General features: G+C 72.7%; 51 protein-coding genes, 1 tRNA gene and 1 riboswitch (2 of these 53 running past the window's edge). Of the genes, 31 read left to right on the top strand and 21 right to left on the bottom strand.

From position 1 onward, the window contains the following. Both ABTY40_RS19540 and ABTY40_RS19545 read left to right on the top strand, forming a co-directional pair. Positions 1–364, top strand: partial view of a SurA N-terminal domain-containing protein gene (locus ABTY40_RS19540; protein ID WP_352060652.1) — the 3' portion only. The gene continues 281 nt to the left of window position 1, outside the view; only the last 364 of its 645 coding nucleotides appear in the window; its start codon lies beyond the left edge, outside the window; it ends in the stop codon at positions 362–364. A gap of 185 nt (positions 365–549) precedes the next feature. Then, positions 550–1,509 carry a nucleoside triphosphate pyrophosphohydrolase gene (locus ABTY40_RS19545; RefSeq protein WP_352060653.1) on the top strand — a complete coding sequence of 320 codons (960 nt, stop codon included), beginning with the start codon at positions 550–552 and terminating at the stop codon, positions 1,507–1,509. 18 nt (positions 1,510–1,527) lie between these two features. On the opposite strand, the gene ABTY40_RS19550 is transcribed toward ABTY40_RS19545, so the two are convergent. Then, positions 1,528–2,739, bottom strand: coding sequence for a globin domain-containing protein (locus ABTY40_RS19550; protein WP_352060654.1), 1,212 nt, complete (start codon positions 2,737–2,739; stop codon positions 1,528–1,530). Between the two features lie 103 nt (positions 2,740–2,842). Between ABTY40_RS19550 and ABTY40_RS19555 the strand changes: the two genes are divergently transcribed. From ABTY40_RS19555 to ABTY40_RS19595, 9 genes are all read left to right on the top strand, one after another. Next, a complete protein-coding gene (locus tag ABTY40_RS19555; RefSeq protein WP_352060655.1) occupies positions 2,843–4,150 on the top strand; it encodes a cytochrome P450 family protein in 1,308 nt (435 codons plus the stop codon). 161 nt (positions 4,151–4,311) lie between these two features. After that, positions 4,312–5,367, top strand: coding sequence for a transglycosylase family protein (locus ABTY40_RS19560; protein WP_352060656.1), 1,056 nt, complete (start codon positions 4,312–4,314; stop codon positions 5,365–5,367). A gap of 259 nt (positions 5,368–5,626) precedes the next feature. Beyond that, a riboswitch (cyclic di-AMP (ydaO/yuaA leader) is annotated at positions 5,627–5,800 on the top strand. 3 nt (positions 5,801–5,803) lie between these two features. Further along, complete coding sequence (locus ABTY40_RS19565; RefSeq protein WP_352060657.1) at positions 5,804–6,532, top strand: transglycosylase family protein; 729 nt, start codon at positions 5,804–5,806, stop codon at positions 6,530–6,532. A gap of 267 nt (positions 6,533–6,799) precedes the next feature. After that, positions 6,800–8,086 (top strand): phosphopyruvate hydratase, encoded by a 1,287-nt coding sequence (gene eno, locus ABTY40_RS19570; protein WP_352060658.1) that lies wholly within the window; start codon positions 6,800–6,802, stop codon positions 8,084–8,086. Between the two features lie 100 nt (positions 8,087–8,186). Further along, positions 8,187–8,648 carry an FtsB family cell division protein gene (locus ABTY40_RS19575; protein WP_309053938.1) on the top strand — a complete coding sequence of 154 codons (462 nt, stop codon included), beginning with the start codon at positions 8,187–8,189 and terminating at the stop codon, positions 8,646–8,648. A 71-nt stretch (positions 8,649–8,719) separates the two neighbouring features. Next, positions 8,720–9,265, top strand: a complete 546-nt coding sequence (locus ABTY40_RS19580) for a DUF501 domain-containing protein (RefSeq protein ID WP_345285222.1) — start codon at positions 8,720–8,722, stop codon at positions 9,263–9,265. Next, a complete protein-coding gene (locus ABTY40_RS19585) occupies positions 9,262–10,176 on the top strand; it encodes a Ppx/GppA phosphatase family protein (RefSeq protein WP_345285220.1) in 915 nt (304 codons plus the stop codon). The genes ABTY40_RS19580 and ABTY40_RS19585 overlap by 4 nt, the downstream gene beginning before the upstream one ends. A 370-nt stretch (positions 10,177–10,546) precedes the next feature. Further along, positions 10,547–11,926, top strand: a complete 1,380-nt coding sequence (locus ABTY40_RS19590; protein ID WP_345285218.1) for an NAD(P)/FAD-dependent oxidoreductase — start codon at positions 10,547–10,549, stop codon at positions 11,924–11,926. 166 nt (positions 11,927–12,092) lie between these two features. Then, a complete protein-coding gene (locus ABTY40_RS19595; protein ID WP_352060659.1) occupies positions 12,093–13,391 on the top strand; it encodes a class I SAM-dependent methyltransferase in 1,299 nt (432 codons plus the stop codon). 88 nt (positions 13,392–13,479) lie between these two features. Here the strand turns inward: ABTY40_RS19595 and ABTY40_RS19600 are convergent, their stop codons facing one another. Beyond that, a complete protein-coding gene (locus ABTY40_RS19600) occupies positions 13,480–16,011 on the bottom strand; it encodes an ABC transporter permease (RefSeq protein ID WP_352060660.1) in 2,532 nt (843 codons plus the stop codon). Between the two features lie 89 nt (positions 16,012–16,100). Further along, positions 16,101–16,871, bottom strand: coding sequence for an ABC transporter ATP-binding protein (locus ABTY40_RS19605; protein WP_352060661.1), 771 nt, complete (start codon positions 16,869–16,871; stop codon positions 16,101–16,103). A gap of 362 nt (positions 16,872–17,233) precedes the next feature. Here ABTY40_RS19605 and ABTY40_RS19610 point away from each other — a divergent pair. Beyond that, positions 17,234–17,319: transfer RNA gene (locus ABTY40_RS19610), tRNA-Leu, on the top strand. Between the two features lie 207 nt (positions 17,320–17,526). Further along, entirely contained in the window at positions 17,527–18,426 is a 900-nt protein-coding gene (locus ABTY40_RS19615; protein WP_352060662.1) for a Bax inhibitor-1/YccA family protein, read from the top strand. 66 nt (positions 18,427–18,492) lie between these two features. Here the strand turns inward: ABTY40_RS19615 and ABTY40_RS19620 are convergent, their stop codons facing one another. Beyond that, entirely contained in the window at positions 18,493–19,068 is a 576-nt protein-coding gene (locus ABTY40_RS19620) for a TetR/AcrR family transcriptional regulator (RefSeq protein WP_352060663.1), read from the bottom strand. Positions 19,069–19,170: 102 nt separating this feature from the next. Between ABTY40_RS19620 and ABTY40_RS19625 the strand changes: the two genes are divergently transcribed. Then, positions 19,171–20,043 (top strand): alpha/beta fold hydrolase, encoded by an 873-nt coding sequence (locus ABTY40_RS19625; RefSeq protein ID WP_352060664.1) that lies wholly within the window; start codon positions 19,171–19,173, stop codon positions 20,041–20,043. 72 nt (positions 20,044–20,115) lie between these two features. Here ABTY40_RS19625 and ABTY40_RS19630 read toward each other — a convergent pair whose 3' ends face one another. Continuing rightward, positions 20,116–20,346 (bottom strand): DUF4287 domain-containing protein, encoded by a 231-nt coding sequence (locus ABTY40_RS19630; RefSeq protein WP_309053037.1) that lies wholly within the window; start codon positions 20,344–20,346, stop codon positions 20,116–20,118. Between the two features lie 101 nt (positions 20,347–20,447). Here ABTY40_RS19630 and ABTY40_RS19635 point away from each other — a divergent pair, with 101 nt between their 5' ends. Beyond that, a complete protein-coding gene (locus tag ABTY40_RS19635; protein ID WP_352060665.1) occupies positions 20,448–20,777 on the top strand; it encodes a hypothetical protein in 330 nt (109 codons plus the stop codon). A 13-nt stretch (positions 20,778–20,790) separates the two neighbouring features. Here the strand turns inward: ABTY40_RS19635 and ABTY40_RS19640 are convergent, their stop codons facing one another. The 3 genes from ABTY40_RS19640 to ABTY40_RS19650 all read right to left on the bottom strand — a co-directional run bounded on the left by ABTY40_RS19640 (position 20,791) and on the right by ABTY40_RS19650 (position 24,425). Then, entirely contained in the window at positions 20,791–21,609 is an 819-nt protein-coding gene (locus tag ABTY40_RS19640; protein WP_345285202.1) for a hypothetical protein, read from the bottom strand. Between the two features lie 472 nt (positions 21,610–22,081). Further along, a complete protein-coding gene (locus ABTY40_RS19645) occupies positions 22,082–23,302 on the bottom strand; it encodes an acetyl-CoA C-acetyltransferase (protein ID WP_352060666.1) in 1,221 nt (406 codons plus the stop codon). A gap of 115 nt (positions 23,303–23,417) precedes the next feature. Beyond that, positions 23,418–24,425 carry an SGNH/GDSL hydrolase family protein gene (locus ABTY40_RS19650; protein ID WP_352060667.1) on the bottom strand — a complete coding sequence of 336 codons (1,008 nt, stop codon included), beginning with the start codon at positions 24,423–24,425 and terminating at the stop codon, positions 23,418–23,420. A 103-nt stretch (positions 24,426–24,528) separates the two neighbouring features. Here ABTY40_RS19650 and ABTY40_RS19655 point away from each other — a divergent pair, with 103 nt between their 5' ends. Together ABTY40_RS19655 and ABTY40_RS19660 are read left to right on the top strand one after the other, a co-directional pair. Beyond that, complete coding sequence (locus ABTY40_RS19655; RefSeq protein ID WP_345285196.1) at positions 24,529–25,914, top strand: cystathionine beta-synthase; 1,386 nt, start codon at positions 24,529–24,531, stop codon at positions 25,912–25,914. Positions 25,915–26,267: 353 nt separating this feature from the next. Further along, positions 26,268–27,116, top strand: a complete 849-nt coding sequence (locus tag ABTY40_RS19660; protein WP_352060668.1) for a MurR/RpiR family transcriptional regulator — start codon at positions 26,268–26,270, stop codon at positions 27,114–27,116. A gap of 31 nt (positions 27,117–27,147) precedes the next feature. Here ABTY40_RS19660 and ABTY40_RS19665 read toward each other — a convergent pair whose 3' ends face one another. From ABTY40_RS19665 to ABTY40_RS19690, 6 genes are all read right to left on the bottom strand, one after another. Continuing rightward, complete coding sequence (locus ABTY40_RS19665) at positions 27,148–27,519, bottom strand: hypothetical protein (RefSeq protein ID WP_352060669.1); 372 nt, start codon at positions 27,517–27,519, stop codon at positions 27,148–27,150. Positions 27,520–27,576: 57 nt separating this feature from the next. Beyond that, positions 27,577–28,038: a roadblock/LC7 domain-containing protein gene (locus ABTY40_RS19670; protein ID WP_345285402.1), complete on the bottom strand. Its 462-nt coding sequence runs from the start codon at positions 28,036–28,038 to the stop codon at positions 27,577–27,579. Continuing rightward, positions 28,038–28,781: a transcriptional regulator gene (locus ABTY40_RS19675; RefSeq protein WP_352060670.1), complete on the bottom strand. Its 744-nt coding sequence runs from the start codon at positions 28,779–28,781 to the stop codon at positions 28,038–28,040. The genes ABTY40_RS19670 and ABTY40_RS19675 overlap by 1 nt, the downstream gene beginning before the upstream one ends. Before the next feature lie 95 nt (positions 28,782–28,876). Continuing rightward, a complete protein-coding gene (locus tag ABTY40_RS19680) occupies positions 28,877–29,308 on the bottom strand; it encodes a roadblock/LC7 domain-containing protein (protein ID WP_352060671.1) in 432 nt (143 codons plus the stop codon). Positions 29,309–29,898: 590 nt separating this feature from the next. Further along, a complete protein-coding gene (locus ABTY40_RS19685; RefSeq protein ID WP_352060672.1) occupies positions 29,899–30,411 on the bottom strand; it encodes an SRPBCC family protein in 513 nt (170 codons plus the stop codon). 32 nt (positions 30,412–30,443) lie between these two features. Continuing rightward, the gene (locus ABTY40_RS19690; RefSeq protein WP_352060673.1) at positions 30,444–31,769 is read right to left on the bottom strand and encodes a type III PLP-dependent enzyme domain-containing protein; all 1,326 of its coding nucleotides are present in this window, start codon (positions 31,767–31,769) and stop codon (positions 30,444–30,446) included. A gap of 115 nt (positions 31,770–31,884) precedes the next feature. Between ABTY40_RS19690 and hutU the strand changes: the two genes are divergently transcribed. Genes hutU through hutI form a run of 4 tightly spaced genes read left to right on the top strand, consistent with a single transcriptional unit; the run spans position 31,885 to position 37,392 of the window. Further along, positions 31,885–33,573 carry a urocanate hydratase gene (gene hutU, locus ABTY40_RS19695; protein WP_352060674.1) on the top strand — a complete coding sequence of 563 codons (1,689 nt, stop codon included), beginning with the start codon at positions 31,885–31,887 and terminating at the stop codon, positions 33,571–33,573. A 17-nt stretch (positions 33,574–33,590) separates the two neighbouring features. Next, positions 33,591–34,781, top strand: coding sequence for an allantoate amidohydrolase (locus ABTY40_RS19700; RefSeq protein WP_352060706.1), 1,191 nt, complete (start codon positions 33,591–33,593; stop codon positions 34,779–34,781). Further along, positions 34,772–36,112: a formimidoylglutamate deiminase gene (locus ABTY40_RS19705; protein ID WP_352060675.1), complete on the top strand. Its 1,341-nt coding sequence runs from the start codon at positions 34,772–34,774 to the stop codon at positions 36,110–36,112. Before ABTY40_RS19700 ends, ABTY40_RS19705 begins: the two co-directional genes overlap by 10 nt. 17 nt (positions 36,113–36,129) lie before the next feature. Further along, the gene (hutI, locus tag ABTY40_RS19710; protein WP_352060676.1) at positions 36,130–37,392 is read left to right on the top strand and encodes an imidazolonepropionase; all 1,263 of its coding nucleotides are present in this window, start codon (positions 36,130–36,132) and stop codon (positions 37,390–37,392) included. 97 nt (positions 37,393–37,489) lie between these two features. Here the strand turns inward: hutI and ABTY40_RS19715 are convergent, their stop codons facing one another. From ABTY40_RS19715 to ABTY40_RS19725, 3 genes are all read right to left on the bottom strand, one after another. Next, positions 37,490–37,924, bottom strand: coding sequence for a Cif family virulence factor (locus ABTY40_RS19715; protein ID WP_352060677.1), 435 nt, complete (start codon positions 37,922–37,924; stop codon positions 37,490–37,492). 18 nt (positions 37,925–37,942) lie between these two features. Next, a complete protein-coding gene (locus ABTY40_RS19720) occupies positions 37,943–39,088 on the bottom strand; it encodes an amidase domain-containing protein (RefSeq protein ID WP_352060678.1) in 1,146 nt (381 codons plus the stop codon). Between the two features lie 313 nt (positions 39,089–39,401). Next, the gene (locus ABTY40_RS19725; protein ID WP_352060679.1) at positions 39,402–41,447 is read right to left on the bottom strand and encodes a S8 family serine peptidase; all 2,046 of its coding nucleotides are present in this window, start codon (positions 41,445–41,447) and stop codon (positions 39,402–39,404) included. 409 nt (positions 41,448–41,856) lie between these two features. Between ABTY40_RS19725 and ABTY40_RS19730 the strand changes: the two genes are divergently transcribed. The 6 genes from ABTY40_RS19730 (at position 41,857) to ABTY40_RS19755 (ending at position 48,782) form a co-directional block, all read left to right on the top strand. Then, on the top strand, positions 41,857–42,948 hold the full coding sequence (locus ABTY40_RS19730; RefSeq protein WP_352060680.1) for a GNAT family N-acetyltransferase: 1,092 nt from the start codon (positions 41,857–41,859) through the stop codon (positions 42,946–42,948). A gap of 67 nt (positions 42,949–43,015) precedes the next feature. Continuing rightward, positions 43,016–44,311: a glycosyltransferase family 2 protein gene (locus ABTY40_RS19735; protein ID WP_352060681.1), complete on the top strand. Its 1,296-nt coding sequence runs from the start codon at positions 43,016–43,018 to the stop codon at positions 44,309–44,311. Next, entirely contained in the window at positions 44,308–45,117 is an 810-nt protein-coding gene (locus ABTY40_RS19740; RefSeq protein WP_352060682.1) for a polysaccharide deacetylase family protein, read from the top strand. The genes ABTY40_RS19735 and ABTY40_RS19740 overlap by 4 nt, the downstream gene beginning before the upstream one ends. A gap of 115 nt (positions 45,118–45,232) precedes the next feature. Continuing rightward, on the top strand, positions 45,233–47,176 hold the full coding sequence (locus ABTY40_RS19745; protein WP_352060683.1) for a hypothetical protein: 1,944 nt from the start codon (positions 45,233–45,235) through the stop codon (positions 47,174–47,176). Between the two features lie 110 nt (positions 47,177–47,286). Further along, complete coding sequence (locus tag ABTY40_RS19750) at positions 47,287–47,724, top strand: hypothetical protein (protein WP_352060684.1); 438 nt, start codon at positions 47,287–47,289, stop codon at positions 47,722–47,724. Beyond that, entirely contained in the window at positions 47,721–48,782 is a 1,062-nt protein-coding gene (locus tag ABTY40_RS19755; RefSeq protein WP_352060685.1) for a glycosyl hydrolase, read from the top strand. Before ABTY40_RS19750 ends, ABTY40_RS19755 begins: the two co-directional genes overlap by 4 nt. Before the next feature lie 14 nt (positions 48,783–48,796). Here the strand turns inward: ABTY40_RS19755 and ABTY40_RS19760 are convergent, their stop codons facing one another. The 3 genes from ABTY40_RS19760 to ABTY40_RS19770 all read right to left on the bottom strand — a co-directional run bounded on the left by ABTY40_RS19760 (position 48,797) and on the right by ABTY40_RS19770 (position 53,187). After that, on the bottom strand, positions 48,797–50,893 hold the full coding sequence (locus ABTY40_RS19760; RefSeq protein WP_352060686.1) for a lipopolysaccharide biosynthesis protein: 2,097 nt from the start codon (positions 50,891–50,893) through the stop codon (positions 48,797–48,799). Continuing rightward, positions 50,890–52,077: a DegT/DnrJ/EryC1/StrS family aminotransferase gene (locus ABTY40_RS19765; protein ID WP_352060687.1), complete on the bottom strand. Its 1,188-nt coding sequence runs from the start codon at positions 52,075–52,077 to the stop codon at positions 50,890–50,892. The genes ABTY40_RS19760 and ABTY40_RS19765 overlap by 4 nt, the downstream gene beginning before the upstream one ends. A 156-nt stretch (positions 52,078–52,233) precedes the next feature. Further along, positions 52,234–53,187 carry an RNA polymerase sigma factor SigF gene (locus ABTY40_RS19770; RefSeq protein ID WP_352060688.1) on the bottom strand — a complete coding sequence of 318 codons (954 nt, stop codon included), beginning with the start codon at positions 53,185–53,187 and terminating at the stop codon, positions 52,234–52,236. A gap of 222 nt (positions 53,188–53,409) precedes the next feature. On the opposite strand from ABTY40_RS19770, the gene ABTY40_RS19775 reads away from it, so the two are divergent. From ABTY40_RS19775 to ABTY40_RS19785, 3 genes are all read left to right on the top strand, one after another. After that, positions 53,410–53,778: an STAS domain-containing protein gene (locus tag ABTY40_RS19775; RefSeq protein WP_345285152.1), complete on the top strand. Its 369-nt coding sequence runs from the start codon at positions 53,410–53,412 to the stop codon at positions 53,776–53,778. A 79-nt stretch (positions 53,779–53,857) separates the two neighbouring features. Further along, the gene (locus ABTY40_RS19780; protein WP_352060689.1) at positions 53,858–54,277 is read left to right on the top strand and encodes an ATP-binding protein; all 420 of its coding nucleotides are present in this window, start codon (positions 53,858–53,860) and stop codon (positions 54,275–54,277) included. 362 nt (positions 54,278–54,639) lie between these two features. Beyond that, the gene (locus tag ABTY40_RS19785) at positions 54,640–54,990 is read left to right on the top strand and encodes a hypothetical protein (protein WP_352060690.1); all 351 of its coding nucleotides are present in this window, start codon (positions 54,640–54,642) and stop codon (positions 54,988–54,990) included. An 83-nt stretch (positions 54,991–55,073) separates the two neighbouring features. On the opposite strand, the gene ABTY40_RS19790 is transcribed toward ABTY40_RS19785, so the two are convergent. Further along, complete coding sequence (locus ABTY40_RS19790; RefSeq protein WP_352060691.1) at positions 55,074–56,579, bottom strand: peptide MFS transporter; 1,506 nt, start codon at positions 56,577–56,579, stop codon at positions 55,074–55,076. 460 nt (positions 56,580–57,039) lie between these two features. On the opposite strand from ABTY40_RS19790, the gene ABTY40_RS19795 reads away from it, so the two are divergent. Further along, a protein-coding gene (locus ABTY40_RS19795) for a response regulator transcription factor (RefSeq protein ID WP_352060692.1) crosses the window boundary here: on the top strand, positions 57,040–57,157 show its 5' portion. 560 nt of this gene lie beyond the right edge of the window; the window shows 118 of its 678 coding nt (coding positions 1–118); the start codon lies at positions 57,040–57,042; the stop codon falls past the right edge of the window.

Here is a 57,157-nt window from a genome sequence, read left to right on the forward strand (position 1 = left end):
CGTCACCGCCACCCGCGCCGAGCTCCAGCAGACCCGCGCCGCGTTCGTCCGCGAGAGCGGCGGGCAGGAACGGCTCGAAGCGATGCTCCTCCAGCAGCAGGGCGTCGCCCCCGGCCAGATCGACGAGGTCGTCCGGCGCAACGTCCTCATGAACAAGATCGCCGCCAAGCTGGGCGCCACCGACACCCCCGAGGGCCAGAAGAAGCTGACGGACGTCTTCTCCGCCGCCTCCAAGGAACTCGACATCGACGTGAACCCCCGCTACGGCACCTGGGACGACACCCAGGTCCGCCTCGCGGACTCGGCCCGCGTGCCCTGGCTCCGCCAGGCCGACCGGGGCCCGGCCGCCGCAGCTGGAAGCTGATTTTCAGGCTCGGTTCGCCTCCGGGCGCTCGAGCCGGACTCACGGCCCCGACCGTGCTCGCCTCCCTCGTCCCTCGGGAGACTGCGCGCGCTCGCGGCCGTTCCCCCGGCGCGCCCTTCGGCTCACTCGCCGGGGACAGGGGAGGGACGTGGAGGGGGTCTCGTCACGCGAGGTAGGTTCGGAACGTGACTTCTGAGAGCCCCGGCCGCATCGTCCTGCTCACCGCCAGCCACCGCGTCGCGCCCGGACTGCTGTCCTGGCCCGCCTGGCAGGCGCTGCGCGGCGCGGACCGGGTGCTCTGCCCCGACGCGCACCACCCCCAGCTGCCGTACCTGAAGGAGGCGGGCGTCGCCGTCGAGCACCTGCGGCCCACCGCCGGGGAACTCGTCGCCGCCTGCGCCGGAGGCCGTACCGTCCTCGTCCTGCCGTCCGGCGAGGGCGACCGCGACCTCACCGACGGGCTCGCCCGCCTCGCCGGCTCCGGCCGGGTCGCCATGCCCGACCTGGAACTGCTGCCCGGCTCCTACGACCTGCCGGGCGCCCGGCTCCTCGACCTCGTCCAGGTCATGGACCGCATCCGCCGTGAGTGCCCCTGGTCCTCCCGGCAGACCCACAAGGGCCTCGCCAAGTACGGCATCGAGGAGGCGTACGAGCTGGTCGAGGCCATCGAGGACGGCACCCGGGAGGAACTGCGCGAGGAACTCGGCGACGTCCTGCTCCAGGTCGTCTTCCACGCGCGGATCGCCGAGGAGGACCCCGAGGAGCCGTTCTCCGTGGACGACGTCGCCGGAACGCTCGTCGAGAAGCTCGTCCACCGCCACCCGCACGTCTTCGGGGACGCCACCGCCGAGACCCCCGAGGACGTCAAGGCGCACTGGCTGCGCACCAAGGCGGTCGAGAAGCAGCGGGACTCCGTCACCGACGGGGTGCCGCTCGGGCAGCCCGGCCTCGCGCTCGCCGCGAAGCTCGCGGGCCGCGTCCGTACCGCCGGTCTCGACGTGCCCCCGCCGGCCGGAGAGGGCATCGGGTACGAGCTCCTCCACCTCGCCGCCCGCGCAGAGGCCGAGGGCGTGGACCCGGAGGCGGCCCTGCGCGCGGCGGCCCGCGCCTACCGCGACGCGATCCGCGCGGCCGAAGGGCTGTAGGGCAAGGCCCTGGCCCGCTCAGGGCTCGCGGGGGGCGCGGGCCGCCGGGTCGTGCCAGGGGAGCGGCGGGCGGGACAGCAGCCATTCCGCGCGCGTGGCCGGACGGGCGGCGAACCGGCCCACCGGCGGCAGCGCGTCGTACCGGATCCGGGCCGGGTCCGCGCCCAGCTCCTCCAGCGTCCGCGCGACCTCCGGCAGGAAACCCGGCGGCCCCGCCAACCGCACCTCGTGCTCCGGCCACCGGACACACGACCGCAGCGCCGTCAGCAGCCGCTCGGTCGCCTGCTCCCGGGGACGGCCGGGCGCCGCCGTGATGAACGTGACGCTCAGACCCGGCAGGCGCGCGCCCAGCCGCTCCGCGTCCGCCCGCCCGTACAGGTACTCCTTCGCGCGCCCCACCACGAACAGCCGCCCCTCCAGGTCCGGCCCGCCCTCGGCCGCCTCCTCCAGGAGGGCCTTCACCGGCGCCCAGCCCGTACCCGCGCATATATAGGTGCGCAGAGCGTCCGCCGGCCCGTCCGCCGTCAGCGCGCCCCCGGGCGCGCTGAGCCGCAGGACCTCCCCCGGCCCCGTCTCCTCCACCAGGACCGTGCTCATCACCCCGCCGGGCACCCGGCTCACATGCAGCTCCACCGTCCCGTCCGGGCGGGGCGCGTTGCCGAGCGAGTACGTCCGCCAGACGCGCGGGGCCCGCAGCGAACTGACGCTCACGTACTGGCCCGGGCGGTACGGGAAGGGCCGGCGTGGCCGGAGCGTGAGGACGGCCAGGTCCTCGCCGTACCGCGCGTGACGCACCACGTCTGCGTCCCACCAGGCGGGCTCCCCCGCCCCGGCGGCCTCCTCCGCGCCCCGGATCATCAGCTCGGCCACCCGCCCGTACGCCTCGCTCCAGGCCTTCTCCGCCTCCACCGTCCAGGCCGCCCCGGCCGTCTGCGCGAAGGCGGCGAGCAGGCTCGTGCCGACGGCGGCGTACAGCGGGGGAGAAGCCAGGAACCTCCGGTGGTCCCGGCCCAGGTGCGTCAGGTAGGAGGCGAGCCGGGGATCCTCCAGATGGGTCACCACATGCGTGAGGGCGGCGAAGAGACGGTCCCGCTGGGGCCGCATGTCGGCGGGGAACAGGTCGCGTACGCCCGGGTTGTGGCGGAAGAGATGCGCGTAGAAGAAGGCGACGGCGTGTTCGGCCCGTCTCTCGACGACCGCGAACGTGCTCCTGAGTAGCTCGGCATCCACGGGGGGAATCTAGGCCACCGACCTGTACGGAGGGTGTGCGCGATCCTCATACGTCAGGTCGGGGGCCCAGGGGACCGCGCGGGGCGGGCGGTACGGTCGGGGGGTGAGCAGCACCCCCGTACCGCCCCCCGAGCCCTCCGCCGTACCGCCCCAGGTCCCGCCCCCGGCGCCCGCACTCTTCACCTGGGAGTTCGCCACCGACCCGTATCCCGCCTACGCCTGGCTGCGGGAGCACGCCCCCGTCCACCGGACGCGGCTGCCCAGCGGGGTCGAGGCCTGGCTCGTGACCCGGTACGCCGACGCCCGGCAGGCCCTCGCCGACCAGCGGCTCTCCAAGAACCCCGTTCACCATGCCGAACCGGGCAAGACCGGCATTCCGGGCGAGCGCAGCGCGGGGCTGATGACGCACCTGCTCAACATCGACCCGCCCGACCACACCCGGCTGCGCCGACTCGTGTCCAAGGCCTTCACCCCGCGCCGGGTCGCGGAGTTCGCGCCGCGCGTGCGGGAGCTGACCGACCGGCTCATCGACGGCTTCGCGGAGAAGGGGGAGGCCGACCTCATCCACGACTTCGCCTTCCCGCTGCCCATCTACGCCATCTGCGACCTGCTGGGCGTGCCCGCCGAGGACCAGGACGACTTCCGGGACTGGGCGGGGATGATGATCCGGCACGGCGGCGGGCCGCGCGGCGGCGTCGCCCGGTCGGTGAAGAAGATCCGGGGCTACCTCGCCGAGCTGATCCACCGCAAGCGGCAGGACCTCGGCGACGACCTGATCTCCGGGCTCATCCGGGCCAGTGACCACGGCGACCACCTGACCGAGGCCGAGGCCACGGCCATGTGTTTCGTGCTGCTCTTCGCCGGTTTCGAGACCACCATCAACCTCATCGGCAACGGCACCTACCAGCTGCTGCGCCACCCGGAGCAGCGCGAGCGGCTCCAGGCCTCCCTGGCGGCGGGCGAGACCGGGCTCCTGGAGACGGGGGTCGAGGAGCTGCTGCGGTTCGACGGGCCGGTGGAGCTGGCGACCTGGCGGTACGCGACCCGGGACCTGAGCATCGGCGGGCAGGCGATCCCGGCGGGCGACCCGGTCCTGGTGGTCCTGGCCGCCGCCGACCGGGACCCGGCGCGGTTCGCGGAGCCGGACACCCTGGACCTGGCGCGGCGGGACAACCAGCACCTGGGATACGGGCACGGCATCCACTACTGCCTCGGGGCACCGCTCGCGCGCCTGGAGGGACAGGTGGCCGTGGCCACCCTGCTGACCCGGCTGCCGGACCTGCGGCTCGCCGCCGACCCGGCCGAACTGCGGTGGCGCGGCGGGCTCATCATGCGTGGTTTGCGCACGCTTCCGGTGGAATTCTCCCCTTCCGCACGGGTGACTCCAGCTGAGGGCGCGTCAGAAGTGTGATCTTCACGTGATCGCGGGGCGACCGACTTGTGACGGACGTTCGAATGCCGCTACGTTTCGCGGCAGTCTTCAGCCGTCACGCGAAAGGCGTACGTATGCCCTCCGGGAACGGACGACACCGTCGACCCCGTCAGGCCCCCGCTCTCGTCGTCGCGGCGGGCGTGACCGGATCCGCCATGGCGCTGCCGCTGCTCGCCACCGGGTCCGCCTCCGCCGCCGACGCGGCCACCTGGGACCGGGTGGCCGAGTGCGAGTCGGGCGGCCAGTGGAGTGCCCATTTCGGCAACGGGATGTACGGCGGACTCCAGTTCACCCAGGAGAGCTGGGAGCGCCACGGCGGACTCGCCTACGCCCCCAGCGCCGACCTGGCCAGCCGCGCCCAGCAGATCGTGGTGGCCGAGAAGGCGCTCGCCTCGGGCGCGACCGACTGGGCCACCTGCGCCCCGATCGCCGGCCTCGGCAACGACGGGAAGGCCCCGGGGGTGAACCCGGGACCGGCCGTCACGCCGCCGGAGGAGTCGGGCCCCGCCCCGGAGTCGAACCGGACGGCCGGCGCGCCGACCGCCTCGCCCGCCCCGTCCGCCGTGCAGGCCCCTCCCTCCTCCCCGGCCGCCTCGGCGCCCGCGCCGCGGATTTCCGGCGCCCCCGCGGCCTCCTCGGCCCCGGACGCCCCCACGGCCTCCCGGACGCCGGGAGCGGCCGGGACGGCCGCCCCCACCCACCCGGCCGTGCCGGACGCCTCCACCCACCCGGCCGCGCCGAGCGCTCCGACGGCTCCCGGCGCCTCCGACACGCCCGGGACTTCCGGAACGCCCGAAAAGCCCCGTACGGCGGAAGGTGACGCTCCGTCGAGCGTGCCCGGCACCGGCAAGCACCGGGGCGAGGCCGCTCCGGAGGAAACCGGCAAGACGGACACTTCCGCAGAAGCAGGTCGTCATGCCGCACCGACGGGCAAGAGCCCTGAAACCCCGGCGAAGGTCCCGGCGGCCGACGCGCCGGCGGCCGGGGCGGGCGCAACGGACAGTCAGGACACTTCGGACGCCTACACGGTGCGCCCCGGTGACAACCTGACCGTCATCGCGCAGGAGAGGCAACTGCCCGGAGGCTGGACCGCCCTCTATGACGCCAACAGGCGGACGGTGGGCACCGATCCGGACCTCATCCTGCCTGGTCAGAGCCTCGATCTGACGATCGGTTCGACACCGCCCGCCGGGTAGTTCGCGGGGTAATGTCCGGTTCTGCTCAAGTGAGACATGGATCTCTTCGCCCCAACTGGCGTGGCTCGTCCGGAAGATTTGGTTCCGTGACCTCTCACCTGGGCAAACACCCTCCGCCGGAAGGCAAGGAGGGGCGTTATTTCCGCAATGCGCCCCTTTGAACTTCCGGCAGGAGTGTGGCTACGGTCGTCATCGCTCGCCACCGCGGGCCCCGTCGACCGAGAACGCCGAGTCCTGCCGCCGGCCGATGGGAACAGTCGTCGCGTAAGCGCCGTAGGCAGGAGCGGGGGACCCAAGGTAAGTGCCGGCCCCGGTCGTCGAGACAGACGACCGACGTTCGGCTTGGGGTGAAGCCGCGTGCTAGGACACGCGGCCGGGCAACTCTTCGGCCCGAACCCGACAGCTCACCTCGCAGGCGTCGGTGAGGAGAATTTCCATGCTGTTTTCCGGCAAGGGCAAACACCGCCGTCCCTCCAAGGCCACCCAGGTCGTCACGCTCGTCGGCGTCACCGGTGCCGCCGTCGCCGCCCCGCTGATGGCCACGGGCACCGCCTCGGCCGCCACCGCCTCCGAGTGGGACCGCGTCGCCCAGTGCGAGTCCGGCGGCAACTGGTCCATCAACACGGGCAACGGCTACTACGGCGGCCTGCAGTTCTCGGCCTCCACCTGGGCCGCGTACGGCGGCACCGCCTACGCCCCCACCGCCAACCTGGCCTCGAAGACGCAGCAGATCGCCATCGCCGAGAAGGTCCTCGCGGGCCAGGGCAAGGGCGCCTGGCCGAGCTGCGGCGTCGGCCTCTCCCGTGCCACCTACAGCGGCGGCACCACCGAGACCCAGAAGCCGACCGGCACCACCACCTCGCCCGAGCGCCGCTCCGAGCAGCCGACCACGCGCAGCACCAAGCGCACGGCTCCGAAGACGACCGCCCGCGAGACCCCCCGGAGCGTCACCGCCCAGGAGAGCCGCAAGACCGTCACCACCCCGACCGGCAAGAAGGTCAAGAAGGGTGACGGCGAGTACAAGGTCGCGGCCGGCGACACCCTCGCCACCATCGCCCAGACGCACGGCGTCAAGGGCGGCTGGGCCACCCTCTACGACCTCAACCAGGACGTCGTCGAGGACGCCGACCTCATCTACCCGGGCCAGCAGCTCCACCTGAAGTGAGCCTCGCGGTCCTGACGAACTTCCCGCGGTGACCACCCCGGTCCGGCGTGCTCCCCCCGTGCACGCCGGACCGGGGTTCCGTCTGTTACCCCCGAGTACCTCCGGGTGGTTCGTCCCGGGATGCGTGCCCCCGGGTCCTTTTTCGTCCCACGGGGCGGGCGCCCGGCGGGCCGGAGCCCCCGGGCCGGTTAGGCTCTTGTCGCAAGGCGAACGAGACCTTGCGCCGTATGCGTCACACCTAGCGTCACATCCCAGAAGGAGATGCTCGTGCCGTCCATCGACGTCGTCGTAGCCCGGGAAATCCTGGACTCCCGAGGCAACCCCACGGTCGAGGTCGAGGTCGGCCTCGACGACGGCAGCACCGGCCGTGCTGCCGTCCCGTCCGGTGCCTCCACCGGTGCGTTCGAGGCCCTCGAGCTCCGTGACGGCGACCAGAACCGCTACCTCGGCAAGGGCGTCGAGAAGGCCGTCCTGGCCGTCATCGAGCAGATCGGCCCGGAGCTCGTCGGCTACGACGCCACCGAGCAGCGCCTGATCGACCAGGCCATGTTCGACCTGGACGCCACCCCGGACAAGTCCTCGCTCGGCGCCAACGCCATCCTCGGCGTCTCCCTCGCCGTCGCGCACGCCGCCTCCGAGGCCAGCGACCTCCCCCTCTTCCGCTACCTGGGCGGCCCGAACGCGCACCTGCTGCCCGTTCCGATGATGAACATCCTGAACGGCGGGTCGCACGCCGACTCCAACGTGGACATCCAGGAGTTCATGATCGCCCCGATCGGCGCGGAGTCCTTCTCCGAGGCCCTCCGCTGGGGCACCGAGGTCTACCACACCCTCAAGTCCGTCCTGAAGACCAAGGGCCTCTCCACCGGCCTCGGCGACGAGGGCGGCTTCGCCCCGAACCTGGGCTCCAACCGCGAGGCGCTGGACCTCATCCTCGAGGCCATCAAGCAGGCCGGCTACACCCCCGGCAAGGACATCGCGCTCGCGCTCGACGTCGCCGCCTCCGAGTTCTACAAGGACGGCGCCTACGAGTTCGAGGGCAAGGCCCGCTCCGCCGCCGAGATGACCGACTACTACGCGGAGCTCGTCGACGCGTACCCGCTGGTCTCCATCGAGGACCCGCTGTTCGAGGACGACTGGGACGGCTGGAAGACCATCACCGAGAAGCTGGGCTCCCGGGTCCAGCTGGTCGGCGACGACCTCTTCGTCACCAACCCGGAGCGCCTCGCCCGCGGCATCGAGGAGGGCGCTGCCAACGCGCTGCTGGTCAAGGTCAACCAGATCGGCTCGCTGACCGAGACCCTGGACGCCGTCGAGCTGGCCCAGCGCAACGGCTTCAAGTGCATGATGTCCCACCGCTCCGGCGAGACCGAGGACGTCACCATCGCCGACCTGGCCGTCGCCACCAACTGCGGCCAGATCAAGACCGGCGCCCCGGCCCGCTCCGAGCGCGTCGCCAAGTACAACCAGCTCCTGCGCATCGAGGAGATCCTGGACGACGCCGCGGTCTACGCCGGCCGCAGCGCGTTCCCGCGGTTCCGCTCCGCGAACTGAGGCACCGGCACAAGGGCTGACACAGCCCGTCTCCGCACGTCCCCGCACGCGGTCCCGTACCGTGTGCGGGGACGTACGCACGTACAGGGGAGGCGCGCACATGGCCCGGGACCGGTTCTCCACCGCGACCAGGATCAGGCTGCTCGGTGAGCAGACCGCCGCCCGCGTCTACCGCTCCCAGAGCCGCCGCCAGGCCCGCCGTTCCCGGCTCACCGGGCGCGCGGCCTTCCTCGCCCTCGTCGTCTGCTCCCTCGTCGTGGCGCTCGCCTATCCGATAAGGAGCTACGTCTCCCAGCAGGGCGAGATCGCCGAGCAGGAGCGGAAGGCCGCCGAGGCCGCCCGGCGGGTCGAGGAACTGCGGGACGAGAAGGCCCGCCTCCAGGACCCGGCCTACGTCCGCCGCCTCGCCCGCGAGCACCTCCACTACGTGCTGCCCGGCGAGACCGGTTTCACCGTCGACGACCCCGGCGCGGAGCCGCGGCCCCGCAGCGGCCAGGGCCCGGCGGACCGCCCCTGGTACGACAACCTGTGGGACGGCGTGGACCGCGCCGACCGCCCCTGACCGACCCGTACGGCCGACCGACCCGTACGACCCCCCACCGATCCCGTACGACCCCGACGACCAAGGCAGACATGGAAACGCCCCCTCCGCAGACCGAACGCACCGAGCCCACCGAGGCGGACGTCGCCGCCTTCGAGGCGCAGCTCGGACGCCCGCCGCGCGGCCTGCGCGCCATCGCGCACCGCTGCCCGTGCGGCAACCCGGACGTCGTCGAGACCGCGCCCCGGCTCCCCGACGGCACCCCCTTCCCGACCACGTACTACCTCACCTGCCCCCGGGCGGCCTCGGCCATCGGCACCCTGGAGGCCAACGGGGTCATGAAGGAGATGCAGGCCCGCCTCGCCACCGACCCGGAGCTCGCCGCCTCCTACCGGGCCGCGCACGAGGACTACCTCGCGCGCCGCGACGCCATCGAGGTCCTGGAGGGCTTCCCCAGCGCCGGCGGCATGCCCGACCGCGTGAAGTGCCTGCACGTCCTCGTCGGCCACTCGCTCGTGGCGGGCCCGGGCGTCAACCCCTTCGGCGACGAGGCCCTCGCGATGCTGCCGGAGTGGTGGGCGAAGGGCCCGTGCGTGAACCCGTGCGCCGACAAGGCCGAAGAGGAGGCCGCCGAGTGACCCGGGTCGCCGGAATCGACTGCGGTACGAACTCCATCCGCCTCCTCGTCGCCGACGTGCACCCGGAGACGGGAGAACTGATCGAGCTGGACCGGCGGATGACGATCGTCCGGCTCGGACAGGGCGTCGACCGGACCGGCCGGCTCGCCCCCGAGGCGCTGGAGCGGACCTTCGCCGCCTGCCGCGAGTACGCGGAGGTCATCAGGGAACTCGGTGCCGAGCGGGTCCGCTTCGTCGCCACCTCCGCCTCCCGCGACGCCGAGAACCGTGACGAGTTCGTCCGCGGGGTCGTGGACATTCTGGGCGTCGAGCCCGAGGTCATCACCGGCGACCAGGAGGCCGAGTTCTCCTTCACCGGTGCCACCGGTGAGCTGCGGGGCGCGGAGACGTACCTCGTCGTGGACATCGGCGGCGGCTCCACCGAGTTCGTCACCGGCGACCGGCACGTCGAGGCCGCCCGCTCCGTCGACATCGGCTGCGTCCGGCTCACCGAGCGGCACATCAGGCACGACCCGCCGACCGCCGAGGAGGCCGAGGCCGTCCGCGCCGACGTCCGCGCCGCCCTCGACCTGGCCGCCGAGACGGTGCCGCTGACCTCCGCCGGAACCCTCGTCGGGCTCGCCGGCTCGGTCACCACGGTCGCCGCCATCGCGCTGGGCCTTCCGGAGTACGACTCCGCCAAGGTCCACCACGCCCGGATCTCGGCGGCCCAGGTTGCGGAGGTCACCGAGCGGCTCCTCGCCTCCACCCACGACGAGCGGGCCGCGATCCCCGTCATCCACCCCGGCCGGGTGGACGTGATCATCGCCGGAGCCCTTGTCCTGAGGGAGATCGTCGAGCGGGTCGGAGCCCGCGAAGTCGTGGTCAGCGAGCACGACATTCTTGATGGGATCGCGCTATCCGTGGCATAGCGGGCGCCTATGGAGGGGTCCGGCGACAGCCTGTCGGAAAAGGTTCGTGAAGTTCTTCACAAGGAAAAGGGCCCCGATGGCGCCCCCGGAGGGTCTTGTGGCCCCCCGAGGGGGGTCTCGGGGCCCTTTCGCAGGCGGAACGCCTACTTCGCTCGATGTTTCCATCGTGTGAACGGGTGGGCCGGCACGCTGTTAACGGAGGCTCTCCAGAGCAGTTCACGGGGGGTGAACAACGTTCGCCAAGGCCACGCGGTTCCTTTGCACCACCATGACCTGGGTCACGTGGGCCGCGCAGTGTAGCAGAGGTATCCGCAGACCTTGTGAAGGGGCGCACGAGCACCCCCCTCCAACGGGGTGGATACTCGATGGCATGAGCACCACGGAGCGTCCCAGGATCCTCGTAGTAGGCGGTGGGTACGTAGGCCTGTACGCAGCTCGGCGCATCCTCAAGAAGATGCGCTTCGGCGAGGCGACCGTCACGGTCGTCGACCCGCGGTCGTACATGACCTACCAGCCCTTCCTCCCCGAAGCCGCCGCCGGCAGCATCTCCCCGCGACACGTCGTCGTCCCGCTGCGGCGCGTCGTTCGCGGAGCCGAGGTGCTCACCGGTCGGGTCACCACCATCGACCAGGACCGCAAGGTCGCCACGATCGCGCCGCTCGTCGGCGAGGCGTACGAGCTGCCGTTCGACTACCTGGTCATCTCGATGGGCGCCGTCTCCCGTACCTTCCCGATCCCCGGCCTCGCCGAGCAGGGCATCGGCATGAAGGGCATCGAGGAGGCCATCGGCCTGCGCAACCACGTCCTCGAGCAGCTCGACAAGGCCGACTCGACCACCGACGAGGAGGTCCGCCGCAAGGCCCTGACCTTCGTCTTCGTCGGCGGTGGCTTCGCCGGCGCCGAGACGATCGGCGAGGTCGAGGACATGGCCCGCGACGCCGCGAAGTACTACCAGAACGTGTCGCGCGAGGACATGCGCTTCGTCCTGGTCGACGCGGCCGACAAGATCCTTCCCGAGGTCGGCCCCAAGCTCGGCCAGTACGGCAAGGAGCACCTGGAGAGCCGCGGGATCGAGATCTACCTCGAGACCTCCATGGACTCCTGCGTCGACGGTCACGTCGTGCTGAAGAACGGCCTCGAGGTCGACTCCAACACGATCGTGTGGACCGCCGGCGTCAAGCCGAACCCGGCGCTCGCCCGTTTCGGTCTGCCGCTCGGCCCCCGCGGCCACGTGGACTGCAACGAGAAGCTCCAGATCAACGGTCTCGACTACGCGTGGGCCGCGGGCGACAACGCCCAGGTCCCCGACATGGTCGGCCGCCGCGCGGGCAACCCGAACGCCTGGTGCCCGCCGAACGCCCAGCACGCCCTGCGCCAGGCCAAGGTCCTCGGCGACAACGTGGTGGCGGGCATGCGCGGCTTCCCGCAGAAGGAGTACGCGCACGCCAACAAGGGCGCCGTCGCCGGCCTCGGCCTGCACAAGGGCGTCGCGATGATCGTCATGGGCAAGGTGAAGATCAAGCTCAAGGGCCGGCTCGCCTGGTACATGCACCGTGGCTACCACGGCATGGCCATGCCGACCTGGAACCGCAAGATCCGCGTCTTCGCCGACTGGACCCTCGGCATGTTCCTCAAGCGCGAGGTCGTCTCGCTCGGCGCCATGGAGACGCCGCGCGAGGAGTTCTACGAGGCGGCCAAGCCCGCCCCCGCGCCGGCCGCCCCGGCGCAGGAGAAGGCCAAGGCCTCGTAAGCAGCACCCCGCTCGTCCCCGAAGGGCCGTCCGCCATCCGTGGTGCGGACGGCCCTTCGCGTGTTTTGCCGACTCGTTGCGTTGCGCCGGGACTGGGAACGCCCACGGACGGTGTTCCCTTGGTGACAGGCATTTCTGGGGCACGAGATCACGGAGGTGTTGCACCATGGCCGACGCCGCGACGCGGCTGACGAGACTGGCCGAGGACCTGCTGGGAGAGCCGCTCCCGGTACGGGTGCGGGCCTGGGACGGCAGCGAATCCGGCCCCGCGGACGGTCCCGTCCTGGTCCTCCGCGACCGTCGCGCGCTGCGCCGGATGATCTGGAAACCGGGCGAAGTCGGCCTGGCCCGCGCCTGGGTGGCCGGGGAGATCGACGTCGAGGGCGACCTCTACGAGGTCCTGGACCGGCTCGCCGGACTGATCTGGGAGCGCGCCGACGAGAGCCGCGGCCTCCTCGCCTCCGCCCGCGACCCCCGGCTGCGCGCCGCCGCCGGCGCCCTGCTCCGGCTCGCCGGACCCCTGCCGCCCCCGCCGCCCCCCGCCGAGGAGATCCGCGGCCGCACCGGCGGGCGCCACACCAAGCGCCGGGACAAGCAGGCGATCAGCCACCACTACGACGTCGGCAACGACTTCTACGAACTGGTCCTCGGCCCCTCCATGGTCTACTCCTGCGCCTACTGGACCGAGGGCGGCACCCTGGAGGACGCCCAGCGGGACAAACTCGACCTGATCGCCCGCAAGCTGAACCTCCGTGAGGGCGACCGGCTGCTCGACGTGGGCTGCGGCTGGGGCTCCATGGCCCTCCACGCCGCCCGCGAGTACGGCGCCCGCGTCGTCGGCGTCACCCTCTCCCGCGAACAGGCCGCCTTCGCCCGCAAGCGCGTCGCCGAGGAGGGCCTCACCGACCGGGTCGAGATCCGCGTCCAGGACTACCGGGACGTCACCGACGGCCCGTACGACGCGATCTCCTCCATCGGCATGGCCGAGCACGTCGGCGCGGTCCGCTACCGCGCGTACGCCGACACCCTGTACGGGCTCCTCAAGCCCGGCGGCCGGCTCCTGAACCACCAGATCTCCCGGCGCCCCGAGCCCGACGAGCAGGCCTACGAGGTCGACCCCTTCATCGACGCGTACGTCTTCCCCGACGGCGAACTCGCCCCCGTGGGCCGCACCCTGAGCATCCTGGAGGCCGCCGGGTTCGAGGTCCGCGACGTGGAGGCGATCCGCGAGCACTACGCCCTCACCCTGCGCCGCTGGGTGGCCAACCTGGAGAAGGAGTGGGACCGCGCGGTCCGCCTCACCTCGCCCGGCCGGGCACGCGTCTGGCGGCTCTACATGGCCGCCTCCGCCCTCGCCTTCGAACGCAACCGGATCGGCGTGAACCAGTTCCTGGCCGTGAAGACCCCGGAGGCCGGGACCAGCGGCCTGCCGCTGCGCCCGCGCGTCTGGGACGAGCGGGGCTGACGGCCTCCGGACGGCCGCGAGGGCCGGTCTCCCGTGTGCGGGGGAGACCGGCCCTTGCGCGGTGGTGTGCCGGTGCGGTGCGGTCCGGCTACTCGGCCTTGATGGCGGCGAGCATGTTCAGCCGCGCCGCGCTCCGGGCCGGCCACAGGGAGGCGAGGACGCCGACCAGGGCGGCCAGGACCAGGAAGAGACCGATCCGCTCCCAGGGCAGGATCAGGGCGTAGCCCGGCAGGCTGGCCTTGAACGTCTCGCCGATCGCCCAACCGAGGAACGCGCCCAGGCCGATGCCGACGACCGCGCCGAAGACCGAGATCACCACGGCCTCCAGGCGGACCATCCGCTTCACCCGGCGCCGGTCGAGACCGATCGCGCGGAGCATGCCGATCTCCTGCTGGCGCTCGAAGACGGACATCGCGAGGGTGTTGACCACGCCGAGGACGGCGATGATCAGAGCCATGCCGAGCAGGCCGTAGACGATGTTCAGGAGCATGTTGATCGGGCCGCCGAAGGCGTCGCGGATGTCCTTGTGGTTCATCACGGTGATGCCGGGGTTGTCGCCCATGGCCTTCGACAGCGCCTTGGCGTTGGTGTCGGAGGCGCCGCCCTCCATCGCGACGTAGATCTGCGGGGTGTAGGGCTGCTGCTCGTGGGCGTTGACCACCTTGCGGTCGATCAGGACGGGGGAGACGAACTCGCTCTCCTCGTAGATCGCGCCGACGGTCAGCTTGCCCTTGGCCTTGTCCATGTACTCGACCGGGACCGTCTCGCCGACCTTCAGGCCGCGCTTCTCGGCGGTCTTGTCGGCGACCGCGATCCGGCCCTGCTTCAGGCTGGACAGCGAGCCGTTCACGACGCGGAGGTTGAGGACCTTCTCGATGTCACCGGGCGTGACGCCGGAGGCCGAGACGTACTTCCCCTCGATCTCCAGGGCGCCGGCCTGCTGCGGGGAGACGGCCGTGACGCCGGGGGCCTTCGCGAGGGCGGCGAGCGCCTCCTCGCCCAGGCTGTCGCCGCTGGCCATGGTGACCATGTAATCGGCCTTGATCTGGTCGACGGTCATCCTGTCGATGGCCGAGCCGACGGTCGCGCCGATCACCGAGAGGCCGGTGACCAGGGTGAGGCCGATGGCGAGCGCCGAGGCGGTGGCGCCGGTGCGGCGCGGGTTGCGGACCGCGTTCAGGCCGGCGAGCTTGCCGGAGATCCCGAAGACCTTGACGAAGAAGGGACGGATCACGGCGATCACGGGCCGCGACAGGAAGGGGATGAGGACGATGACGCCGATGAGGGTGAGGAACGCCCCGGCCGCGATCACCATGCGGCCCTCGTCACCGCCCTGCCCGGCGCCCACGACGATGCCGACCACACCCAGCGCGGTGAGCGCGGCACCGATCAGGTTCCGGACGAGCAGCGACTTGCCGGCGGGGGCCGCGTGCACGCTGTTCATGGCGGCGACCGGCGGGATCTTCGCGGCGCGGCGGCCGGGCAGCCAGGCGGCGAGCATCGTGATCAGGACGCCGACGGCGAACGCGGAGGCGACGGGGGCGGCGCCGATGACCAGGCCGCCGGCCGGGATCTTCAGGTCGAAGGCGTTCATGGCCGACCGGAGCGCGACCGCCAGGCCGACGCCCAGGACGAGGCCGACGGCCGAGGCGACCAGGCCGACGAGACCGGCTTCGGCGAGGACGGAGCGGGTGATCTGCTTGCGCGAGGCGCCGACCGCGCGCATCAGGGCCAGTTCCTTGGTGCGCTGGGCGACCAGCATCGTGAAGGTGTTGGCGATCAGGAAGACGCCGACGAAGAGGGCGATGCCGGCGAAGCCCAGGAGCACCTGGTTGAGCGCGCCGAGCCCGGCCTCGATGTCCTCGGCCTGACGGTCGGCGAGGGCCTGGCCGGTCTGGGCGGTGGCGGCCTTCGGGACCACCTTGAGGACCTCGTCGAGCAGCTTGTCCGCCTGCGCGCCGGGCGCGGCCGTGACGGTCAGCTCCTGGAAGTACCCGGGCTTCAGGTAGAGCTTCTGGGCCACGGAGGTGTCGAAGAGGACCAGGCTGCCGCCGGCGTTGACGGCGCCGTCCTCGGTGGTGAAGACGCCGGAGAGGACGTACTCCTTCACCGGGCCGTTGGTGGCCACGCGGACGGTGTCGCCGACCTTGTAGCCGCCCTTGTCGGCGGTGGCCCTGTCGAGCGCGATCTGGCCGTCGCGGACCGGTCCGTCGCCCGCCGTGAAGGCGTACGCGCGGTCCTTGCCGTCCTTGCCGGGGGCGAAGTTGGTGCCCTTGTTGGACCAGCCGACGCCGATCAGCTTGCCGTTCTTGTCGGGGACGCCCGCGAAGCCGCCGACGCGGGGGGTGACGGAGGCGACGCCGCCGAGCCCGGCGACCTCGTCGACGTCCTTCTGGGAGAGGCCGGGCGCCTGCCGGGCCTGCTCGGGGTCGGGGTGCATCTCGACGGCGACGGCGACGTCGTCGTAGCTCTTCGCCGACTGGTTGCGGAAGGCCTGGGAGAGGGTGTCGGTGAAGACGAGGGTGCCGGAGACGAAGGCCACGCCGAGCATCACGGCGAGGACGGTCATCAGCAGTCTCGCCTTGTGCGCGAGGACGTTGCGCAGGGCGGTACGGAACATGGGGTGTCCTGAACGAAAAGGGGAGCGGGCGGGTGTCGGGGCCGCGGGGCGGGCCGTACCGGTTCGAGTCCGGTTCCGGCGCCCGCGCGTCAGCTCGTACGGCCCTTGGCGTCGAAGGCCTTCATGCGGTCGAGCACGCCGTCCGCCGTCGGGCGCAGCATCTCGTCCACGATCCGGCCGTCCGCGAGGAAGATCACGCGGTCGGCGTAGGAGGCGGCGACGGGATCGTGGGTGACCATGACGACGGTCTGGCCGAGCTCGCGCACCGAATTGCGCAGGAAGCCCAGCACCTCGGCGCCGGAGCGCGAGTCCAGGTTTCCGGTCGGCTCGTCACCGAAGATGATCTCGGGCCGGGAGGCCAGCGCGCGGGCCACGGCCACGCGCTGCTGCTGGCCGCCGGAGAGTTCGGTGGGGCGGTGGCTGAGCCGGCCCGAGAGCCCCAGCATGTCGATGACCTGCTGGACCCACTGCCGGTCGGCCTTGCGGCCGGCGATGTCCATCGGCAGCGTGATGTTCTCCATGGCGGTCAGCGTCGGCAGCAGGTTGAACGCCTGGAAGATGAAGCCGATCTTGTCCCGGCGCAGCTGGGTGAGCTGCTTGTCCTTCAGCGTGGACAGCTCGGTCTCGCCGATCCGCACCGAGCCGGAGGAGAAGGAGTCCAGGCCGGCGACGCAGTGCATGAGCGTCGACTTGCCGGAACCGGACGGGCCCATGATCGCCGTGAACTCGCCCTGCCGGAAGTCCACGCTGACCCGGTCGAGCGCGACCACCTGGGTCTCGCCCTGTCCGTAGACCTTGGAGAGATCCGTGGCGCGGGCGGCCACCGCGGTGGCGCGGGGCACGGTGGGGGTGGTGGTCACGAGGGGGACTCCTGTCACTGCGGCTTTCGGGAACCACTCCATCGTGTCGAGCGTTCCGGGCCGGGACGTCCGTCCGTGTGCCCGTTCCCGGGGCAGTCTCGAGTCGGACCGGGGCCGCCCACCCTCCTCCTGAGGTATGACGGCGCCCCTGAGACGAAGGTGACAGACCTGCGACGAGTTTTCGTCATTCCAGGGGTGGGGCTTTGCGCCTGCGACCCCCGTCACAGTCCGGCGAACCGGCCCCCACCTGCGCTGACGCACCCTCAGACGTCAATAAAATAAGACAACATCGCGCCGATGTTCCTCTGAACGAGGGATGCGGCCCCGATAGGCTCCTGTGCCAACGCGGAGCTTCGCGGTAAGCCCGGATGGTGGAATTGCAGACACGGCGAGCTTAAACCTCGCTGGCCTTCGGGCCGTACCGGTTCGAGTCCGGTTCCGGGCACCACCGGGCCCAGGGGACCCCTGAGGCCCGGCCCACCTCCTTCCTCTCCCCTCCCTCCCGCTCCACTCCCCTCACTCCTCCCCCCGGCCCCCCTGTTCCCGTCCGGCTTCTCCGGGTAAAAGATCCTCCCCGAGCACTAGAGAGTTTCTTTTGCCTACGCATTACCCTTGACGCAGGGCCGTGCAGTACGGCCCGCCATGGAGGAGTGAGATGAGGAGCAGCAACCCGGTCTTCTCGCGACGGGGGTTCAGCCGCGACAACGGCTACGCGGGCTTCAACGCGCAGCAGCCGCAGGCCGGGGGCCCCGCCGTCGGAACCAACCCCTACGCCGGTAACCCGTACGCCGAGGGCGCGGCGAACCCGTACGCGACCAACCCGTACGCCCCCCAGGACACGCAGCTCGGCGCCCCGCAGCAGGCCCGCGGCAACGTGATGACGATCGACGACGTCGTGAGCCGTACGGCCATGACGCTCGGCACGGTCGTGCTCACCGCCGTCCTGTCCTGGCTGCTGCTGCCGGTCGACCCGGCGAACCTGACCAAGTCCTACGGCATCGCCATCGGCGCCGCCCTGGTCGCCCTGGTCCTGTCGCTGGTGCAGTCCTTCAAGCGCAAGCCGTCGCCGGCGCTGATCCTGGGCTACGCGGCCTTCGAGGGCGTCTTCCTCGGCGTGATCTCGGCCGCCGTCTCGACCTACATCGCGGACGGCGTCGTCATCCAGGCGGTCCTGGGCACCATGGCGGTCTTCGCCGGCGTGCTCGTGGCCTACAAGCTCGGCTGGATCCGCGTCAACCGCCGCTTCTACGGCTTCGTGATGGCCGCGGCCATGGGCTTCCTGCTGCTCATGGTGGCCAACATGCTGTTCTCCGTCTTCGCGGGCGGTGACGGCCTCGGCTTCCGCAGCGGCGGCCTCGGCATCCTCTTCGGTGTCATCGGCGTGATCCTGGGCGCCTGCTTCCTCGCCCTCGACTTCAAGCAGGTCGAGGACGGCGTGAACTACGGCGCCCCGCGCGAGGAGGCCTGGCTGGCCGCCTTCGGTCTCACCATGACCCTGGTGTGGATCTACCTGGAGATGCTGCGTCTGCTGTCGATCCTGCAGGGCGACGACTGACGCGTCCCCGTACTCGGGGGAAGGGCCCGTCCGGCACTGCCGGGCGGGCCCTTCCGCGTACCGCCGCTACTCTTCCGGCGCGGCCCGGCGGGCGGTGTCGAGGAGGACGCGGGCGGCGGCCTTCGCCTGGACGGCGGGCTCCGTGCCGCCGGTGATGCCGGCGACCGCCATGGCGCCGTTGGCGAGCAGGGCCAGCTGGCCGGCGAGGGCCGGCGGGAGGCCGAGGGCGTCCGTCTGCTCCGCGAAGTAGGACCGCAGCGCCTCCTTGTGGTCACGGGCGACCGCCGCGACCGCCGGGGTGACCCCGCCCAGCTCTCCGAAGGTGTTGATGAAGGCGCACCCCCGGAAACCGGGCTCCGCGAACCAGCCGGCGAGCCAGTCGTAGACCGCGAGGGCCCGCTCGTACGGCCCGTCGGCGGTCCGGGCGCCGTGTGCGGTCAGGGCCTCGCGTACGGCTTCGTCGCGCTGCCGCAGCACCGCCTCGACCAGCAGGTCCTTGGACGGGAAGACCTGGTAGAGGCGCTTCAGCGAGACCCCGGAGGCACTGCGGATGGCGTCCATCCCGACCGCCTGCACCCCGCGCTCGTCGAACAGTCGCCGGGCGGCGTCGAGCACCTTCAGTTCGGCGGATTCCGCGTCCATCGTCCGATCACCCCTTGCCTGGAGAACCCTCGTTCTCGTAGCCTACCGGGCATCGGGAGAACGATCGTTCTCCCGATCCGGATACGGAGAACGGGGAGACCCATGTCCAGCTTCGCCCTGCGCGCCCGCACCACCACCGTCGACGGGCTCGACGTCTTCTACCGGGAGGCCGGCGACCGCGGCAACCCGACCCTCGTCCTGCTGCACGGCTTCCCGACCAGCTCGCACATGTACCGCGGGCTCATGGCCGAGCTCGCCGACAGCTACCACCTGATCGCCCCCGACCACATCGGCTTCGGCGCCTCCGCCGCCCCCGCCGTCGAGGACTTCGACTACAGCTTCGAGCGCCTCACCGCGATCACCCTCGGCCTCCTCGACCAGCTCGGCATCGACCGCTTCGCCCTCTACATCCAGGACTACGGCGCCCCCATCGGCCTGCGCATCGCCTCCCGCCACCCCGAGCGGATCACCGCGATCGTCACCCAGAGCGGCAACGCCTACCTGGAGGGCTTCACCCCCTTCTGGGACGTCCTCTTCGCCCACGCCAAGGACCGCACCACCCACGAGGCCGCCGTCCGCGAACTGCTCACCGCCGAGGCGACCCGCTGGCAGTACACCCACGGCGTCCCCGCCGACCGGCTCGACCGCGTCGGCCCCGAGACCTGGACCCTCGACCAGGCCGGCCTCGACCGGCCCGGCAACAAGGAGATCCAGCTCCAGCTGTTCTGGGACTACCAGTTCAACCTGGACGGCTACCCGGCCTTCCAGGAGTACTTCCGCACCCACCGGCCCCCGCTGCTCGCCGCCTGGGGCCGCGGCGACGAGATCTTCGGATCGGCGGGCGCCGAAGCCTTCGCCCGGGACCTGCCGGACGCCGAGATCCACCTCCTCGACGCCGGGCACTTCGCCCTGGAGACCCACGGCGAGGAGATCACCGCGCTCGTCCGGGACTTCCTGGGCCGGCACGTGAAGTGACACCCCCGCCGCACCGGTGCGGGACCGGGTGTCCGCGCCGCGCCGGTGGGGCCGGGCCGGGCGGGCGGGCCGTCAGAGCATGCGGCGGGCCGCCCGCCGGAGGTCGTACTCGTGAATGATCGCCTTCGCGTGGCCGTACGCGAGACCGTGTTCCCCGCGCAGCCAGCTCAGCTTCTCCTCGAAGCGCAGGAGGGACGGCCCCTCCTCGACGGCGCGCAGCCAGTCGGACACCTCACGACCGGTGCAGCGGGGGATGCGGGCCAGCAGATTGCGGTGGGTCTCCTCGGAGAATGCGTGGGACATCGGCGCCTCCGGACGCGCTCGTACCGTGTGCTCCTTCACGTCACCGTGCCCGAGGGTTCGCCCGTTGGCAATGGTGCCGTCAGGGCGCGTAGGGTCACCGCGTGTTTGATACGAGTGCACTGACCGCCACCGTCGAACGGTTCGCCGACCGGCTGCGGGCCGCCCCGCAGAGCCGCCTCCAGCGCGGCGCGGCGGCCGAAGGACTCGCCCTCGCCCGCGAACTCGCCGACCGCGCCCAGCGCGCCGAGGACCCCGCCCGGGCCCCCCGGACCCTGCCCGACGCGGGCGTCTTCACCGTCGCCGACCAGCTCGTCGTCGCCGGGAACGACCTGGCCCACATCCTGCGAACGGCCCCGGCCGGCTCCCGGGAGCAGGAGCTGGACGAGGCCGTGAGGCTCGTACGGGAGGCCGCGGAGCGGTCCGGGCTGTAGAAGCCCCCTCCGGTCACAGGGAGGCGATCACCCGGTCGGCGAGGATGTACACGTTCTCCTCGTCCGTGTCGCCGTACGAGAACGTCAGCGCGAAGGCGCCCGAGACCCCCGAACCGCCAAGCAGCACCGGCGTACGCCCCGCGCGCAGCGCCTCCGCCAGGCGCTCCGCCGTCTCCCGGTGTCCCGGCGTCATACAGAGCGTGGTGCCGTCGGCGAACACGTACACGTCGAGCGTGCCCAGCGGGCCCGGACGCACGTCCGTCAGCGCCGTCCGCGTGTCCGCCAGCTCCTCCAGGCGCGCCACCGTCCGCTCGTGGTCCGTGACGACCGGCGTCTGCACCGGCACGAAGTCCGGGTGCGACGGGTGCCGGCGCCGGGCCGCGGCCAGCTCCGCCGAGTCCTCGGGGAACTCGTCCAGCGGCTCGGCCGGCCCGTCCAGCGCGGCCGCCTCCGCCTCCATGGCCTCCAGCGCCATCGCCTCCAGACCCACCAGGTCCGCCTGGCGCGGCACGTACAGGGTGCCGTCCTCGCCCGGACCGCCGAGCCCGCCCAGCAGGGTCGGGGCGTCGGCCGCGTCCCGCGCCTCCTGCGCGGCCCAGAACGCCCGCGCCTCCGCGAGCTCCCGCTCACGCTCCTCGGCCAGCGCCTCGGCGACCGCGGCCCGTATCTCCTCGGCCGGCGAGGTGCGGGCCGCCGGAACCGTCACGCCGTGACCGGCCGCCAGCTCGGTCCGCAGGGCCGTGACCTGCTTGCGGAGTCCATGGACGGCGTGCAGGGCAGCAGCGCCCACGGCCGTGGCAGCGGCCGTGGTCACCAGCAGGGCAAGAGACATGGCGCTCACTGACGTACTCCCGATTCCGAGTCGATCCCCCCGACTTCCTACATCAGCTTGTCGTGGGGTGGGCCCCGCTGTCAGTGCATTACGTCACGAATTGGACAGGTATTTATGCCGGGTGTTTGGTCCCGAAACCGCTCTGACCTGCGAAAACGAACTCCCCCGGGATGTAGGTCACATCCTGGGGGAGATTCGGTCACGGCTGGGACGCGAGACGGTTGACCGGTTCGGCCCGGGGGAGGCCCGGACCCGCGCCGGGGGGCAGGCTCGGCTCAGCCGCTGGGTTCTCTGGTCGCGCTGAGCTTCGCCACCGCTGCGGGCAGGTGCCGCCCCTCGTTCCTCGGGGCGACCCCTACCCTCCGCTCCGGCTCAGCTCAGCCGCTCGTTTCCCTGGTCGCGCTGAGCTTCGCCACCGCTGCGGGCAGGTGCCGCCCTCGTCCCTCGGGCGACCCCTACCCTCCGCTCCGGCTCAGCTCAGCCGCTCGATCACCATGGCCATGCCCTGGCCGCCGCCCACGCACATCGTCTCCAGGCCGAACTGCTTGTCGTGGAACTGGAGGCTGTTGATCAGCGTGCCGGTGATGCGGGCGCCGGTCATGCCGAAGGGGTGGCCCACGGCGATGGCGCCGCCGTTGACGTTCACCTTGTCCAAATCCAGACCCAGGTCCTGGTAGGACGGGATCACCTGCGCGGCGAAGGCCTCGTTGATCTCGGCCAGGTCGATGTCGCCGATCGACAGGCCCGCGCGCTGAAGCGCCTGCTTCGACGCCTCGACCGGGCCGAGGCCCATGATCTCGGGGGAGAGACCGGAGACGCCGGTGGAGACGATCCGGGCCAGCGGGGTCAGACCCAGCTCACGCGCCTTCGTGTCCGACATGATCACCAGCGCGGCGGCGCCGTCGTTCAGCGGGCAGCAGTTGCCGGCCGTGACCAGACCGTCGGGGCGGAAGACCGGCTTGAGGCCCTCCACGCCCTCCAGGGTGACGCCCGCGCGGGGGCCGTCGTCCGTGGAGACGACCGTCCCGTCCGGCAGGGTCACCGGGGTGATCTCGCGCTCCCAGAAACCGTTCTTGATGGCCTGCTCGGCGAGGTTCTGCGAGCGGACGCCGAACTCGTCCATCTCCCGGCGGCTGATGCCCTTCCAGCGGGCCAGGTTCTCGGCGGTCTGCCCCATGGCGATGTACGCGTCGGGGACCAGGCCGTCCTCGCGCGGGTCGTGCCAGGTGGAGCCCTCGGACGCGGCGACCTCGGCGGTACGGGCCTCGGCCTCGGCGAAGAACGGGTTGTGCGTGTCCGGCAGCGAGTCCGAGTTGCCCTTCACGAAGCGCGACACCATCTCGACACCGGCCGAGATGAAGACGTCGCCCTCGCCGGCCTTGATCGCGTGCAGCGCCATGCGGGAGGTCTGCAGCGAGGAGGAGCAGTAGCGGGTGACCGTGCAGCCCGGCAGGTGGTCCATGCCCATCTGCACGGCCACGATCCGGCCCAGGTTGTTGCCCTGCTCGCCGCCGGGCAGACCGCAGCCCAGCATCAGGTCGTCGATGTCGCGCGGGTCCAGCTCGGGCACCTTCGCCAGGGCGGCCTGGATGATCGTGGCGGTCAGGTCGTCCGGGCGCAGGTCCTTCAGGGAGCCCTTGAAGGCCCGGCCGATCGGGGAACGGGCGGTCGAGACGATCACGGCTTCGGGCATCACGGCTCCTGAGGGTGCGGAGGGGGCGGACTGAAAGGGAAGTTACCCGTACGTACCGCGCGGGGTCACCGGGCCGGGCATGTGACGCGGACCTCTTTTCTAAGCGCTCGCTCAGTCACGGTCGGTTCGTGGGGGCGTCCGAGGCCGCCGCCGGCTCGGAGGGGACCGGCAGCCGCCGCCGGCGCCGGTGCTTCAGCAGCGCCCACGGTCCCCGCGCCGCGGTGACCTCCGTACCGGCCTCCCGCACGGCCTCGGCCGCCGCCTCCGCCACCGGCAGCATGTCCTCCCGGCGCGCCGGCTCCAGCCGGTCCGTCTCCGGCCACAGGCCGAGCGCCGCGCAGAGCGTGGGCAGCACCGCCATCGCCGCCGTGGCGTACCCCTCGGCGGAGGGATGGAAGTTGTCCACCCCGAACATCTCGCGCGGATTGGCCGCGAACTCCGGGCCCAGCAGATCGCCCAGTGACACCGTCCGGCCGCCCTGCTCCACCACCACGATCGTCTGCGCGGCCGCCAGCTGCCGCGAAACCCGGCGCGCCAGCCAGCGCAGCGGCTGGTACACCGGCTCGATCGTGCCCAGATCCGGGCAGGTGCCGACCACCACCTCCGCCCCGGCCGTCCGCAGCCGCCGCACCGCCGCCGCCAGGAGCCGTACCGACTCGGTCGGCGGCATGCGGTGCGTCACATCGTTCGCCCCGATCATGATCACGCACACGTCCGGCGGACCGAGCGGCTGCGTGAGCAGCAGCGACACCTGCCGCTCCAGATCGTCCGACCGGGCCCCCGACAGCGCCACGTTCCGCAGCACCACCGGCCGCTCCGCCACCGCCGCGAGACCCGAGGCCAGCAGGGCGCCCGGAGTCTGCCCCGAGCGGCGTACGCCCTGACCCGCCGCCGTCGAATCACCCAGAAGGGCCAACCGCAGCGGGTCCTCCGTGCCGAAGGCCCTCCCGTACAGGCCGTCCGCCCCGGGTGGCAGCGGTGCCGCTCCGCCCCCCACCGACCGCTTCGCCAGCTGCACCTCCGCCAGCAGGACCCCGACCGCCGCCACACCGAGCAGCCCGATGCTCCCGCCGCCGTACGCCGCGCCCGCCGCGATCCGCCGTGCCACCCGCGCCCTCGACATGAGGCCGTCACCTCCTTCAAGCCGTTCAGGGACTAACTGCCCCGTAAGGCGCTCCGACTACGCATACGCTGGCCACACCATTACGGAGACCCCGGAGAACACGGTGCAATTCCACGACTCGATGATCAGCCTCGTCGGCAACACCCCGCTGGTGAAGCTCAACAACGTCACAGCGGGCATTCAGGCGACCGTCCTGGCCAAGGTCGAGTACTTCAATCCCGGAGGGTCGGTCAAGGACCGGATCGCCCTCCGCATGATCGAGGCGGCCGAGCGCAGCGGCGAGCTCAAGCCCGGCGGCACCATCGTCGAGCCCACGTCCGGCAACACCGGCGTGGGCCTCGCGATCGTGGCCCAGCAGAAGGGCTACAAGTGCATCTTCGTCTGCCCCGACAAGGTGTCCACCGACAAGATCAACGTGCTGCGGGCCTACGGCGCCGAGGTCGTCGTCTGCCCCACCGCCGTCGACCCCGAGCACCCCGACTCGTACTACAACGTCTCGGACCGCCTCGTCCGTGAGACCCCCGGCGCATGGAAGCCGGACCAGTACTCCAACCCGAACAACCCGCGCTCCCACTACGAGACCACCGGTCCCGAGCTGTGGGAGCAGACGGACGGGCGCATCACCCACTTCGTGGCGGGCGTCGGCACCGGCGGCACCATCTCCGGCACCGGCAACTACCTGAAGGAGGTCAGCGGCGGCAAGGTCAAGATCATCGGCGCCGACCCCGAGGGCTCCGTCTACTCCGGCGGCTCCGGCCGTCCGTACCTGGTCGAGGGCGTCGGCGAGGACTTCTGGCCCACCGCCTACGACCAGAACGTCACCGACCGCATCGTCCCGGTCTCCGACAAGGACTCCTTCCAGATGACCCGCCGCCTCGCCAAGGAGGAGGGCCTCCTCGTCGGCGGCTCCTGCGGCATGGCGGTCGTCGCCGCCCTGGAGGTCGCGAAGGAGGCAGGCCCGGACGACGTGGTGGTGGTCCTGCTGCCGGACTCGGGGCGCGGATACCTCTCGAAGATCTTCAACGACGAGTGGATGGCGGACTACGGCTTCCTGGAGGACACCTCCACCGCCACGGTCGCCGACGTCCTGCGCCACAAGGAGGGCGGCCTGCCCTCGCTCGTGCACATGCACCCCGAGGAGACCGTCGGCCAGGCCATCGAGGTGCTCCGCGAGTACGGCGTGTCCCAGATGCCCATCGTGAAGCCCGGCGCCGGCCACCCCGACGTCATGGCCGCCGAGGTCATCGGCTCCGTCGTCGAGCGGGAGCTCCTGGATGCCCTCTTCACCAAGAAGGCCTCCCTCGAGGACCCGCTGGAGGGTCACATGAGCGCGCCGCTGCCGCAGGTCGGCTCGGGCGAGCCGGTCGCCGACCTGATGTCCGTGCTCGGTGGCGCCGACGCGGCCATCGTCCTGGTCGAGGGCAAGCCGAGCGGTGTCCTCAGCCGTCAGGACCTGCTGGCGTTCCTGGCGGGCGACGGCTCGAAGTGACCCGCGCCGGGGGCGGGTGCCGCCGGTGTCCGCCCACGCAGGGGGCCCCGTTCGCGTTCGCGTGATCGGTACCGGCACGACACGTCCGCGCAGCACCCGCTTAACACCGGTCCGGCACAGTGAGGGGTGTCGGCGTCACGGACCTCCGGAGCGGCTCCCGGACCTCCTCACGGCGCCTCGGACGCGGAGACCGGCCCTGACCCGGGCCCGTGTCCCCGTGGGGACCGCCGTCGTCCCGACCCCCGGTGACGGGGGTGCGGCGGTCCCCGCGTCACTCTCCCGCCGCCCCGGGCCCCCGTCTGCATATCCTTATGCAGGTTCGACGGTGGGTGAATAGGCGGAAGGGGGACGGCATGAGCGACAGCCCGGCCGGACGGCTGCAGGCGCTTTTCGAGGGGCACCGGCTGACGCCGACGCAGCGGCGGATCGCGCACTGCATGGTGCGGCGGGCCGGGGACGTGCCGTTCCTGTCCAGTGTGGAGCTCGCGGAACTCGCGGGGGTCAGCCAGCCCTCGGTGACGCGGTTCGCCGTCGCGCTCGGTTTCGACGGCTACCCGGCGCTGCGCCGGCACCTGCGGGAGGTCGCGCCTCCCGAGGCGAACGGGGGCGGGGAGGAGGAGCCCGCCGGGCACAACGCGTACCAGCAGGCCGTTCTCGCCGAGATCGAGAACCTTCAGCACCTCGCCGGGCTCCTCGCCGACCCCGCGGCCGTCGAACGGGCCGGCCGGCTGCTCGCCCGCTCGCGGCCCCTGCTCGTCCTCGGCCTGCGGGCCGCCTCCTCGCAGGCCCGCGGCTTCGCCTACTTCGCGGGCAAGGTCCACCCCGACGTGCGGCTGCTCGACGAGGGCGGCTCCATGCTGGCGGACCGCGTCGACGCCGCCGTACGGGCCGGGGCCACGGCCCTGCTCTGCTTCGCGCTGCCCCGGCACCCGCGCGAGGTCGTGGAGGCCCTGGAGTACGCGCGGGCGGCCGGGCTCACGGTCGTGACCGTCGCCGAGTCGGCGTTCGCGCCCGTCGCCGCCCACAGCGACCTGCTCATCCCGGCGGCCGTCGGGACCGCGCTCGCCTTCGACACCGCCTGCGCTCCGATGATGCTCGGCCGGGTCCTCCTGGAGGCGATGGCCGACGAGCTGCCGGAGGCGCAGGCCCGGCTGGAGGAGTTCGACGCGAAGGCGGCGGCCCGAGGCCTGTTCGTGGAGTGAGGCACGGCGGGGCGCGCGACCGAGCGGGGCGTCAGATCTCGAGCTCCTCCTCGATCTTCTTCAGCCGGTGCCGGGCCATCGCCAGGTTGGAGCGGTTCTTGTCCAGCGCCAGGTAGAGGAAGAGGCCGTTCGTGCCGCGTCCCTTGAGGAGGCGGATCAGGTGGTACTGGCCGCCGAGGGTGATCAGGATGTCCTCGATCTCGTCGCTGAGCCCCAGCATCTCCATGGCCCGCACCTTGGCGCGCACGACGTCGGTGTTGCCCGCCGCGGCCACGTTGAGGTCGAGTTCTTCGTTGCCGCCGATGGTGCCGAGCGCCATGCCGCTCGTGTAGTCGACGAGGGCGGCGCCTATCGCGCCGTCGATGGAGGCCGCTTCCTTGAGGGAGGTCTCGGGGTTCGCCATGGTGTCGTACTTCCTGTTCCGGAGTGGATGGGGCGGGGACGGTCGGGTCGGGATCGGTTACGGGATGCGGGGTGGGAGGCCGGGCCGGTCCGGGGCGCCGCGCTCCAGGGCGCCGTCGACGAGTTCCCCTATGCGGGCGCTCGATCTGCGGGCCTCCAGGTGGAGCCGTCCCACGTTGACGCGGGGCTCCGCGAGGAGGGTGAGGACGGCCGAGCCGCCCGCCGCGTACGTCGCCACGTAGCCGTTGTCGCCGCGGACCAGCAGTTCGCGGAAGGCGCCCTGGCCCGTGGAGTCGGTCAGGCGGCGGCCGACGCCGAGGGCCGCCGCCGTCAGCGCGGCCACGCTCTCCGCCTCGCCGTCCACCGTGTCGGAGGCGAGGACCAGGCCGTCCGTGCTGGCCGCCAGCGCCCCGGTGAGCTGGGGCAGCCGGGCCCGCAGCCGTCTGAGTTCCACGAGGACCTCGGCTTCTGCCGTCATGAGCTGTCTCCTCTCGGCGCGCAGGCGCAGGGCACGCCTCATCACGGGTGTGCCTCCAGGGCGTCACGGAGCCGGCGCAGCAGGGCGATGTCGGGATCGGCCACCGGCGGCAGGGGCGCCGGGGAGGCCGGGGGCGGGGAGTGGGGGGTGGCGGCGGGCGGTGTCTCGACGAAGCCGGCGGCGGCCAGGCGCCGTACGTCCAGGAGGGTGTGGAAGGCGGGGCGGCCGAGCAGCCGGGCGAGCTCGGTGGGGGTGCGGCGGCCGTCGGCGGCGTCGAGCAGGGCGCGCTTGCGGGCGCCGACCGCCCGGCCCTCCGGGGCGGGCCGGGGGACGACCGGGGCGGTGTCGACGGAGGCGTACGGCCAGGCGGAGGCGAGCAGTTCGCGGCGGCGGGCGGTCTCGCGCTCGACGGCCGCCGCGGGGACCGGCCGGACGGTGCCGAACCAGTGGCCGACCCCGTACCGGAAGCGGGTCGGCCCGCTGGTGGGGGAGAGGGCGAAGAAGGCGGCGTCGAAGACGGCGCAGAGGTGGCATATCTCCAGTTCGCCGCGGGGCAGCCGGCCGCTGTCCATGAGGAAGCGGCCCACCGCGCGGTGGGCGCCGGCCCGGCCGACGGCCTCGTCCCAGCCCTCGCGGGGCAGGCGCCCGCCGGCGGTGAGGAGCACGTCCATGCCGGGGGCGGCGGGACTCTCGGCGTGGACGACGTCACCGTCGACGAGGTAGAGCGTGCCGTGGTCGCGGAGGAGGGCGCCGGTGGCACCCTCGGCGGCGAGCCGGACGAGCATGGGGGAGACCGGCGGCGGGAGTGCCGCGGACCCGGGGGCCGGCTCGGAGGCCGCCCCGGGGGTGGCGGGGGGTGGTGGGGCCGTCACGGCGGGCGTCACCCGAGGACCAGTCTCTCGGCGAGATCGCGGAGACGGAGGCGGGCGAGGGCGAGGTTTCCGGTGTCGCGGTCGAGCCAGAGGTGGAGGAGGACGCTGCTGTCGAACGAGGTCTCGACGAAGCGGAGCACGTGGTAGCCGGCCCGGGTGGTGACGATCAGGTCCTCGACCGGCGGGCCGTCCGGCGTCCCGGGTGCCCCCGGCGGGCCGGAGGCGGCGGCCGGTGCGAGGGTGTCCGGTGCCGTGAAGGTGTCGAACTCGGCCGCGGCCCGGGCCAGTTCCGCCGTCTCCGCGGCCGAGGTCTCGTGATCGCCGGCCGGCGAGGCCCCGGCCGTCCCCAGGGCGAGCCCGCTGGTCCAGTCGACGAGGGCGGCGCCGCGGGCGCCCGGCAGGGACATGGCCTCCTGAAGGCACTCGTCGATTCCGGGCACGCGGATTCCCCTCCCGATGCGGCGCGCGAACGTACGGCAGTGACGGTGACGTTACTGAACGTTCCGGGGCCCGGGAGCCGTTCCGGCATTTTCCACCGGAACATGCCGGGCGGGGTGGGGGAGGTTGGCGTGAAGGCATCGCCCGGGGTGGCGCGTTGCGGCCGTCGCGGGCGTGGGCGGAGCGATCGGGCGGGGGTGGGCGCGGGCCTGGCCGGCCCGCCGGGGCGTGCCTCCGGGCGCGGGCGCGGGCGGGGGCGGCTGCGTCAAGGGGGCGTTTGCCTCCGGGGGCGGGCGGCCGCGCCGGGAGCCGCGCTCCTCCGGGTGCGGATGCCACGAGTCCGTCAGGTAGCGGCCGGCCGCGCGCACGTGCCCACGCACCGGCGGAGGTCCGGCGAACGGCTCGCCAGGCCCGGACGCCTGGCCCGGCCGGCACAGCTCGTACGCCTCGTACGCCTCGTATGCCTCGTATGCCTCGTACGGCTCACCCGGCGAACGGCTCGGAACGGCCCGTACGGCTCCTACACCGAGGGCCAGCCCCGGTCCGCCGCCCCGCTCCGGCGGGGCCGCCGACGCCCGTCCGGCTTCCCCGCTCAGACCCGGGACTCCACCGTCGCCGCGATGTCCGACAGGTCCTTCGCCAGGGCCCTGGCCACCGCCAGGGTCCCGACGCGGGTGAGCAGCCGGGCCGCAAGGCCCGGGGTGCGGCCGTCCGCGCGGCGGGCGGAGAAGGTCATCCGCAGCAGGGTCGCCGAAGGCCCGCCGCCCGCGCCCGCCGCGGGGCCCGTCCCGGGGGCCGGGTGGAGGGTGATCTCGGAGACGTACCGCATGCCGTGGGACTCCGCGACAGTCACGTACCGGTCGGGCGGCTCGCACGCCGTCACGGTCATCTCCTCCGTCGCCTCCTTGCCCAGCATCCGCCGGGTCTCGCGCCAGCGGGTGCCCTCGCCGAAGACGCCGTCGGTGAGGACCTCGACGCGGATGACGCCGGAGAGCATCCGGGGCAGGTCCGGGAGGTCGGTGATCGCCTCCCAGACCCGTCCCGGCGAGGCGGCGACCCGGCGTTCCGCGACGACGGTGGTGGTGTCCTTGCCCGCTGCGGTCATGGGTCCATGGAAGCCGGGCCGCCGGGGCGGCGCTACCGCGCGAGCGCGTCGGCGTGGGCCCCGCCCGACTCGGCGACGATCTCGCTCAGGGTCTGCGGCTCGCGGACGGTCGCGAACGTCACCGTCCCGTCGCCGTCGGCGGTGAAGCCGTGGATGCCCGGCCGCGGCAGGCTGTTGTACGCGTAGTGGTGGGCGAAGTAGTACGCGCCGGTGTCCGGGACGGCGACGATGTCGCCCGGCCGCAGCAGCGGGAGCGCCCGGCCGGTGGCGAGCAGGTCGCCGGCGAAGCAGGCGGGGCCGGCGACGTCCTGGACGACGGCCTCGCCGTCGCGGGGGCGGCCCTCGGCGTCGTACGCGAGGACGCGCAGCGGCCAGGACTCGGGGGCGTAGACCGTACGGGTGGCGAGCTGGACGCCCGCGTGGGTGACGGCGATGGGCCGGCCGCCGGAGGTCTTGGTGTACTCCACGCGGGCGAGGATCGTGCCGTGCTTGGCGAGGAGGGAGCGGCCGAACTCGGTGACCAGGCGGTACCGCCCGTCGAAGAGGGCGGGGGTGGTCTCCGCGAGGAGCCGGGCGTAGGCGGCGTAGGTCGGGGTCTCCTCGTCGGAGGTGAAGTCGACCGGCAGGCCGCCGCCGATGTCGAGGGTGTCGATCCGCTGCCGGCCGGCCCGGGCGTTGACCTCCTCGGCGAGTGCGTGGACCTCGCGGACGGCCTCGGCCATGAGGGCGAGCGGGACGCCCTGGGAGCCGGTGTGGGTGTGCAGGCGGGTGAGCCAGGGGCGGTCGAGGAAGGCCTGGACGACGGCCTCGCGGGCGCCTTCGTCGCGCAGGGCCACGCCGAACTTGGAGGTGGCGGTGGCGGTCGAGAGGGCTCCGATGGACCCGGCTCCGACCTGCGGGTTCACCCTGAGGCCGAGGGGTGAGGTGGTGGGCGCGGAGGCGACGAGCGCGTCGAGGCGGGACAGTTCCTGGAAGTTGTCGGCATTGACGGCGATGCCGAGCGCGAGGGCTTCGCGCAGCTCGGCGGGGGTCTTGGCGGGGGAGTCGAGCACGGTGCGGGCGGGCGGGACGCCGGCGGCGCGGGCGAGGGCGAGCTCGCCGGGGCTGGCGACCTCGGCGCCGAGTCCGGCCGTGTGGAGCAGCCGCAGCACGGGGACGAGCGGGGCGGCCTTCACGGCGAAGGCGTGCAGGACGGGCGCGTCGGTGACGGCGGCGAAGGCGCTGGTCAGGGCGGTGGCGGAGGCGCGGATGCCGGCGGTGTCGAGGAGGGCGACGACGGGGTGGTCGGGGGTGAGGAGTCCGTGGGCGACGGCGGCCCGGACGGCGTGATCGCGGCGGTGGGAGGCCATGGCGTCCATCCTGGTCGGCCCGTGGGGGCGGTGTCAGGGGGACGGCTGGGGCGGGCCCTGTTGACTACATCTATTCATCACGTCAGGATGTGAATATCTGGTCGACATTCGAGGAGGCATCGCCATGTCAGGACCCCGCCCCGTACGGGCCCCGCGCGGTACGGAACTGAGTGCCCTGGGATGGCAGCAGGAAGCCGCCCTCCGCATGCTGCAGAACAACCTCGACCCCGAGGTCGCCGAGCACCCCGACAAGCTCGTCGTCTACGGCGGCACCGGCAAGGCCGCCCGCGACTGGCGCTCCTTCGACGCCATGGTCCGCACCCTGCGCACGCTGAAGCAGGACGAGACGATGCTCGTCCAGTCCGGCCGCCCGGTCGGCGTCATGCAGACCCACGAGTGGGCCCCGCGCGTCCTCATCGCCAACTCCAACCTCGTCGGCGACTGGGCCAACTGGGAGGAGTTCCGGCGCCTGGAGCAGCTCGGCCTCACCATGTACGGCCAGATGACCGCCGGCTCCTGGATCTACATCGGCACCCAGGGCATTCTCCAGGGCACCTACGAGACCTTCGCCGCCGTCGCGGCGAAGAAGTTCGGCGGCACCCTCGCCGGCACGATCACCCTCACCGCCGGCCTCGGCGGCATGGGCGGCGCCCAGCCGCTCGCCGTCACCATGAACGACGGCGTCGCGATCTGCGTCGACTGCGACCCGCGCGCCATCGAGCGGCGCATCGAGCACCGCTACCTGGACGTGAAGGCCGACAACCTCGCCCACGCCCTCCAGCTCGCCACCGAGGCCCGCGACGCCCGCCGCCCGCTCTCCATCGGCCTCCTCGGCAACGCCGCCGAACTGCTCCCGCAGATGCTCGCCGAGGGCGCGCCGATCGACATCGTGACGGACCAGACCTCCGCCCACGACCCGCTCTCCTACCTGCCCGTCGGCATCGCCTTCGAGGACATGGCCGACGCCGCCGCCAAGGACCCGGCCGGCTTCACCACCCGTGCCCGCGAGTCCATGGCCCGGCACGTCGAGGCCATGGTCGGCTTCATGGACGCCGGCGCCGAGGTCTTCGACTACGGCAACTCCATCCGCGGCGAGGCCCAGCTGGCCGGCTACGACCGGGCCTTCGCCTTCCCCGGTTTCGTCCCCGCCTACATCCGCCCCCTGTTCTGCGAGGGCAAGGGCCCGTTCCGCTGGGCCGCCCTCTCCGGCGAGGCCTCGGACATCCACAAGACGGACAAGGCGATCCTCGACCTCTTCCCGGAGAACGAGTCCCTCCACCGCTGGATCAAGATGGCCGGCGAGCGCGTCCACTTCCAGGGCCTGCCCGCCCGCATCTGCTGGCTCGGCTACGGCGAGCGCGACCGCGCCGGCGAGCGCTTCAACGACATGGTGGCGAGCGGCGAACTGGCCGCCCCGCTGGCCATCGGCCGCGACCACCTCGACTGCGGCTCCGTCGCCTCCCCGTACCGCGAGACCGAGGCGATGCTCGACGGCTCCGACGCCATCGCCGACTGGCCGCTGCTCAACGCCATGGTCAACGTCGCCTCCGGCGCCTCCTGGGTCTCCCTCCACCACGGCGGCGGCGTCGGCATGGGCCGCTCGATCCACGCCGGCCAGGTCACCGTCGCCGACGGCACCCCGCTGGCCGGCGAGAAGATCCGCCGCGTCCTCACCAACGACCCCGGCATGGGCGTCATCCGGCACGTCGACGCCGGCTACGACATCGCGGAGCGGGTCGCGGACGAGAAGGGCGTCCGCGTCCCCATGCGCGAGGGCGACCCCGCCGCCGGCACCCCGGAAGGCGCGGCGTGAGCGAGAGCTTCCACGCCATGTGGCGGTCGCTGCGGCCCCTCGGCCGCAGCGCCGCCTCGGGCGGCTACCGCCGCTACGCCTGGACGGAGGCCGACGCCGACTGCCGCCTCTGGTTCCGGATGCAGGCCGAGGCCCGCCGCCTGGACTACGAGGTCGACCGGAACGGCAACCAGTGGGCCTGGCTCGGCGACCCCGCCGCCGGCGACGCCGTCGTCACCGGCTCCCACCTGGACTCCGTCCCTGACGGCGGCGCCTTCGACGGCCCCCTCGGCGTCGTCTCCTCCTTCGCCGCCCTCGACGAACTCCGCTCCCGCGGCGCCTCCTTCCGCCGGCCGCTAGCCATCGTCAACTTCGGCGACGAGGAGGGCGCCCGCTTCGGCCTCGCCTGCGTCGGCTCCCGCCTCACCGCCGGCCGGCTGACGAAGGAGCAGGCGTACGAGCTGCGCGACGCCGACGGCATCAGCCTCCCGCAGGCCATGGAGGCCGCCGGTCACGACCCGGAGGCGATCGGTCCCGACCCCGAACGGCTCGCCCGCATCGGTGCCTTCGTCGAGCTCCACGTCGAGCAGGGCCGCGCCCTCGACCTGTCCGGCGACGCCGTCGGCATCGCCTCCGCCATCTGGCCGCACGGCCGCTGGCGGTACGACTTCGCCGGCGAGGCCAACCACGCGGGCACCACCCGGCTCGTCGACCGGCGCGACCCCATGCTCACCTACGCCGAGACCGTCCTCGCCGCCCGCCGCGAGGCCGAACTCGCCGGAGCCGTCGCCACCTTCGGCAAGATCGCCGTCGAACCCAACGGCGTCAACGCCATCCCCTCCCTCGTCCGTGGCTGGCTCGACGCCCGCGCCGCCGACCAGGCATCCCTGGACGCCGTGACCGCCGGCATCGAGACCGCCGCCCGCGCCTACGCGGACCGGCACGGCATCGACCTCGCCGTCGTCCGGGAGTCCTTCACCCCCGTCGTGGACTTCTCGCACGCCCTGCGCGACGAACTGTCCCGCGTGCTCGGCGAGAAGACCCCGGTCCTCGGCACCGGCGCCGGCCACGACGCGGGGATTCTGTCCGAATCGATCCCCACCGCCATGCTGTTCGTACGGAACCCCACCGGCGTCTCCCACTCCCCGGCCGAGTTCGCCGCCGAGGACGACTGCGTGGCCGGGGTCCGCGCCCTCGCCGACGTACTGGAGGACCTGGCGTGCCGCTGACGACCACGTACTGGCTTGAGCACGCCTGGCTCGGCACCCACGCCGAGCCGGGTGTGGCCCTGGACGTGACCGACGGCCGGATCGCCGCCGTACGGACCGGGGCCGACGCCCCGCCCCCCGGCGCCGTCGTCCTGCGTGGCTTCACGATCCCCGGCCTGGCCAACGCCCACAGCCACGCCTTCCACCGGGCCCTGCGCGGCACCGTCCAGGTCGGCTCCGGCACCTTCTGGACCTGGCGCGAGGTCATGTACGCGGTGGCCCAGCGCCTCACCCCCGATTCCTACTTCGCCCTCGCCCGCGCCGTCTACGCCGAGATGGCGCTCGCCGGCATCACCTCCGTCGGCGAATTCCACTACCTCCACCACGCGCCGGGCGGCACCCCCTACGCCGACCCCAACGCCATGGGCGAGGCCCTGATCGCCGCCGCCACCGAGGCCGGCGTCCGCATCACCCTCCTCGACACCGCCTACCTCTCCTCCGGCTTCGGCCAGGCCCCCGAACCGCACCAGCTCCGCTTCTCGGACGGCACCGCGGAGCGGTGGGCCGAGCGGGTGTCCGCCCTCAAGGACCGCGACGGCGTCCGCATCGGCGCGGCCGTCCACTCCGTACGGGCCGTCCCCGCCGACCAGCTGGCCACGGTCGCCCGCTGGGCGGACGAACGGCGCACCCCCCTCCATGTGCACCTGTCCGAGCAGACCGCCGAGAACGAGGCCTGCCTCGCCGCCCACGGCCGCACCCCCACCCGGCTCCTCGCCGACCACGGCGTCCTGGGCCCGCGCACGACCGGCGTCCACAACACTCACATGACCGACGCCGACATCGCCCTCATCGGCTCCACCGGCACCGGCACCTGCATGTGCCCGACCACCGAACGCGACCTCGCCGACGGCATCGGCCCGGCCGTCGCCCTCCAGCGCGCCGGCTCCCCCCTGTCGCTCGGCAGCGACAGCCACGCCGTGATCGACCTCCTGGAGGAGGCGCGCGCCATGGAGCTGGACGAGCGCCTGCGCTCGCGCACCCGCGGCCACTGGACCGCCGCCGCCCTCCTGCGCGCCGCCACCGCCGACGGCCACGCCGCCCTCGGCTGGGACGACGCGGGGCGCCTGGAGCCCGGGGCGCTCGCCGACTTCACGACGATCGCCCTCGACTCGGTCAGGACAGCGGGGCCACAGCCGCGTCTGGCAGCCGAGACGGCGGTATTCGCAGCGTCGGCCGCGGACGTCCGGCACACGGTCGTGGGCGGCCGCCAGGTCGTCCGGGACGGGCAGCACGCGACCGTCCCCGACGTGCCGCGGGCCCTCGCGGACTCGATCGCCGCCCTGCGCGGCTGAAGGAGACACCCCTCATCATGAACACCGGCCCCGCGGCGACGAACAACCCGGCGGCGAGCTCCGCGCCCAGCAGCGCGAACAGCGCCGTGGCCACGACCGCCACCGCCATCGTCAACATCGCCAGCCTCGTCACCAACGATCCCTCCCTCGGTGATGGAACCCCCCTGGGCCTGATCCAGGACGCGGCCGTCGTCATCGACGGCGACCGTGTCGTCTGGGTCGGTGAATCCAGCAAAGCACCCGCCACTGACAACCGGGTCGACGCCGGCGGCCGGGCGGTGATCCCGGGCTTCGTCGACTCCCACTCGCACCTGGTCTTCGCCGGTGACCGCACCGCCGAGTTCAACGCCCGCATGTCCGGGCAGGCGTACGCGGCGGGCGGGATCCGCACGACGGTGGCGGCGACACGGGCGGCGAGCGACGAGGCCCTGTCGGCGAACGTCGCCCGCTACCTGGGCGAAGCCCTCCGCCAGGGCACGACCACCTTCGAGACGAAGTCCGGCTACGGCCTGACGGTCGAGGACGAGGCCCGCGCCCTGCGCATCGCGGCCGAGCACACCGACGAGGTGACGTACCTCGGCGCGCACATCGTCTCCCCGGACCACGCGGACGACCCGGCGGCGTACGTGGCCCTCGTGACCGGCGAGATGCTGGACGCCTGCGCCCCGTACGCCCGCTGGATCGACGTCTTCTGCGAGAAGGGCGCCTTCGACGGCGACCAGGCCCGCGCGATCCTCACCGCCGGCAAGGCGAAGGGCCTCCACCCCCGCATCCACGCCAACCAGCTCTCGTACGGCCCCGGCGTCCAGCTCGCCGTGGAACTCGACGCGGCCAGCGCCGACCACTGCACCCACCTGACGGACGAGGACGTGGACGCCCTGGCGCACTCGTCGACGGTGGCGACCCTCCTCCCGGGCGCGGAGTTCTCCACCCGCGCCGAGTGGCCGAACGCCCGCCGGCTTCTGGACGCGGGCGTGACGGTGGCGCTCTCCACGGACTGCAACCCGGGCTCGTCCTTCACGTCCTCCGTCCCGTTCTGCATCGCGCTCGCCGTACGGGACATGGGCATGACTCCCGACGAAGCGGTCTGGTCCGCCACGGCCGGCGGCGCGGCGGCCCTCCGCCGCACGGACGTGGGCCGCCTGACGCCCGGCGCCCGCGCGGACCTGGCCCTCCTGGACGCCCCGTCCCACGTCCACCTGGCGTACCGCCCGGGCGTGCCCCTGGTGACGGAGGTCTGGCGCGCGGGGGTCCGGCAGTACGCCGGAAGCGGTCGCTGACAGGACCGACGAGGTCCCGGGAACGCGAGCGGACCCGCCCCCGAAACCTGTCGGGGGCGGGTCCGCGCGTGTCCGGCACTCGCACCGGGCGTGGACGCTAACCCGGCGGCTCCGTGGCCGCCGGGCTCGCGCCGGCCTTCCCGGCCCCGGGAGCGTGGCCGAGGACCACGACCCATGTGCCGTCATGGCGGGACATCTGCACATAGGTGGCGAACGGCTTGCCCGCCCGGTCCGTGGCGGCCACGTGGGCGCTCGCCACGTCGTCACCGAACTCGTGCGACACCTTGACGCTGTCGATCTCCAGTCCCTTGCCGCCGTCGGCGGCCACGGCCTTGCGGGCGTCCGCCTCCACCTCTTCGTAGCCGGGAGGCCCCAGCTTCACGAGCGCCTCCACATCACGGCTGTTCAGCGCCTGAACATAGGCTTCGGCGGTCTGCCGCTCCGTACGGCCCGCGGGAGCCGGATCCTGGGTGCACCCCACCAGGAGCGCAGAGGCGAAGACGGCCCACACGTGAGACTTTCGAAAGGTCATGCGTCCCTCATCCATGGATCAGGTCCGGTGGGCGTACCACCAGGCACGGGGGTACTGCGCCAGGATCGTGCTGAGCTTCTTGTTGTGCGTGCTGGGCGTGTGGTAGGTCAGGTAGACCTCGTTCGCGTTTCGGGCGGTGACGATCATGGTGTGATCGATGATGCCGTCGCGCTTCCAGTCCGCCTGCAGGACATCGGCCTTGGCCAGGTGCCACACATTGCTGAGCATCCTGGTGCGCTTCGAGTGCTTGTTCGCGAACCAGTACCAGTTCTCGGCGCCCGCCCAGGTGTAGCTGGTGGTCCACGTGAAGCTGGCGTAGAACCACTTGCTGTTGTCCTTGCGGCTCATCGCACTGCCCGACGTCATGCCCCAGCCGCCCGCGCGCATCGCCTGCGAGATGAAGTTGGTGCAGTCGTTCGGGTAGACGCGGTAGTCGGAGTTCGCCCGCTTCCAGTGCCTGTCCGCGTACGACGCCATGTTGCCGTAGTTGTAGCCGCTGGTCGGGTCCGGCTCCTCGGTCGGCATGTCGAGGCCGTCGTGCTCCGTGCGCGCGGCGACCGGCTTGTCGCCCTCGGCCTCGGAGTCGGGGGCCGGCACGTCGACCGGCTGGGTGAGCTGGGTCGTCGGCGCGGGCCCGGTCCAGTCGACCCGCGCCTGGTCGTTCGTGAGCTCCCAGGTCCCGTCGAGCGACCTGGCGTAGGTCAGCGTGTGCGGGAGCGAGTACTCCTCGTAGGCCGGCTCGCCGGGCTGCGGGTCCGGGTAGTGGAGCTTGGTGTCCTCGGTGACCTCCACGGTCGCGGTGCTGCCGCTGACCGTCGCCTGGTCGACCAGGAGATCGACCTCCGCGCGGCTGTAGCCCCCGTTGACGCCTTCGAGTACGCGGCCCTGTTCCGCCAGGGCGTCGAAGTCGGCCTCCAGCACCTCCGCCAGACCGGGCGAGACGTCCTCCGGCGCGCTGGGCGGCAGCTCGGCACTGAGGGCCGTGACCGCCTCGGCCCGCTTCTGCAGGTACGCCTGGGCGATGCCGGTGAACTGCGCCGTGTCCTCGGCCGAGGCCGGCGTGCCCGGCTCGTCCGCCTGGGCGGTGGGAGCCGTCCCACCCACCACGGCGAAGGCCAGCAGAGCGGCGGAGACGGTTCTTCGTATCTGCGTGTTCCTACGCAAGATGGTTCCCCCCTTGATTTTTTGTTGATCGCGAACTGTCTATAGAGCGGCTCATCCCCTGTACAGGCCCGTTGGGGGCGCTGGCCGGATCACGCGAGGCAATGGCGGGATGAGGACCAGGAACCGAGGATTCCTCCCTCGGGGCGCCCCGACTTCCACCGGGGCCGTGTCGGAGCCCGCTGCCCGGGCGGGCGCGGGCCGCCCCAAGCGGTGGAGCGGTGACCTCGCACGATGACCCCGCCGGGCACGCCAGCCCGGCCCCTCACGGAAGGGCGGACCGGCGCACCGAGCGGGACATCGGAGCGGACGCGCCTCAGAACGTCATCGTCCAGCCGCTGACCGAGCCCGTGCTCTCCGCCTGGGTGTCCTGGACGCGCAGCTTCCACGTGCCCTTCGCGGGCGAGGCACTCGCGTCCACGGTGTACCACTCGTGGATCGTGTCGCCCGAGTCCTTGGGCGCGGGCGCCCGCAGCGGGTGGACCCGCCCGTCTGGAGCGACGAGGTCCAGCTTCAGGTCACCTCGCCAGGCGTGGTGCACGTCGGCGTAGACCCGCACGCCGGTGGGCGCCTTGCCGGGGACCTGGCTGCCGACGACGATCGGCAGCTCGACCGTGCCCTGATCGGGGATCGGCGTCTCGGTCCAGTTGTGGAACCACGGGAAACGCAGTCCCCAGCCGACGATCTCGCCGCCCGAGCCGGCCGAGAAGTCGTTGACGCGAAGCGTCCACGTGCCCAGAGCGTCCTCCGAGCTCGCGTCGACCGTGTAGACCTCGTGGATCGCCTTGACGTCGTCCGACCAGTGGACCCGGCGCAGCGGGTAGACGCTCCCGTCGGGAGCCAGCAGGTCGATCTCCAGGTCGCCCGTCCATTCGTGGTGGATGTCGACGTACACCTGGAGGGTGGAGGGGGCCCGGCCCGAGTCCTCCACCTGGACCGTCGACTGCACGATGCCGGAGTCGGGGATCACCACGGCGTTCCAGTTGCTGAACTCGTGCAGCTTCGGGTCCTCTTCCGGCTCCGTGCCGCCCCCGCCGCCGCCGAGCGCGGCCGTGTCGAGCTGTATCCGGGGCGTGACCGCACCCGTGTAGGTGACGGCTTCGCCCGACTCCAGCAGGAGCGCCTCCAGCTCCGTCACCGGCTTCTCGGGGAAGGACTGGCGGAGGACGGCGAGGGCCCCGGCGACGTGGGGGGCGGCCATCGAGGTGCCGTCCTTCGAGGCGAAGCCGCCACCGGGGACCGAGGAGACGATGCCGGTCCCCGGAGCGAGCAGGTCCAGCAGCGCGCCGCGGTTGGTGAACGAGGACAGCTGGTCGTCATCGGTGGTGGAACCCACCGTGAGGGCGGAGGGCACGCAGCCGGGGGCGTTGACGGCATCGGCGTAACCGTTGTTGCCGGCCGCGACGACCGTGGCGACCCCTGCGGCGAGCAGGTTGTCGATGACCGCCCTGCGGGCGTCGGTGAAGCACGCGCTGCTCCAGCGGCCGCTGCCCAGGCTCATGTTCGCCGCGACGATGTCGGTTCCGGACCGCTTCAGCGCGAGTACCCTCTCCAGCGCCTTGACCTGGGAGCTGGTGAAGCTGAGCACGCACGGGCTCTTGCCGGCGCCGCAGCGGTCGTCGGAGGTGAACTTCGAGAAGACCTGCATGGCGAGGACGTTCGCGTCGGGGGCGACACCGCGCTTGGGGGCACCGCCGACACCGGTTCCGTCTCCGGCGACGATCCCCGCGACGTGGGTTCCGTGGGAGCAGGCCGCGCCCATGGTGGCGCAGGGGCCCGCCTCGACGTCCGCGCTGCCGGGGCCCACCTGCTCCCCGGTGCCGTCGGGGCAGAGGCTGGTGGAACCGTAGCTCGCGTCGGTGACCGAGAAGCACGCCTCACCCGTGACGCGCCCCGAGAGGAACGGGTGGTTCACGGCGACGCCGGTGTCGAGGACGGCGACCGTGGTGCCGGCACCGGTCTTCCCGGCGGCGAAGGTCCTGTCGCCGCCGATCGCGAGGGTGGATTCGTCCAGGGAGGGAGGGACCGGTACGTCCTCGGAGACGCTGACGACGTTCGGATCGGCGTTCAGCCGCTGCAGGCCCGCCTCGTCCACGCGGAGGGTGACGAAGGGCAGTGAGTCGTAGGAGACGAGCGTCTCGCCCGCCTCGGAGGTGGAGTCCAGGTCCGCGCGCTGGCGGGTGATGACGTTGACGCGGACGGTGCCGCCGTCCGCCGTCGCGTCGAGCAGAGGCGGGTCGACCGGGTCGGGCTCCGTCGAGGCGGCCGGAACGGCGTCGGGCTGGGGGGCGGCGTGGGCCGGGACGGCGGTGAACAGCATGGCCGCCGTGACGGCGGCCAAGGCCCATATCGGTCTCTTCACTCATCACTCCGTGGAAGGGCGCTCAGGCGCGCGGGAAGGAAGCCGGCGGGACGGCGCCATGGCGGTCGCCGCGGACAACACGGTTCTCCGCACGTCGGATCTCTTCATCCGAGCCGACCGGCGACCGGCGATCATGAACGCTAAGAGTGTCCGTGTGACTGCGCAAGGTATTTGAGACGGCGACAGGAGTATCGCGGCGAAGCGGAATGGGTGGTGTTCATCAGGAACGAAGCACTCCGCCCCGGACGCCGGCAGAACGGCTCCGCCCCGGACGCCCGCGGAACAGCCCCGTTCCGGCCGCGCTCGCTCCCCTCCGCGATCCGAAGGGCGAGTATGCCTGCCGGGGAGGGGTGCGGGCCGGTACCGTCCTGTCCTGGTAGTGCTCAGGGGTGGACCGGGGGGTCGCAGGGTGAGTGCTTTTCGTGTGCGGGTCGTGCGGCCGGGGGAGCTGGGCGAGCGCGAGATCGAGGCGTGGCGCGCGTTGCGGGCCGCGTCCGGCGCTCCCGCGAACCCCTTCATGGAACCGGAGTTCACCCGCGCCGTGGCAGAGGTGCGGCCCCGTTCGCGGGTCGCCGTGTGGTGGGAGGACGACGAGCCGGTCGGCTTCTTCCCCTTCGAGAAGGGGCCGTTGGGGCAGGGCCGGGCCATCGGCTTCGGTGTCTCCGACAGCCAGGGCGCCGTTCTCCGTCCCGGACTGCGGCCGGGCGCGCGCGCGGTGCTCCGCGCCTGCGGGATCGCCATGTGGGAGTTCGACAACCTGGAGGACGGCCAGCCCGTCTTCGCGGGCGCCGCGTCCGAGTCCTTCGCCTCGCCCGTGATCGACGTCGGCGAGGGGTACGCGGCCTACGAGGCGCTGCTGCGCGTCCAGTCGCCCAAGTTCCTCAGAACCACCCTCGCCAAGGAACGCCGGCTCGCCCGCCAGGCCGACGGCGAGGTGCGGTTCGTCTTCGACGAGCGCGACCCGGCGGCCCTGCGCACCCTCATGGGGTGGAAGTCCGCCCAGTACCGCAGGACCGGGCGCGGTGACCGCTTCGCCAAGGAGTGGATCAGCACCCTCGTCCGGCGCCTCCACCAGCAGCGCGCGCCCGGCTGCTCCGGCGTCCTGTCCGTGCTGTACGTGGGGGAGCGGCCGATCGCCGCGCACTTCGGGCTGCGGTCCGCGACCGTGCTGTCCTGCTGGTTCCCCTCGTACGACCCCGCCTTCGCGAAGTACTCGCCCGGCCTCGTCCTCCATCTCCGGATGGCCGAGGCGGCCGCCGCCGCCGGGATCGGCATGCTTGACCTGGGGCGCGGCGACGCCGAGTACAAGGACGCCCTGAAGACGGGCGAGCTGACGGTGAGTGAGGGCGCCGTCTTCGTCCCGGGCGCGCAGGCCGCCCTGCACTGGCTGGGACGCGAGCCCGCACGGCGGGTCCACAGCTTCGTCCGCAACCGGCCCGCCCTCGCGGCTCGGGCGAGATCCGCCCTCAACGGGGTCGCCAGGCTGCGGGGCAACGCTTGACCGCCGCCCCCCGCAGTGTCTCCGGCTCCCCCCGTACCCCGTCGCCGCACCGCCCTGAGGGACTCCGTTGAGCAGCCGACCCGCCCCGCCCCCGCCTCCCCGCCCCCTCTCCGTCGCCGAGCTCGATCTCGACGCGTCCGGCGGGAGCGTCCTGTCGTTCCGGCCCGCGCCCGGCGGACCGCCGCTCGTGGGCGGCGGTGCCGTGTACGCGCTCGTACGGCTCCGGGGGCGGCCCGCCGCCACCGTCGTCGGCAACGTGCCCGAGGGTCAGGACCCCGCCGAGGTGCTCACCGCCCTCGCCCGGGAGCGGCTCGCGGCGGCCGGGCCCGGGAGCGACGCCGAACGGCTCGCCGCCCGCCGGCGGCCGCTGCCCGCAGGGCCCCCACCCCGCACCTCGGTGATCGTCGCCACCCGCGAACGGCCCGGCTCCCTCGCCCGCGCGCTCGACTCGCTCCTCGCCCAGGACCACCCGGACCACGAACTGATCGTCGTCGACAACGCGCCCCGCACCACCGACACCCGCGACCTGGTCACCAAGGAGTACGCGGGCCGCGTCCGGTACGTCCGCGAGGACGCCCCCGGGCTCGCCGTCGCCCACAACACCGGGGCCGCGGCCGCCGACGGGGACGTCCTCGCCTTCACCGACGACGACGTGATCGCGGACCCGCACTGGCTCACCGCGCTCACCGAACCGTTCACCGCCGACCCCGGCCTCGGCTGCGCCACCGGCCTCATCCTGCCCGCCCGGCTCGCCACCCCCGCGCAGATCCTCCTCGAAGCGCACGGCGGCTTCGCCAAGGGCTTCGCGCCCCGCCTGTACGACCCGGCCGAGCCGCCCGCCGACGAACCCCTCTTCCCGTTCACCGCCGGCAGCTTCGGCTCCGGCGCCAACATGGCCTTCCGCGCCGGGGCCCTGCGGAAGGCCGGCGGCTTCGACCCGGCCACCGGCACCGGCACACCGGCGAAGGGCGGCGACGACCTGTACGCCTTCGTCGCCGTCCTCACCGCCGGCTTCCGCCTCCGCTACACCCCCGAGGCCCTCGTCTGGCACCACCACCGCGAAACCTGGCAGGACCTGCGGAACCAGGCGTACGGCTACGGCGCCGGCCTCACCGCCTACCTCACCGCCACCCTCGTCCGCAGCCCCCGCCTGCTGCCCGCGCTCCTCGCCCGGCTCCCGCGCGGCCTCGCCCACGCCCGCGCGATGACCGCCTCGCGCGGACAGACCCCCGGCGGCGGCGTCCCCGGCGAGCACGGCACCCACCACCCCTGGCCCCGCGGCCTCTCCCGGCGGGAGCGGCGCGGCATGCTGTACGGCCCCATCGGCTACCTGGCGGCCCGCACACGCGGAGGCGCGCGATGAACGGAGCACCCCTCCCCAGCCGCGTGCCGGTCCTCCTCTACCACGCCGTGATGGACGACCCGCCGGACTGGATCGCCGAATTCACCGTCACACCACGGGACTTCGCGTCACAGCTCGACGCGATCGTGGCCGGCGGCCGCACCGCCGTCACCGTCGGCACCCTCGTCGCGCACCTCACCGCCGGCGCCCCGCTGCCGCCCCGCCCCGTCGTCCTCACCTTCGACGACGGCTTCGCCGACCTGGCCGGACCCACCGCCGAGGCCCTCGCCTCCCGCGCGCTGCCCGCCACCGCCTACCTCACGACCGGGGCGATCACCCCCGGCCGCCCCTGCCTCCTGCCGCCCGCGCCGATGATGACCCTCGCGCAGGCCCCGCGCCTGGAGGAGTACGGCATGGAGGTCGGCGCCCACACCGTCACCCACCCGCAGCTCGACACCCTCGCGCCGCACGCCCTGCGCCGCGAACTGCGCGAGCCCAAGGCGGTCCTGGAGGACGCCCTCGGCCACGAGGTGCGGCACCTCGCCTACCCGCACGGCTACAACAGCCCGGCCGTCCGCCGGGCCGCCGCGGCCGCCGGCTACGCCTCGGCCGCCGCCGTCCGGCACGCCCTCAGCTCCCGGCGCGACGAGGTCTTCCGCCTCGCCCGCCTCATCGTGCGCCGCACCCACACCGTCACCGACGTGGAGCAGTGGATGGAGGGCCGGGGCGCGCGAACCGCCCCGTACCCGGACTCCCTGCCCACGATCGGCTGGCGGATGTACCGCAGGGCCCGCGCCCGGCTCAGGGGGCCGGAGTTCGCGGGCTGAGCGGGCGGAGCACGGCAAGCGCCAACCGGGTCCCCGGGGACGGTGGTTGAGTGCACGGACATGACCGAAGTACGTTCCTTTGTTCATCCCAGCGGATGGTGGGGGGAGAACCGTCGTGCAGCACCATGTGCCGTCAACACCGGTGACCGGGAGCGGCGGCGTGCCGTCCCCCGCCGCCTCGCAGGACGCAGGGGGGCGAGAAGCCGGGGACCGGGGCGTCCCGGCACGGGAGTCCGCAGGAGGAGCGGTCACCCGCCGACCCGGCCCCGCCGCCACGCTCCGCTCACCGGCCGCCCTCAACCTGGCCCTGCTCCTCCTCGCCGCCGCGCTCTGGCTCTGGGCCCTGCCCCGCATCGACTTCCGGAGCATCGAGGAATTCGGCCTCCTGGACCGCTTCCCCCTCGGTTTCTATGTCGCCCTCGCCGTGCTGACCTTCGGGTTCGTGCTGACTCTGCGGCGTGCGGGGACCGCCCCGCTCTGGCCGGCGACCTACTGCGCGGCGATGCTCGTCGCCCTCAAGGCACCGCCGGCGATCCTGTACGACACCGTCCGCTACGCCTGGGCGTCCAAGCACGACGCCATCATCAGCAGGCTCCTCGCGGAAGGCACCGTCCACCCCGGGCGCGAGCTGTCCGGCGGCATGTCCGCGTACGACCAGTGGCCCGGTTTCTTCTCCCTCGACGCGGCCCTGGTCCGCGCCTTCGGTGTCGACGGCGCCGCCTCGTTCATCAACTGGGCCCCGGTCGCGCTCGGACTGCTCACCGCGCCCGTCCTCATCCTCGTCTACCGCACGTTCAGCGACGACTGGCGGCTCGTGTGGACCGGCGTGTGGATCTTCCAGCTGGCGAACTGGGTCGGCCAGGACTACCTCTCCCCGCAGGGCTTCTCGTACCTGCTCCACCTCACCGTCCTCGCCGTCGTCGTCCGGCACTTCGTGCTGCCCGGATCGGCCGGCGCGCTCCGTGACCGCTCCGCACTCGACCCGGCCGCGGCGGCCGTGCCACCGCCCACCACCACCCGCCAGCGCGCGGTCGCCGTCCTCTTCCTCGTCCCGGTCGTCGCCACCATCAACGCCTCGCACCAGCTCACTCCCGTGATGCTGTGTGCGACCCTCTTCGTCCTCTGTCTCACCCGCCGCTACCGGAACCTCGGGCTCCTCGCCACCACCGGCCTGATCATGCTGGTCTGGAACCTGACCATGGGCCGTGCCCTGTTCCTCGACACCCTCGGCACCCTGCGCGAGAAGGCCGGCGACCTCCTCGGCAACTCCCGTCCCGGCTTCGCCGGCGACCCCACCGGCCCCGGCCCCGAACTGGTCGGCAGCGCCAACGTCCTCATGGTCCTCGCCCTCGGCGGACTCGCCGCAGCCGCCGTACTGCTCCGCCGCAAGCTGGCCCGCAGCGCACTGCCGCTGGTCCTGGCCGCCGCTGCTCCGCTGCCGATGTTCGCCCTCAACGACTACGGCGGAGAGATGATCTTCCGCGTCTACCTGTTCGGCCTGCCCGGCGCGGCCTTCTTCGCGGCCGCCGCCCTCGTCCCCGCCGCCGGGGCCGCGAGCCGGGCGGCCAAGGTCGCCCGCCGTACGGCCGTGGTCACCCTGCCCGTGACGCTCGTGGCGATGCTCGCCGGTTTCCTGCCGTCGTACTACGGCAAGGAGGGCATGCACTACGCGCCCCCCGGCGAGACCGCGCTCACCCGCCGCGCCATCGACCGGGCTCCCGAAGGCGCGCTCGTGCTCGCCGCCACCGGCGCCTTCGCCGACTCGTACTACCGCTACGACCGTTACGAGCGCTGGTTCTTCACCGAGCAGGAGGTCGACGAGAACCTGCGCATGCTGAAGGACCCGGCCGGCTACCTCGCCGGCGGCATCCCCGCCGGGAAACCGGCCTACGTGATCCTCACCCCCACCCAGAGCGAGGCGGTCATCGGTGAGGGCTACCTCCCGGAGGGAGGCTTCGACACCCTCCGGCGGGCGCTGAAGAGATCCCCGCTGTTCGCGGTCGTGGAAGAGAGCCCGCACGGACTCGTCCTGCGCTACCGGCCCACGACCGGCGGCTGACCCTCCGGCCGATCGACCGGTGGGTCGACCGCGGAACGCCGAGCCACCGGTGGCCGGACACGTCCGGACACGCCCCACCCCAGACCCCACGCACGAGGAGCAGGTACGCCATGGCCCACCCACGTTTGATCCCACGTGTCCGGCGCAGAGCCGCCCTCGCGGCGTCCGGATGGATCGCCCTCGCCGCGACCGCCTTCCCCGGCGGCTCCCCGCTGCGCTGGATTCCCGTCCTCGCCTTCGTCACCCTCGGCCCCGGCCTCGCCCTGCTGTTCCCGCAGCCGGGCGGACTGCGGCCCGGCGCCCGCCTGGAAGCCCTGGCCTTCGCCGCGCCCCTCAGCCTGTCCGTGGCCACGCTCGCCGCGACCGCCCTGTTCCTCGCCGAGTCGTTCTCGCTCGTCGTCTTCCTGGCGGTCCTCGCCCTCTTCGTCAGCGTGGCCGCCGTCCTGCCGGGAGTGCCGCTCCCGGCCGCCACACGCGGCGCCGTCGAGCGCGAGGGGGTCCGGCCCTCCGGCGGATTCCGCAAACGAAGCTCCGGTGAGGCCCGGTGAAGCGGCGGCACGGCAAGGGAGGGGCCGCGGCCCGGCTGGCCGTGGCGCTCGCCGCCGTCGGCGCGCTGACCGCCGGGATAGGCGTTTGGACGGCCCTCGCCGAGGGCGACGACGACTGCGCGCCGAACGAGAAGCTGGTCCTGTCGTGCGGAGCCTGGTGGGGCGCGTACATCCCCTACGACGAGGACAGTTCGCTCACCCGGCCGGTGTACGCCTTCGAGAGGAAGATCGGCCGCAAGCTCGACCTGGTCTACACGTACCACGACATGTCGGGGAGCAAGGCCGACGGTGAGCTGCTCACCCCCGACGAGGTCGAACTCGGCCGCGAACGGCTTCTCATGCTCGCCTGGGAATCCACCGTCTGGACCGAGAAGCACCACGCCAACTGGACGGAGCGCCAGCTCGGCTGGAAGAACATCGCCGCGGGAGCGTACGACAGCTCCGTCATCGACCCCCAGGCCCGGCGCGTCAAGGCGTACGGCAAGCGGGTCTTCTTCTCCTTCGACCAGGAGGCCGACTTCCGCATCGAACAGGGCGCGGGGACCCCCCAGGAGTACGTCGCCGCCTACCGTCACGTCCGCGACCGCTTCGAGAAGCTGGGCGTGACCAACGTGGTGTGGGTCTGGACCGTTTCCGGCTACCTCGGCAACACCGACCTGATGAAGCGGCTCTACCCGGGCGACGACTACGTCGACTGGATCGGCATGGACCAGTACAACTACTACCTCTGCCACAAGTCACCGAACTGGCTGGACTTCGGCAGCAGCCAGCGCCCTAGCTACGACTGGCTGCGCGAGCACATCTCCGCCGACAAGCCCGTCATGCTCTCCGAGTTCTCCACCGCCCCCGACCCGGAACGGCCCGAGCGGCAGCGCGACTGGTACGCCGCCATCCCCGGGGTCGCCCCGACGCTGCCGAAGGTGAAGGCGTACGTGCACTGGAACCGCGCCGTGCCCGGTCCCGGCTGCGACCTGACCGTCGACCGGGGGCCGGCCCTGGAGGGCTACCGGATCGCCGGCCAGGACCCGTACTTCAAGCAGCCCCTGCCACGGCGCTGACGGGCACGGGAGGCTCAGCGGCGACGCGGGCCGCCGGTGAGGCCCCGCAGCGCGTACCCCGCCATCGCCCCTCCGCCCAGCCCCAGCAGCACCGTCAGCGGCGCCGCCGCGAACGCCTGCTGTCCCGCCCAGCCGGCCCAGACCAGGACCCAGACGGCCCCGGCCGTGACGCGCGGGCCCGCGCCGAGGGCGTGGAGCAGGGCGGCGGCGAGGAGGAGGCAGAGGGCCTGGGCCACGATCGGGGCCGTGGCGGCGGCCGGGCCCTCGCCGAGGAGGGCGGCGCCGGGGCCGCGGGCGTCCGCGGGGGACAGGCCGAGCAGGGGTGGCGCGGTGTGCAGGGCGAGGAAGGTGGTGAGCAGCACCGCCGCGGTGAAGCCGGGCCGGAAGGTCCGCAGGCCGACGGCGACGCCCTGGAGGGCGACGAGCAGCAGTCCGGCGGCGAGGGTCGCCGGCGGCAGGGCGGCGAGGAGGGCGGGGCCGGAGAGCCGGCCGGGGGCGAGGTCGCCGGCGGGGACCAGCGGGAGCCAGAAGAGGGCCGCGGCGCCGCCGAGGAGCGGCCACAGCAGCGGTGCGGGCACCGGCGTGCGCCGGGGCGCGAGCCGTTGGGGTGGGGCGGCCGGTTCCTCGTACCGGTCCCGGGGGACGAGGACGGGGATGCCGAACGCCGGTGTCACCGAGTCGTGCGCCCCGCGCAGATAGGCGCTCTCGCGCGCCCAGTTGGTGCCGTAGCCGTCCTCCGCGCGCTCCCTCACCCGCGCCGCGGCCTTCGGTCCCTCGGGCGCCGTCCGGCCCTGGAGCGTGGCCCGCAGGCCCGGTACGCACGCGACGGCCGTCACGGTCATCCCGCCGAGGGCCGCGTACCCGGCCCCGGCGATGCCGAAGGGCCCGAGGAGGACGGCCGCGCTGCCGAGCACCAGGACGCACATGCCGCCCTGCAGGGCGGCGAGCATGCCGGTGCGGCCCTGGACGCGCAGGACGCCGATGTACAGCTCGACGGCGACCCGGGGCAGCGCGGCGGCCGAGAGCAGCCGCAGCACGGTCGTGCCCTTCTCGGCGTACTCCGTGCCGAAGGGGGCGAGGATCAGCGGGGCGAGGACGACGAGGACGAGGACGACCGGGACGAGCAGCAGCGCCATGCGGCGCAGCGCGCCCCGCACCCCTTCGGCGAGGGACTCGGGGCTGTGCGAGGCGTGGGCGGTGAGGGAGGAGGCCATGTTGATGGCCATGAACTCCATCGTGCCGCCGACGGTGTAGGCCGTGTAGAAGAAGGCGTTGTGGGCGGAGTCGAAGCGGACGGCGACCATCATCGGCAGCAGGCTGATCATGAGCAGGCTGAAGACCGAGCCCACGGAGTCCCCGGCGAGGAACCGGCCGATCTCGCGCATCGTGGGCGGCTCGCGGTCCCGGTCGGCGCGGGCCTGACGGGGGATGAGCCGCCGGAAGACGAGCCAGCCGAGCGGTACCACGGAGAGCGCGATCGCCGCCGACCAGGAGACGAAGACGCCGAGGACCGGCAGCCCGGCGGCGAGGACGACGAGCAGGATCAGCTTGCCGAGCGAGAAGACGGCGTTGCCGACGGGGACCCAAACGGCCCGTCTCAGGCCGGTGAGGACGGCGTCCTGGAGGGTGAGCAGCGCCCAGCCGACGCTGGCGGCGGTGAAGAAGACACCGGCGGAGAGCGTGCCGAGGGGGGCGTACGAGGGTCCCCACCAGTCCAGGGTGAGCAGGAAGACACCGGAGGCGACGCCGACGACCAGCGTGCTGACCAGGTACAGGCGGGCCACCAGCGGCCCGGTGGCGCGCCCGGCCCGGGGTACGTAGCGGACGACCGCGCCGGTCAGCGTCGTCGCCGTGAGCGAGGCGAGCATGCGCTGCGCGGCGATGGCGGCGGAGCCCTGCCCGACGGCCTCCTCGGTGTAGTGGCGGGCGGCCACCAGCCAGAAGCCGAGGCCGAGGGCGGCGGAGACGCCGGTGGACAGCATGAGGGCGTACGCGTTGCGGAACAGGGAGCCGTCGCCGGGCCCGTCCGTGTCCGCCGGGGGCTCCGGCGCGGCGCTCGTGGGCTTTCCCGGGGGGCGGCCGGTGTCCGGCGTGCGTATCGTCCCGGTCACCGCGCGCCGCCGGGGGCCGTGGCGGGGAGGGCGGGCGTGATTCCGGCGGAGCGCAGGGCCGTGAGCGCCCGGGCGGCGCGGCGCGGGTCCACGGGCAGGGCGTGCCGGGCGAAGTGTGCGGCGGCGGCCGGGGCGGGGGAGGGGTCGGTGAACGCCCCGCCCGCGTAGGTGTCGAGCGGCGGGTCGTAGAGGTAGCCGACGGTGATCCGGTGCCGGGCGAGCGCGGCGACGGCCGCGTCCCGGTCCTCGACGAGCAGCGGCACCCGGAACAGCGGCTGGGCCGGTCCGCCGCCGGGCCCGTACTCGCTGTCCAGGAGGCGCGCGGTGCCCTCCCGGTGGGCGGCGAGGACCGTGTCGAGCCGGGCGAGCCTGGCCCGGGTGCGGCGGAGCCTGGCCGGTCCGGGACGCAGGCGGTAGTCGTGCATGTCGACCCGGATCCAGGAGTGGAACGGGGCCAGCGCGGGCGCGGCCGGCAGGGCCCGCGCGAGGGCGTCGGCGCGCAGCGGCATCCGGATCTCCTCGCGCTCCTCCAGGCCGAGGGCCCGCAGGGCGGCGCGGGCGGCGCCGGTCAGCCTCAGGTGCCGTACGGCCGCCTCCGCGCCGGGCCGCAGGACGTAGGCGAGTTCGGACGCCGTACGGGCCGGGTGCAGCAGGGCGTCGCGGGCGCGGGTCAGCTCCGCGCGGAGCGAGGGGTCCGCGAGGGCGAGGAAGCCGCCGGTCTTGGCGCCGGTGTGCTTGGACAGGCTGAAGACGGCGGCCTCGCCGTACGTGCCGACCGGGCGGCCGCCGGTGGTGGAGCCGATCGCGTGGGCGGCGTCCTCGATCAGCGGGATGCCGAGCAGGTCGCAGCGGGCCCGCAGGTCGGGGGCCGGGTCGGGGTTCCCGTACAGGTTGGTGGTGAGGACGGCGGACAGGCCCCGCCAGACGGACCCGGGGACGGCCGCCGGGTCGATCGAGCCGTCCCGGGGGTCGAGCGGTGCCTGCACCGGGCGCAGTCCGGCGGCGAGGACAACGAAGAGGATGACGTCGTCGTTGACCGGCGACATCAGCACCCGGCCGCCTTGCGGGCAGAAGTGGCGCAGCGCCAGATAGAGGCCGAGGCGGCAGGAGGGGACGTAGAGGCACTCCCGGCCCCCGAGCCGCCTGCGCATGTCCTCCTCGAGTTCCGCGTACGCAGAAACCATGTGATTCCCCCCTGAACCCCGGGCTCAATGTGGCCCCTCCCGGACGGACGCGTCAACACGGCCCGCCGGTCGCGCGGAAGGGCCCGTCCCGGGTCGGTCGACCGTGAACGGGCCCTTTCCGCAGTCATCCTGACGGCTGGGGAGAGGCGGCGGGGCTCATTCCTCCAGAGTCAGTCCCCGGCGCAGCCGGGCGAGGGTGCGGGTGAGCAGCCGGGAGACGTGCATCTGCGAGATGCCGAGCTCCTGGCCGATCTCCGACTGGGTCATCCCGGAGACGAAACGCAGTGAGAGGATCTGCCGCTCACGGGAGGGCAGGGAGGCGATCATCGGCTTGAGGGAGGCGATGTACTCGATGCCGCTGATGCCGTGGTCCTCGTAGCCGAGCCGGTCGGCGAGGGAGTTCTCGCCGTCCTCCTCGTCGGCCTGCGCGTCGATGGAGCTGGCGGTGTACGCGTTGCTCGCGGCCATGCCCTCGACGACCTCGTCCTCGGAGATGCCGAGTTCCCGGGCGAGCTCGGCGACGGTCGGGGAGCGGTCGAGGCGCTGGGCGAGTTCGTCGCCGGTGCGCGCGAGCGTGATGCGCAGCTCCTGCAGGCGGCGCGGGACGTGCACCGACCAGGACGTGTCGCGGAAGAAGCGCTTGATCTCGCCGATGATCGTCGGCATCGCGAAGGTCGGGAACTCGACGCCACGGGACAGTTCGAAGCGGTCGATCGCCTTGATGAGGCCGATGGTGCCGACCTGGACGATGTCCTCCATCGGCTCGCTGCGGCTGGCGAACCGGCCGGCGGCGAACTTCACCAGGGCCAGGTTCAGCTCGACGAGGGTGTTGCGGACGTACGCGTACTCGTGGGTGCCCTCCTCCAGCTCGGCGAGCCGGGCGAAGAGGTCCTTGGACAGGGCGCGCGCGTCGGCCGGGGCCATCCGGTCGAGCGGACGGCGGTCGAGGCTCCGGGGGTCGAGGGACCAGGGGTCGGGCGTCGTGTCGTACGGGGTCGGACCGTCCGGGAACAGTCCGGCGGGGGACTCGGGGTCCGGGGTCGAAGGGGCGGGGAACGGGATTGCCGACGGCGCGTCGGGGGTACGCGGGGCGTCGAGCCGGGGTGACATGGAACTCCTCCGTGGTCTTCTTGCTGCGGTTTGCGGCGCCTCCAAAGCCGGCCGTGTCGGGTGTTCTCCTCTAGCCCTACCGGCTTCACCCGGACGGTTGCAAGTGCCAATAGTCATGCTTGTCCTGGTTTATGGGGGACCTCATGTGCAGGAAAGGCCATCCCGCTTGTAGGGTTCGTGGCACATCAGTCGGCATACGCGAGAGCGAGAAGAGGCACGGCCATGGACCGCCAGAACATCGACAGCGCGCAGCCCGGTCGGCTGCGGGTCGAGGTCCGGACCGTGGGTGGCAGCGAACTCCTCGCACCCCGGGGTGAGCTCGATCACCACACGGCCGAACTGTTGCGTGCCCCGCTCGACGGGGCGCTCGACGCGGGCCGCACGCGGCTCGTGGTCGACTGCTCGGAACTCGAGTTCTGCGACTCGACCGGCCTGAACGTCCTGCTGGGCGCCCGGATGCGGGCGGAGGCCGCCGGTGGCGGCGTCCACCTGGTGGCGATGCGCCCCGCGGTGGCCCGGGTCTTCCGGATCACCGGCGCCGACGCCGTGTTCACCCTGCACGACTCCCTCGACACGGCCCTGCCCGGCTGAGGGCGCCGCAGCCCCACCCCCCTCGCACCACCCGCACGTCCTGCCCCTCTGTCTCGTCACTCGGTGAGGTGAAGCGCTGATGGACCAAGCCACCGACGTCCGTACCCTCGCCCTCGGCGAGACGAGCGGCACGGTGCCGCTCGCCCGCGACTTCACGAGAACCGCGCTCCAGGAATGGGGCTGGTTGCCGGCCGCCACCGCGGACCGCAGGGCCGCCGCGGAGGACGTCCTGCTCGTCGTCTCCGAGCTCGTGACCAACGCCTGCCTGCACGCGGAGGGCCCCGAGAGCCTCCGCGTCGTACGGCTGCCGAAGGCGCTGCGCCTGGAGGTCTCCGACCGGGGCGCGGGCCAGCCGACGCCCCGCACGCCGCACCGCGCCGGACGCCCCGGCGGCCACGGCATGTTCATCGTGCAGCGCCTCTGTCTCGACTGGGGCGTCGAACGCATCCCCGGCGCCCCCGGCAAGACCGTGTGGGCCGAACTGGCCGCGCCTTCCTAGGGAAGCCCCCCTTCCTCGCCCCGGCGTCCCGCCGGGGGACCACGGGCCCGTTCCCTCCGTGGGCCCCCAAGGCGCCCCGGGCCCCCTCCCCTGAGCCCCCGTGCGCCCTCCCGCGCCCGGGGGCCTCGCCATGCCCGCAGGCCACCGGCCGGAGCCGGGCGCGCCGCGGTACTCGGGGCCCTGTAGGCGCTCGTACTCAGAAAGTACTCAAACCCGCGGTTTTCCCTTGTCGCCAAGGGAGCGCGGTGATTGTCTCTTCTCGTTCGCCCGGGCGAACATCGCACTCGCACTGCCTGCGCGACCGGCAGGTGAAAGACGTGCCGAGCCCTCTCCCAGGTCTTGGCACGAGGAAAGGAACACCCATGCGTTGGGGGAAGAAGCTCGCCTCCGGAACTCTCGCGGTGATGCTGGGGGCCGCGGGCACCGGCCTGCTCGCCGCGGCACCGGCCCAGGCAGCGGGGAAGTACACCTGCAAGGCGTACGCGAGCATGGACAAGCTGGGCCGCCCTACGGCCTACTCCACCTGCAAGTCGGGCGGCGGCAAGGCGGTCAAGCAGCACCGGGTGGTGATCAAGTGCGACCAGGTGCAGGGGGCGCGGGAGCACGTGATGACCTGGACCCTCTACGGTCCCTGGGTCGGGCCGGGCCAGAAGTCGCACGTCCGGTGCGGCACCAAGAACTTCCTGCGGGGCTTCAGCGCCCAGACGCGCTGACACGCGAGAAGGGGCCTGGCCCGGCACTCCGAAGGGAGTGCCGGGCCAGGCCCCTTTGTCACGCGGATCCGCCCGTCAGGGCGTCAGCGCACGTCACCCATGAGCGCACGGATCTTCTTGCCCGCCGTCATGAAGGCCAGGCCCGCGGCGACCGCCACGACCGCCCACAGCGAGTAGTACAGCGCGTCACCGAGCGGCTTGTTCAGCTTGGTGGTCCAGCCGTTGAGGGCGTTGCCGGTCGCGGTGGCGAGGAACCAGAGACCCATGATCTGGCCCACGAACTGCTTCGGCGCCAGCTTCGTCGACAGCGACAGACCCACCGGCGAGAGGCACATCTCACCCATCGTCTGGACGAGGTAGACGCTCAGCAGCCAGAACACGGTGACCTTGCCGGTCTCGCTGTTGGCCGCGGCGGCACCCGCGAGACCCATGATGGCGAACGATCCGCCGATGAGGAGCATCGCCAGGGCGAACTTCATCGGGGCGCTCGGCTCACGGTTGCGCGTGGCGAGCTTCACCCACAGCGCCGCGAAGAGCGGGGCCAGGACGATGACCATCGCCGGGTTCACCGACTGGTACCAGGAGGCGGGGAACTCCCAGCCGCCGATCATGCGGTCCGTCTTGTTGTCCGCGAACAGCGTCAGCAGCGAGCCCGACTGGTCGTAGATCATCCAGAAGAGGACGGCCGTGGCGAAGAACCAGACGAACGCCTTGATCTTCGGCCGGTCCTCGGCGGTGAGCGCCGGGTTGCGGTACATGGCGATGAAGTAGACCACCGGCACGACGATGCCCAGGATGGCGAGCACGTTCACGATGTGCTCGATGTCGTAGGTGCCGAGCACGATGTCCGCGACGAGCGCGGCCACGGCCACGCCGCCCCACAGCAGGACCTTGCGCAGCGCGCTGCGCTTCTCCTCGGGGGAGGCCGGGGTGCCCGGGTGCTTGCCCACCTCGCCGAGGTGACGGGAACCGAGGACGTACTGGACGACGGCGAGCGTCATGCCGATGCCGGCGACGGCGAAGCCGAGGTGCCAGTTGACGTTCTCGCCGAGGTAGCCGACGACCAGCGGCGCGGCCATGCCACCGATGTTGATCGACATGTAGAAGAGCGTGAAGCCGGCGTCACGGCGCGCGCTCTCCTGGCCCTCGTACAGGCCGCCGACCATGGCCGAGATGTTCGGCTTGAGGAGACCCGTACCGGCCGCGATGAGCGCGAGGCCCACGAAGAACGCCGTGTCCGAGGGAATCGCGAGGGTGTAGTGGCCCAGAGCGATGACGATGCCGCCGACGAGGACGGCCTTGCGCGCGCCCCACAGCCGGTCGGCGACCCAGCCGCCGGGCATGGCTGCCATGTAGACGACCGCGTTGTAGACGCCGTAGATGGAGGCGGCCAGTGCCTCCCGGCCCTCCAGGGGGCCGTCGAGAACGCCCGCGACCAGGTAGAGAACGAGAATGCCGCGCATTCCGTACCAGGAGAAGCGCTCCCACATCTCGGTCATGAAGAGAGTGGCCAGGCCGCGGGGGTGGCCGAAGAAGGTCTTCTCGGGACCGGGGGCCCCGGCGGAATCCTTCGTCAGGCTGGACGCCATGTCGATCCTTGCTCTGTCGGGACGCGTTCGCTTCGTGAGCGGGTGCGCCCGGTGGGGGAGGCCGGCACCGGCGGGGTGCGGTCGCGCCCCTCCGGGATCCACGCCCTGGCGCGATGTCGCGCCTCGGACCCGGCCCACAGGTCATTCGCTGTCCTCAGGGTCGCCGGGGCGGCCCTGTGCAGAAAAGAGACCCTTGGCGTGTCGAACACGGCCAAAGGTCCCCGATTACCGCAACAGAACTACTCGACACCATACGACACGACAGTGCCGGATATGGAAGGACTTGAGAGATGGATCACAGGTGACAAAGGAACCGCCCACCTTCATTCGAAGGTCATGAGTAGGTTACGCGCCATGATCCGGAGGACCCATGGGCGGGCCCCGCATCCCGGCACCGTCGCCCACGGGCGGCCTCCGCATCCCGCCCCGGCCGGGGACCCTCGCGGACTACCATCACCCCATGACCCGTGTACTGCTCGCCGAGGACGACGCATCCATCTCGGAACCGCTGGCCCGCGCCCTGCGGAGAGAGGGGTACGAGGTCGAGGTCCGCGAGGACGGACCCACCGCCCTCGACA

Source organism: Streptomyces sp. NPDC126503, from assembly GCF_040302405.1.
In the GTDB taxonomy this organism is placed as follows: domain Bacteria; phylum Actinomycetota; class Actinomycetes; order Streptomycetales; family Streptomycetaceae; genus Streptomyces; species Streptomyces gulbargensis.

Coding starts and splice junctions, on each gene's coding strand:
- ABTY40_RS19650 (WP_352060667.1), bottom strand. CDS start 24,425: ATGTCGAGGGCGCGGGTGGCACGGCGGATCGCGGCGGGCGCGGCGTAC.
- ABTY40_RS19790 (WP_352060691.1), bottom strand. CDS start 56,579: ATGGCGTCCAGCCTGACGAAGGATTCCGCCGGGGCCCCCGGTCCCGAG.
- ABTY40_RS19665 (WP_352060669.1), bottom strand. CDS start 27,519: ATGGCGAACCCCGAGACCTCCCTCAAGGAAGCGGCCTCCATCGACGGC.
- ABTY40_RS19640 (WP_345285202.1), bottom strand. CDS start 21,609: ATGTCTCTTGCCCTGCTGGTGACCACGGCCGCTGCCACGGCCGTGGGC.
- ABTY40_RS19630 (WP_309053037.1), bottom strand. CDS start 20,346: ATGTCCCACGCATTCTCCGAGGAGACCCACCGCAATCTGCTGGCCCGC.
- ABTY40_RS19580 (WP_345285222.1), top strand. CDS start 8,720: ATGGAAACGCCCCCTCCGCAGACCGAACGCACCGAGCCCACCGAGGCG.
- ABTY40_RS19700 (WP_352060706.1), top strand. CDS start 33,591: ATGTGGCGGTCGCTGCGGCCCCTCGGCCGCAGCGCCGCCTCGGGCGGC.
- hutU (WP_352060674.1), top strand. CDS start 31,885: ATGTCAGGACCCCGCCCCGTACGGGCCCCGCGCGGTACGGAACTGAGT.
- hutI (WP_352060676.1), top strand. CDS start 36,130: ATGAACACCGGCCCCGCGGCGACGAACAACCCGGCGGCGAGCTCCGCG.
- ABTY40_RS19660 (WP_352060668.1), top strand. CDS start 26,268: ATGAGCGACAGCCCGGCCGGACGGCTGCAGGCGCTTTTCGAGGGGCAC.
- ABTY40_RS19670 (WP_345285402.1), bottom strand. CDS start 28,038: ATGAGGCGTGCCCTGCGCCTGCGCGCCGAGAGGAGACAGCTCATGACG.
- ABTY40_RS19765 (WP_352060687.1), bottom strand. CDS start 52,077: ATGGTTTCTGCGTACGCGGAACTCGAGGAGGACATGCGCAGGCGGCTC.
- ABTY40_RS19615 (WP_352060662.1), top strand. CDS start 17,527: ATGAGGAGCAGCAACCCGGTCTTCTCGCGACGGGGGTTCAGCCGCGAC.
- ABTY40_RS19590 (WP_345285218.1), top strand. CDS start 10,547: ATGAGCACCACGGAGCGTCCCAGGATCCTCGTAGTAGGCGGTGGGTAC.
- ABTY40_RS19675 (WP_352060670.1), bottom strand. CDS start 28,781: ATGCTCGTCCGGCTCGCCGCCGAGGGTGCCACCGGCGCCCTCCTCCGC.
- ABTY40_RS19595 (WP_352060659.1), top strand. CDS start 12,093: ATGGCCGACGCCGCGACGCGGCTGACGAGACTGGCCGAGGACCTGCTG.
- ABTY40_RS19775 (WP_345285152.1), top strand. CDS start 53,410: ATGGACCGCCAGAACATCGACAGCGCGCAGCCCGGTCGGCTGCGGGTC.
- ABTY40_RS19565 (WP_352060657.1), top strand. CDS start 5,804: ATGCTGTTTTCCGGCAAGGGCAAACACCGCCGTCCCTCCAAGGCCACC.
- ABTY40_RS19715 (WP_352060677.1), bottom strand. CDS start 37,924: ATGACCTTTCGAAAGTCTCACGTGTGGGCCGTCTTCGCCTCTGCGCTC.
- ABTY40_RS19750 (WP_352060684.1), top strand. CDS start 47,287: ATGGCCCACCCACGTTTGATCCCACGTGTCCGGCGCAGAGCCGCCCTC.
- ABTY40_RS19690 (WP_352060673.1), bottom strand. CDS start 31,769: ATGGACGCCATGGCCTCCCACCGCCGCGATCACGCCGTCCGGGCCGCC.
- ABTY40_RS19685 (WP_352060672.1), bottom strand. CDS start 30,411: ATGACCGCAGCGGGCAAGGACACCACCACCGTCGTCGCGGAACGCCGG.
- ABTY40_RS19620 (WP_352060663.1), bottom strand. CDS start 19,068: ATGGACGCGGAATCCGCCGAACTGAAGGTGCTCGACGCCGCCCGGCGA.
- ABTY40_RS19625 (WP_352060664.1), top strand. CDS start 19,171: ATGTCCAGCTTCGCCCTGCGCGCCCGCACCACCACCGTCGACGGGCTC.
- ABTY40_RS19575 (WP_309053938.1), top strand. CDS start 8,187: ATGGCCCGGGACCGGTTCTCCACCGCGACCAGGATCAGGCTGCTCGGT.
- ABTY40_RS19785 (WP_352060690.1), top strand. CDS start 54,640: ATGCGTTGGGGGAAGAAGCTCGCCTCCGGAACTCTCGCGGTGATGCTG.
- ABTY40_RS19645 (WP_352060666.1), bottom strand. CDS start 23,302: ATGCCCGAAGCCGTGATCGTCTCGACCGCCCGTTCCCCGATCGGCCGG.
- ABTY40_RS19740 (WP_352060682.1), top strand. CDS start 44,308: ATGAACGGAGCACCCCTCCCCAGCCGCGTGCCGGTCCTCCTCTACCAC.
- ABTY40_RS19770 (WP_352060688.1), bottom strand. CDS start 53,187: ATGTCACCCCGGCTCGACGCCCCGCGTACCCCCGACGCGCCGTCGGCA.
- ABTY40_RS19780 (WP_352060689.1), top strand. CDS start 53,858: ATGGACCAAGCCACCGACGTCCGTACCCTCGCCCTCGGCGAGACGAGC.
- ABTY40_RS19600 (WP_352060660.1), bottom strand. CDS start 16,011: ATGTTCCGTACCGCCCTGCGCAACGTCCTCGCGCACAAGGCGAGACTG.